This is a genomic window from Gluconobacter sp., from assembly GCF_047723935.1.
GTDB lineage: Bacteria > Pseudomonadota > Alphaproteobacteria > Acetobacterales > Acetobacteraceae > Gluconobacter.
The window spans coordinates 1-55,985 of sequence record NZ_JBDOBO010000012.1; the positions used below are offsets into that span (position 1 = coordinate 1).

The 55,985-nt window shown below is 57.2% G+C and carries 56 protein-coding genes (1 of these 56 running past the window's edge); 37 read left to right on the top strand and 19 right to left on the bottom strand.

Annotation, left to right across the window (positions count from 1 at the left end; all coding sequences use genetic code 11):
- Positions 1-158 precede the first annotated feature (158 nt).
- Positions 159-1,706 (top strand): tetratricopeptide repeat protein, encoded by a 1,548-nt coding sequence (locus tag ABF979_RS06805; RefSeq protein WP_415558699.1) that lies wholly within the window; start codon positions 159-161, stop codon positions 1,704-1,706.
- 82 nt (positions 1,707-1,788) lie between these two features.
- Here the strand turns inward: ABF979_RS06805 and infC are convergent, their stop codons facing one another.
- The 5 genes from infC to ABF979_RS06830 form a co-directional block, all read right to left on the bottom strand.
- Positions 1,789-2,310: a translation initiation factor IF-3 gene (infC, locus tag ABF979_RS06810; RefSeq protein WP_046900620.1), complete on the bottom strand. Its 522-nt coding sequence runs from the start codon at positions 2,308-2,310 to the stop codon at positions 1,789-1,791.
- 161 nt (positions 2,311-2,471) lie between these two features.
- Complete coding sequence (gene thrS, locus ABF979_RS06815) at positions 2,472-4,409, bottom strand: threonine--tRNA ligase (protein ID WP_415558701.1); 1,938 nt, start codon at positions 4,407-4,409, stop codon at positions 2,472-2,474.
- Positions 4,410-4,520: 111 nt separating this feature from the next.
- The gene (locus tag ABF979_RS06820; RefSeq protein WP_415558703.1) at positions 4,521-5,606 is read right to left on the bottom strand and encodes a hypothetical protein; all 1,086 of its coding nucleotides are present in this window, start codon (positions 5,604-5,606) and stop codon (positions 4,521-4,523) included.
- A complete protein-coding gene (locus ABF979_RS06825) occupies positions 5,603-6,511 on the bottom strand; it encodes a glycosyltransferase family 9 protein (RefSeq protein WP_415558705.1) in 909 nt (302 codons plus the stop codon). The genes ABF979_RS06820 and ABF979_RS06825 overlap by 4 nt, the downstream gene beginning before the upstream one ends.
- Positions 6,512-6,593: 82 nt before the next feature.
- Complete coding sequence (locus tag ABF979_RS06830; RefSeq protein ID WP_064274586.1) at positions 6,594-7,223, bottom strand: nucleotide exchange factor GrpE; 630 nt, start codon at positions 7,221-7,223, stop codon at positions 6,594-6,596.
- Between the two features lie 184 nt (positions 7,224-7,407).
- Between ABF979_RS06830 and ABF979_RS06835 the strand changes: the two genes are divergently transcribed.
- Together ABF979_RS06835 and ABF979_RS06840 are read left to right on the top strand one after the other, a co-directional pair.
- Entirely contained in the window at positions 7,408-8,178 is a 771-nt protein-coding gene (locus ABF979_RS06835; RefSeq protein WP_086633513.1) for a response regulator transcription factor, read from the top strand.
- 40 nt (positions 8,179-8,218) lie between these two features.
- A complete protein-coding gene (locus ABF979_RS06840) occupies positions 8,219-10,042 on the top strand; it encodes a stimulus-sensing domain-containing protein (RefSeq protein WP_415558707.1) in 1,824 nt (607 codons plus the stop codon).
- Positions 10,043-10,196: 154 nt separating this feature from the next.
- Here the strand turns inward: ABF979_RS06840 and ABF979_RS06845 are convergent, their stop codons facing one another.
- Together ABF979_RS06845 and ABF979_RS06850 are read right to left on the bottom strand one after the other, a co-directional pair.
- Entirely contained in the window at positions 10,197-10,580 is a 384-nt protein-coding gene (locus ABF979_RS06845; RefSeq protein WP_202207061.1) for a UrcA family protein, read from the bottom strand.
- Between the two features lie 171 nt (positions 10,581-10,751).
- The gene (locus ABF979_RS06850; RefSeq protein WP_237389889.1) at positions 10,752-11,102 is read right to left on the bottom strand and encodes an endoribonuclease L-PSP; all 351 of its coding nucleotides are present in this window, start codon (positions 11,100-11,102) and stop codon (positions 10,752-10,754) included.
- A 126-nt stretch (positions 11,103-11,228) separates the two neighbouring features.
- Here ABF979_RS06850 and ABF979_RS06855 point away from each other — a divergent pair, with 126 nt between their 5' ends.
- The 13 genes from ABF979_RS06855 (at position 11,229) to ABF979_RS06915 (ending at position 20,684) form a co-directional block, all read left to right on the top strand.
- Positions 11,229-11,693, top strand: a complete 465-nt coding sequence (locus tag ABF979_RS06855) for an HPr kinase/phosphorylase (RefSeq protein ID WP_237389890.1) — start codon at positions 11,229-11,231, stop codon at positions 11,691-11,693.
- A gap of 49 nt (positions 11,694-11,742) precedes the next feature.
- Complete coding sequence (gene rapZ, locus ABF979_RS06860; RefSeq protein WP_415558709.1) at positions 11,743-12,711, top strand: RNase adapter RapZ; 969 nt, start codon at positions 11,743-11,745, stop codon at positions 12,709-12,711.
- Positions 12,708-13,148 (top strand): PTS sugar transporter subunit IIA, encoded by a 441-nt coding sequence (locus ABF979_RS06865; RefSeq protein ID WP_086633509.1) that lies wholly within the window; start codon positions 12,708-12,710, stop codon positions 13,146-13,148. Before rapZ ends, ABF979_RS06865 begins: the two co-directional genes overlap by 4 nt.
- A 1-nt stretch (position 13,149) precedes the next feature.
- Positions 13,150-13,434 (top strand): HPr family phosphocarrier protein, encoded by a 285-nt coding sequence (locus tag ABF979_RS06870; RefSeq protein ID WP_086633508.1) that lies wholly within the window; start codon positions 13,150-13,152, stop codon positions 13,432-13,434.
- Positions 13,421-15,298: a phosphoenolpyruvate--protein phosphotransferase gene (ptsP, locus tag ABF979_RS06875; protein WP_415558711.1), complete on the top strand. Its 1,878-nt coding sequence runs from the start codon at positions 13,421-13,423 to the stop codon at positions 15,296-15,298. The genes ABF979_RS06870 and ptsP overlap by 14 nt, the downstream gene beginning before the upstream one ends.
- Before the next feature lie 63 nt (positions 15,299-15,361).
- A complete protein-coding gene (locus ABF979_RS06880; protein WP_415558713.1) occupies positions 15,362-15,901 on the top strand; it encodes a Fur family transcriptional regulator in 540 nt (179 codons plus the stop codon).
- A 6-nt stretch (positions 15,902-15,907) separates the two neighbouring features.
- Positions 15,908-16,369: a hypothetical protein gene (locus ABF979_RS06885; protein WP_415558714.1), complete on the top strand. Its 462-nt coding sequence runs from the start codon at positions 15,908-15,910 to the stop codon at positions 16,367-16,369.
- A gap of 107 nt (positions 16,370-16,476) precedes the next feature.
- Positions 16,477-17,142 carry an asparaginase gene (locus ABF979_RS06890; RefSeq protein ID WP_415558716.1) on the top strand — a complete coding sequence of 222 codons (666 nt, stop codon included), beginning with the start codon at positions 16,477-16,479 and terminating at the stop codon, positions 17,140-17,142.
- On the top strand, positions 17,063-17,335 hold the full coding sequence (locus ABF979_RS06895; RefSeq protein ID WP_415558718.1) for an asparaginase: 273 nt from the start codon (positions 17,063-17,065) through the stop codon (positions 17,333-17,335). The genes ABF979_RS06890 and ABF979_RS06895 overlap by 80 nt, the downstream gene beginning before the upstream one ends.
- A gap of 126 nt (positions 17,336-17,461) precedes the next feature.
- Positions 17,462-18,886, top strand: a complete 1,425-nt coding sequence (locus tag ABF979_RS06900; RefSeq protein WP_252348560.1) for a sugar porter family MFS transporter — start codon at positions 17,462-17,464, stop codon at positions 18,884-18,886.
- A gap of 88 nt (positions 18,887-18,974) precedes the next feature.
- Positions 18,975-19,385, top strand: a complete 411-nt coding sequence (locus ABF979_RS06905) for a hypothetical protein (RefSeq protein ID WP_211500470.1) — start codon at positions 18,975-18,977, stop codon at positions 19,383-19,385.
- A gap of 130 nt (positions 19,386-19,515) precedes the next feature.
- Entirely contained in the window at positions 19,516-19,926 is a 411-nt protein-coding gene (locus ABF979_RS06910; RefSeq protein WP_099211614.1) for a hypothetical protein, read from the top strand.
- A 20-nt stretch (positions 19,927-19,946) separates the two neighbouring features.
- Positions 19,947-20,684 (top strand): DUF4097 family beta strand repeat-containing protein, encoded by a 738-nt coding sequence (locus tag ABF979_RS06915; RefSeq protein ID WP_415558720.1) that lies wholly within the window; start codon positions 19,947-19,949, stop codon positions 20,682-20,684.
- Here ABF979_RS06915 and ABF979_RS06920 read toward each other — a convergent pair.
- The 5 genes from ABF979_RS06920 to ABF979_RS06940 form a co-directional block, all read right to left on the bottom strand.
- On the bottom strand, positions 20,675-21,397 hold the full coding sequence (locus ABF979_RS06920) for an RluA family pseudouridine synthase (protein ID WP_415558722.1): 723 nt from the start codon (positions 21,395-21,397) through the stop codon (positions 20,675-20,677). The genes ABF979_RS06915 and ABF979_RS06920 overlap by 10 nt on opposite strands.
- Positions 21,387-24,095, bottom strand: coding sequence for a DNA translocase FtsK 4TM domain-containing protein (locus tag ABF979_RS06925; RefSeq protein WP_203549172.1), 2,709 nt, complete (start codon positions 24,093-24,095; stop codon positions 21,387-21,389). Before ABF979_RS06925 ends, ABF979_RS06920 begins: the two co-directional genes overlap by 11 nt.
- Before the next feature lie 117 nt (positions 24,096-24,212).
- Entirely contained in the window at positions 24,213-24,812 is a 600-nt protein-coding gene (gene rsmD, locus ABF979_RS06930; protein WP_064274599.1) for a 16S rRNA (guanine(966)-N(2))-methyltransferase RsmD, read from the bottom strand.
- Positions 24,813-24,815: 3 nt separating this feature from the next.
- A complete protein-coding gene (locus ABF979_RS06935) occupies positions 24,816-25,601 on the bottom strand; it encodes a pseudouridine synthase (protein ID WP_046900642.1) in 786 nt (261 codons plus the stop codon).
- A complete protein-coding gene (locus ABF979_RS06940) occupies positions 25,598-26,338 on the bottom strand; it encodes a gamma-glutamyl-gamma-aminobutyrate hydrolase family protein (RefSeq protein WP_415558724.1) in 741 nt (246 codons plus the stop codon). The genes ABF979_RS06935 and ABF979_RS06940 overlap by 4 nt, the downstream gene beginning before the upstream one ends.
- Before the next feature lie 6 nt (positions 26,339-26,344).
- Between ABF979_RS06940 and ABF979_RS06945 the strand changes: the two genes are divergently transcribed.
- The 3 genes from ABF979_RS06945 to pgm all read left to right on the top strand — a co-directional run bounded on the left by ABF979_RS06945 (position 26,345) and on the right by pgm (position 30,286).
- Complete coding sequence (locus ABF979_RS06945) at positions 26,345-26,809, top strand: nucleoside deaminase (RefSeq protein ID WP_415558726.1); 465 nt, start codon at positions 26,345-26,347, stop codon at positions 26,807-26,809.
- Between the two features lie 113 nt (positions 26,810-26,922).
- The gene (locus ABF979_RS06950; protein ID WP_415558728.1) at positions 26,923-28,449 is read left to right on the top strand and encodes a Do family serine endopeptidase; all 1,527 of its coding nucleotides are present in this window, start codon (positions 26,923-26,925) and stop codon (positions 28,447-28,449) included.
- A gap of 190 nt (positions 28,450-28,639) precedes the next feature.
- Positions 28,640-30,286, top strand: coding sequence for a phosphoglucomutase (alpha-D-glucose-1,6-bisphosphate-dependent) (gene pgm, locus ABF979_RS06955; RefSeq protein ID WP_415558730.1), 1,647 nt, complete (start codon positions 28,640-28,642; stop codon positions 30,284-30,286).
- 111 nt (positions 30,287-30,397) lie between these two features.
- Here pgm and hflX read toward each other — a convergent pair whose 3' ends face one another.
- Positions 30,398-31,750, bottom strand: a complete 1,353-nt coding sequence (gene hflX, locus ABF979_RS06960; RefSeq protein ID WP_415558732.1) for a GTPase HflX — start codon at positions 31,748-31,750, stop codon at positions 30,398-30,400.
- Positions 31,751-31,941: 191 nt separating this feature from the next.
- Between hflX and ABF979_RS06965 the strand changes: the two genes are divergently transcribed.
- Positions 31,942-32,970: an MYG1 family protein gene (locus ABF979_RS06965; protein WP_415558734.1), complete on the top strand. Its 1,029-nt coding sequence runs from the start codon at positions 31,942-31,944 to the stop codon at positions 32,968-32,970.
- 70 nt (positions 32,971-33,040) lie between these two features.
- Here the strand turns inward: ABF979_RS06965 and ABF979_RS06970 are convergent, their stop codons facing one another.
- Positions 33,041-34,105: a threonine aldolase family protein gene (locus ABF979_RS06970; RefSeq protein WP_415558736.1), complete on the bottom strand. Its 1,065-nt coding sequence runs from the start codon at positions 34,103-34,105 to the stop codon at positions 33,041-33,043.
- 83 nt (positions 34,106-34,188) lie between these two features.
- Between ABF979_RS06970 and folD the strand changes: the two genes are divergently transcribed.
- From folD to ABF979_RS06985, 3 genes are read left to right on the top strand one after another with little or no spacing between them, the layout of a single operon-like run.
- Positions 34,189-35,097, top strand: coding sequence for a bifunctional methylenetetrahydrofolate dehydrogenase/methenyltetrahydrofolate cyclohydrolase FolD (gene folD, locus ABF979_RS06975; RefSeq protein ID WP_202207077.1), 909 nt, complete (start codon positions 34,189-34,191; stop codon positions 35,095-35,097).
- Positions 35,097-35,846, top strand: coding sequence for a methylenetetrahydrofolate reductase (locus ABF979_RS06980; protein ID WP_415558738.1), 750 nt, complete (start codon positions 35,097-35,099; stop codon positions 35,844-35,846). The genes folD and ABF979_RS06980 overlap by 1 nt, the downstream gene beginning before the upstream one ends.
- Positions 35,847-35,876: 30 nt before the next feature.
- Positions 35,877-37,841: a M1 family metallopeptidase gene (locus ABF979_RS06985; protein WP_415558740.1), complete on the top strand. Its 1,965-nt coding sequence runs from the start codon at positions 35,877-35,879 to the stop codon at positions 37,839-37,841.
- A gap of 83 nt (positions 37,842-37,924) precedes the next feature.
- Here ABF979_RS06985 and ABF979_RS06990 read toward each other — a convergent pair whose 3' ends face one another.
- Together ABF979_RS06990 and ABF979_RS06995 are read right to left on the bottom strand one after the other, a co-directional pair.
- Positions 37,925-38,341 (bottom strand): flagellar biosynthesis regulator FlaF, encoded by a 417-nt coding sequence (locus ABF979_RS06990; protein WP_249206640.1) that lies wholly within the window; start codon positions 38,339-38,341, stop codon positions 37,925-37,927.
- Between the two features lie 104 nt (positions 38,342-38,445).
- Positions 38,446-39,918 carry a flagellin gene (locus ABF979_RS06995; protein WP_252348562.1) on the bottom strand — a complete coding sequence of 491 codons (1,473 nt, stop codon included), beginning with the start codon at positions 39,916-39,918 and terminating at the stop codon, positions 38,446-38,448.
- A gap of 183 nt (positions 39,919-40,101) precedes the next feature.
- Between ABF979_RS06995 and ABF979_RS07000 the strand changes: the two genes are divergently transcribed.
- From ABF979_RS07000 to ABF979_RS07015, 4 genes are all read left to right on the top strand, one after another.
- Complete coding sequence (locus tag ABF979_RS07000; RefSeq protein ID WP_099211636.1) at positions 40,102-41,334, top strand: putative DNA modification/repair radical SAM protein; 1,233 nt, start codon at positions 40,102-40,104, stop codon at positions 41,332-41,334.
- A complete protein-coding gene (locus tag ABF979_RS07005) occupies positions 41,335-42,777 on the top strand; it encodes a UdgX family uracil-DNA binding protein (RefSeq protein ID WP_415558742.1) in 1,443 nt (480 codons plus the stop codon).
- 245 nt (positions 42,778-43,022) lie between these two features.
- Positions 43,023-44,120 carry an HlyD family secretion protein gene (locus ABF979_RS07010; RefSeq protein WP_046900655.1) on the top strand — a complete coding sequence of 366 codons (1,098 nt, stop codon included), beginning with the start codon at positions 43,023-43,025 and terminating at the stop codon, positions 44,118-44,120.
- Positions 44,117-45,691 carry a DHA2 family efflux MFS transporter permease subunit gene (locus ABF979_RS07015; RefSeq protein WP_415558744.1) on the top strand — a complete coding sequence of 525 codons (1,575 nt, stop codon included), beginning with the start codon at positions 44,117-44,119 and terminating at the stop codon, positions 45,689-45,691. Before ABF979_RS07010 ends, ABF979_RS07015 begins: the two co-directional genes overlap by 4 nt.
- Here the strand turns inward: ABF979_RS07015 and ABF979_RS07020 are convergent.
- Entirely contained in the window at positions 45,685-46,353 is a 669-nt protein-coding gene (locus ABF979_RS07020) for a TetR/AcrR family transcriptional regulator (protein WP_215749990.1), read from the bottom strand. The two genes, ABF979_RS07015 and ABF979_RS07020, sit on opposite strands and share 7 nt — an antisense overlap.
- 98 nt (positions 46,354-46,451) lie before the next feature.
- On the opposite strand from ABF979_RS07020, the gene ABF979_RS07025 reads away from it, so the two are divergent.
- Positions 46,452-48,029 carry an efflux transporter outer membrane subunit gene (locus tag ABF979_RS07025; RefSeq protein WP_415558746.1) on the top strand — a complete coding sequence of 526 codons (1,578 nt, stop codon included), beginning with the start codon at positions 46,452-46,454 and terminating at the stop codon, positions 48,027-48,029.
- 27 nt (positions 48,030-48,056) lie between these two features.
- Here the strand turns inward: ABF979_RS07025 and fbaA are convergent, their stop codons facing one another.
- Entirely contained in the window at positions 48,057-49,130 is a 1,074-nt protein-coding gene (fbaA, locus tag ABF979_RS07030) for a class II fructose-bisphosphate aldolase (RefSeq protein WP_202207086.1), read from the bottom strand.
- A gap of 161 nt (positions 49,131-49,291) precedes the next feature.
- On the opposite strand from fbaA, the gene ABF979_RS07035 reads away from it, so the two are divergent.
- From ABF979_RS07035 to rimI, 6 genes are all read left to right on the top strand, one after another.
- Positions 49,292-50,056: a response regulator gene (locus tag ABF979_RS07035; RefSeq protein ID WP_064274614.1), complete on the top strand. Its 765-nt coding sequence runs from the start codon at positions 49,292-49,294 to the stop codon at positions 50,054-50,056.
- Positions 50,057-50,076: 20 nt separating this feature from the next.
- Entirely contained in the window at positions 50,077-51,429 is a 1,353-nt protein-coding gene (locus tag ABF979_RS07040; RefSeq protein ID WP_415558767.1) for an ATP-binding protein, read from the top strand.
- A gap of 96 nt (positions 51,430-51,525) precedes the next feature.
- Complete coding sequence (locus tag ABF979_RS07045; RefSeq protein WP_046900986.1) at positions 51,526-52,089, top strand: NifU family protein; 564 nt, start codon at positions 51,526-51,528, stop codon at positions 52,087-52,089.
- A gap of 3 nt (positions 52,090-52,092) precedes the next feature.
- Positions 52,093-52,731, top strand: a complete 639-nt coding sequence (locus tag ABF979_RS07050) for a malonic semialdehyde reductase (protein ID WP_415558748.1) — start codon at positions 52,093-52,095, stop codon at positions 52,729-52,731.
- Positions 52,716-53,348, top strand: a complete 633-nt coding sequence (tsaB, locus tag ABF979_RS07055) for a tRNA (adenosine(37)-N6)-threonylcarbamoyltransferase complex dimerization subunit type 1 TsaB (protein WP_415558750.1) — start codon at positions 52,716-52,718, stop codon at positions 53,346-53,348. Before ABF979_RS07050 ends, tsaB begins: the two co-directional genes overlap by 16 nt.
- 32 nt (positions 53,349-53,380) lie before the next feature.
- Entirely contained in the window at positions 53,381-53,791 is a 411-nt protein-coding gene (rimI, locus tag ABF979_RS07060) for a ribosomal protein S18-alanine N-acetyltransferase (protein WP_415558752.1), read from the top strand.
- On the opposite strand, the gene ABF979_RS07065 is transcribed toward rimI, so the two are convergent.
- Positions 53,775-54,017 (bottom strand): sulfurtransferase TusA family protein, encoded by a 243-nt coding sequence (locus ABF979_RS07065; protein ID WP_415558753.1) that lies wholly within the window; start codon positions 54,015-54,017, stop codon positions 53,775-53,777. The genes rimI and ABF979_RS07065 overlap by 17 nt on opposite strands.
- Positions 54,018-54,104: 87 nt before the next feature.
- Between ABF979_RS07065 and ABF979_RS07070 the strand changes: the two genes are divergently transcribed.
- From ABF979_RS07070 to ABF979_RS07080, 3 genes are all read left to right on the top strand, one after another.
- Entirely contained in the window at positions 54,105-54,512 is a 408-nt protein-coding gene (locus ABF979_RS07070) for a MucR family transcriptional regulator (protein ID WP_202207091.1), read from the top strand.
- 100 nt (positions 54,513-54,612) lie between these two features.
- Complete coding sequence (locus ABF979_RS07075; protein ID WP_052750032.1) at positions 54,613-55,146, top strand: Fur family transcriptional regulator; 534 nt, start codon at positions 54,613-54,615, stop codon at positions 55,144-55,146.
- Positions 55,147-55,220: 74 nt separating this feature from the next.
- Positions 55,221-55,985 carry the 5' portion of a GNAT family N-acetyltransferase gene (locus ABF979_RS07080; RefSeq protein WP_174694812.1) on the top strand. It continues 66 nt past the right edge of the window, so the window shows 765 of its 831 coding nt (coding positions 1-765); the start codon lies at positions 55,221-55,223; its stop codon lies off the right edge, out of view.

Consider the following 55,985-nt stretch of genomic DNA (forward strand, 5'->3'; position numbering starts at 1 on the left):
CGGACTTGTAATGTCCAATTTTAAAAGAGAATTTCTTTTAAATTATTAACTTATTTCAATCGTATCAAAGATATGGTTTCAGAAACGATGTGATGAACGAATGGAGTTTGAGGAATTCTTAAGAATTTCCTCTTACAGACCAAGGACGAGGAGTCGGAATGACCACACTTTCCCCCAGCCCCTGTCTGCTTACACGTCGTACCTTCACAGAATATTTGCGAGTAGCAGTCGGCCTGGAAGAAGTGGGGCAGCGTGAGAGTGCTATCGACGTTCTGCGAGAGGCAGAAACGCTTCTGCCAGAAAGGCCTGAAAGTCTTTTTCTTCTTGGTGGCGTTTATGAGCGTCTTCAGTGCTGGGAAAAGGCATCTCTGTTCTATGGCAAGGCCCTCGAAGCAAGGCCTCATGCGGCAAGGGTCTGGCATCGACTGGGCATCGCCCTATTGCATCGGGATGATCTGGGAGGGTCTATCAAAGCTCTGGACACTGCCGTGCAGCAGGACCCGGCTATTCCTGAGTACGCGACCGACATGAGTATGGTTCTGTCACGCGATGGACAGTTTGAAGCGGCGCTGGGTTTCGTACAGTCTGCCTTAAAAATGCAGCCCGCTGATGCAAATGCTCTCAATAACGCCGGTCATATTCTCCAATGTTTGAACCGCTCTGCAGAAGCCTTGCAGTTCTACGATGCTGCGCTTCAACGGTCTCCTGATCATCCCGTTATCCGTTTTGGCCGTGCGACGGCTTTGCTGAAATCGGGTGATTTTCTTTTAGGATGGCAGGAATACGAAAGTCGTTGGCTCTCTTCGAGAACAGTCAGGGCTGATATCGACGCGCCAGTCTGGGAAGGGGAATCTCTGAAGGGATGCACCATTCTTGTTCATCACGAACAGGGATATGGAGACACACTGCATTTTATCCGCCTGATGCCGATACTGGCCCAGAGGGGTGCAAAAGTTGTAGTGCAGGTTCCAGTTCCATTGGTACGGCTTGTTCAGCGTGTAGCGGGCGTATCCCGGGTAGTCTCGGTTCTCGATCCTGCCGACAGCTTCGACTATCATTGCCCGATGATGAGCCTTCCCGTGAGGCTCGGACTGACGGCAGAGTTTGTTGGACAGTTTCCCTACCTGTCTGTGTCAGAAGAAGACATGACAACTCAGGGAGGTAAGCTCAGCGCCCGGGTTCAAGGTTCCTGCCAGCCTCCGGATTTTATCGTCGGGCTTGTCTGGAGCGGAGATCCAAGACCTCATGACCTGCGTGCAACGCAGACGGATCGCCGCCGCAGCATGTCGCTGGAGACATTGAGGCCTTTGTTTTCAGTAAAAGGCGTGCGTTTCGTAAGTTTCCAAATGGGAGCAGCCCGCCATCAAGTTGCTGAAACCGGCTTTCCACTGGTTGATGGGACGGAGAATATTCTCGATTTCGCTGATACTGCTGCCAGACTCTCAGGTGTGGATCTTCTGATTACGGTGGATACGTCCATGGCTCATCTGGCGGGTGGACTGGGCAAACCCGTCTGGATGCTGTCACGCTCTGACGCTTGTTGGCGTTGGGGAGATGCAGGAACTCAGACCGCCTGGTATCCGGATATGCGAATTTTCCGTCAGCCTGTGGCAGGAGATTGGGGGAGCGTGGTTGACGATGTCCGGCTCACTCTTGTCCGGCTCATGGATTTGTATCGCGGCTATCAGCTTGAGGCCGGCCAATAGGCGAGTTCCAAGACTAAAGGCATAAAAAAAGCAGCCTTCCGAAGAAGGCTGCTTTTCCTGTGGATCTCGTAAGAACCCGGTTTTAGCGCGGAGCTATAACCATGAGCATCTGACGGTTTTCCATACGGGGCATCTGCTCAACCTTGGCCTTTTCTTCGACCTCGATGCGGATGCGCTCCATCATCTTTGCACCCAGCTCCTGGTGAGCCATTTCACGGCCCTTGAAGCGAAGGGATACCTTTACCTTGTCGCCATCATCCAGGAACGAGTTGATGGCCTTGAGCTTCGTCTGGAAGTCATGCTCGCCCGTGCCGGGACGAACCTTCACTTCCTTGATCTCAACGACCTTCTGCTTCTTGCGGGCTTCGTTCTTCTTCTTCTGCTGCTCATACTTGAACTTGCCGTAGTCGAGAATCTTCACGACAGGAGGAACAGCGGTCGGGCTGATTTCCAGAAGGTCGAGACCCACCGAAAAAGCGCGCATCAGGGCATCCCGGGTCGTCATGACGCCCTGCATTTCGCCTTCTTCGTCAATCAGACGAACCTGCGGAACACGGATTTCCTCGTTGACGCGCGGCCCCTCACGTGTGGGCGCGGCCTGCATCGGCGGTCTAGCTATGGTCAGCTCCTGTCGTAATTTTCATACAAGGACCAGCCCCGACCCGAACGCCTGCACCTCATCAAAGAGGAGCGGGTTTCGATCTTTGCCGATCCCATTCCTTTTGCACATAGTCCTGCGCCCTTCCGGGCGCAAGGGTATTACGCTCAATCCTTCGAAAACCGGGCGATATCAGGTGGGGTGGCCTCGGCTGTGAGGGCTTTTACAGCGTCTTCGAGTCCCAGAATTTCCTGATTGGCGCCCCCAAGGCGACGCATCGCCACTTTGCGCTCTTCTGCTTCACGGCGTCCAACCACCAGAATAACCGGAACGCGCGCAAGGCTGTGTTCGCGGATCTTGGCGTTGATCTTGTCATTGCGAACGTCGGTTACCACCTGAAGCCCGGCTGCCTTCAGTTCGGCAGCAACCTCATTGGCGTAATCAGCAGCATCGGAGACGATGGACGCCACCACAACCTGCGTCGGTGCCAGCCAGAGCGGGAACTTGCCAGCATACTGCTCGATCAAAATGCCGATGAAGCGCTCGAAGCTGCCCAGGATGGCGCGGTGCAGCATGACCGGGCGATGACGCTGGCTGTCTTCACCAATATAGGACGCATCCAGACGTTCCGGCAGTACATAGTCCACCTGAAGCGTACCGCACTGCCAGTCACGCCCGATGGCATCCGTCAGAACGAACTCCAGCTTCGGGCCATAGAAGGCGCCTTCGCCAGGGTTGTACTCGTACTCAACACCAGCGATTTCACAGGCCGTCTTGAGCGAGCTTTCGGCCCGATCCCAGACTTCGTCAGAGCCGGCGCGCGTCTCCGGACGGTCCGAAAACTTCACGCGGAAGCTCTCGAAGCCCAGATCCGTATAAACCTCGGCCAACATCTTCACGAACTTTGCGGTTTCATCCGCAATCTGATCGTCCGTGCAGAAGATATGAGCATCATCCTGCGTGAAGCCACGAACGCGCATGATGCCATGCAGCGAGCCGGACGGCTCATAACGATGGCACGCCCCGAACTCAGCCATACGCAGCGGCAGTTCACGGTAAGACCGCAGGCCATGGCGGAAGATCTGCACATGGCACGGGCAGTTCATCGGCTTCAGGGCGAGGGTTTTGTCCTCATCCTCAACCTGCGCGATGAACATGTTCTCGCGGTACTTGTCCCAGTGACCGGAGGCTTCCCAGAGTGCACGGTCCACAAGCTGTGGCGTGCGGACTTCCTCGTAACCATTCCGGGACTGTGCGCGGCGCATGTAGTCCTGAAGGACCGTGTACAGACGCCAGCCCTTGTGGTGCCAGAAGATCTGTCCGACGGCTTCTTCCTGAATGTGGAAGAGATCCATCTCGCGGCCAATCCGGCGATGATCGCGCTTCTCGGCTTCTTCCAGACGCATCAAATGAGCGTCCAGCTCCTTCTTGTCGCGCCAGGCTGTGCCGTAAATGCGGGTCAGCATGGGGTTGCGATGGTCACCACGCCAGTAAGCACCGGCCACGCGCATGAGCTTGAAGGCCGTGCCAACGTCTGCTGTGCCGCGCAGATGCGGGCCGCGGCAGAGATCGAGCCATTCGCCCTGACGGTAAATCGAAATCTGTTCGCTTTCCGGCAGATCGCGGATCAGTTCGGCCTTGAAGTCCTCACCCTTCTCTTCAAAGAAGCGGATGGCTTCGTCACGGTCCCACACTTCACGGGTAAAAGGGGCGTTGGCAGCGACGATTTCGCGCATCTTGGTTTCGATGGCTTCGAAGTCATCCGGCGTGAACGGTTTCTCGCGGGAGAAGTCGTAATAGAAGCCGTCCTTGATGCTCGGACCGATCGTGACCTGCGTTTCCGGCCAGAGCGACTGCACGGCTTCTGCCAGAACATGCGCCGCATCATGGCGGATCATCTCAAGAGAGGCATCGTCCTTCTTTGTGACGAACTTGACGGCCGCATCGTCCGTAATCTCGGTTGCGAGATCGACGAGTTTGCCGTTCACCTCCATGGCCAGGGCAGCTTTTGCCAGCCCCGGGCCGATGGAGGCCGCGATAGTCGTGCCCGTCACGGTCCCGTCGAACGTGCGGACGCTTCCGTCGGGGAGTGTGATGGCGGGCATGGGATCGCTCCTCTGCGATTGCTCCCGGCAGCCCTCTGCCGGGAAAAAGACACGCGTAAATGGCCCCAATCGGGGATTGGCCGCAAGCCCTGCACCGGCCGGAAAGCGGATTTATACGGTAGGAACTGCCGCCTGAAGCAGAAATGGCTCCATTCCGCTGGCATTCGGGCCCCGTCCTTCGCGCCATCCGGCGTCCATGTAATGGATCAGCGGCCAGATGCCATAGAAGGCGTCTTTCACCACATCTTCATTCTCGTGGGCATAGGACAGGGGGTCAAACAGAACGTATTCGTGCTGTGATCCGTCTTGCAGTCGACGATGAGTCAGAAAATTCTGTGGAACATGCACTGGGAACTGCGGCGCGGCCGTATCTCCGAGGATTGGCGCAGGATCTACGCCTAACGCCCGGAAATGGTCTGCGATGACGGGCGCATAAATATCGGGCGTGTGCAGGTAGCTGCGGAGGAAATCTTCCTGACTGGCCTGAAAATAGTACCGAAGATGATATCCCTCTTTGGGGTTCTCGGGTGTGATCTGGCCCGCTCTCGGCTTTTCCCCTGGAATTGCGCCAGCGATATGAGCGAGCTTCTGACGGGCAAAGCGGCGTATGTCTTCGTAGTCAGGTCGGTTGTGTAAGTGGAGATGCACAAAAGGCGTCCGGACGCAGCGTTCTGGATAAATTGTCTGCGGCGCATGTAGGCCCCGGTCTAGCCCAACAATCGTGTGGGCTTTGAACAGCGCCCTGGGAACCGATTGTGGTCGGTAGTAATTGGGAGCATTGGGCACGTTCAGGAGAAGGCGATCGGTAATCAGGGTCGCCTGTTCTTCTTTCAGAAGTTCAAACTGTGCGCGGATTTCTGCAGGATCTACCGAGAGGCGGTCCAGGAAGAACGCAAGAAATTCATCGCAATCCATAGGAAGCGCAAAATCGCAAGCATCCTCTGCATCCCAGCCCCGGATAATGTCCGTAAAGATTTCCCCTTTTCGCAGGAAATCTTTGTGGGCCCGATATTTGCGGATGATCTGCACACCCTGCGCTTCATAACGCTTTTGCACATCCTTGACGTGGGGGTTTGTAGAGCCGTTGTCGACAACGGTCAGATTGGAGAGGCCGAAAATAGCTCCGTGCCAGAGGATCCATGGCTCAAGAAGCGTGGCCTCGTTCTTCTGCATCGTGACGCAACGGATAACTGTCATGCGGGGAGGAGAGCCTCTATGCGCGATGCAGGTAACAGAGCCAGATCTGGAACATCCAGAATGGTTGTGCGTCCCGGTGTAAGCGAAAGCGGAGCCGTCAGGCGTGGATCACTGTCCTGGGAAAACAGGGCGATGATGGGACGGTCCATAGCGGCTGCCAGATGGATTGGGCCTGTATCGTTGCCAATGACAAGGTCAGCTCTGTGGAGAACGCCTGCCAGCTCAACCAGACTGGTCTGTCCCGTGAGGTCCAGGGCGCTCGGGCAGTCCTGCAAAATCTGTGCAGCAAGAGGCTTTTCGGCCGCACAGCCTACAATGACTGGAGTCAGGCCGCGGGCAGCAACAGCTTGAGCAATTTCTGCAAACCGTGTGACGGGCCAGCGTTTCTGAGGGCGATGTGGGGCCGCTCCGGGAATAAGCACGACGGATCGACCGGAAATCTCTGGCCCATGTCCTTTCAGCCAGTCCGGAACCTCTCTGGGGATGGGCTGGACGCCCGCAGCGCGTAGCTGATCTTCAAGACGCGTCAGCGTGTGCATCTCATTGCGGGACGGATTGGCATGCGGATGGCAGCAGCCATCAGAGATGCCGGACCAGTTGCGTGGTCTGCCTGCAAGTCGGAAATAAGTGCGAGACCGCCCTGAGGTCTGAAGATCAAAAATGCGATCAAATCCGCGCAACGCACGTGACAGGCGAAGCAGAGCGACTGGGTGTGCCAAAGACGGGCGACGATCCGTCGTGACGTCATCGAACCAGGGGGCGGCTTTTGCCAGCGCCACGAAGGGAGGGGTCGTCAGCAGGGTGATGCTGTCGTGCGGGAACGCGGCCCGGATCGAAGCGAAGGCCCCAAACGCCTGAACGAAATCGCCCAGAGCACCGAGCTTGATGACAAGAATGCGACTCATGACCCTATTTTCTAACAGGGTCTGACGGAACGCCAACCATTAGAGCTGACGTTCCGCAAAAAGAAATCCTGCGTGAGCGGGATCAGGCGGTCGTGTCGAGACCTGGAGACGCCTTTGCTGCATCAGCTTCCGGCGTTCCCTTAGCGACAACAACCATGGCTGGCTTCAGCAAACGGCCCTTCAGAAGCCATGCTGGCGTCCAGGACTGCATGACGTGGCCGGGCGTATGCTGATCAGAGGGCTGTTCCGCCATGGCCTGATGCAGGTTGGCATCAAACGGCTTGCCGGTCGGGTCTTCACAGGTGATGCCGTGACGTTCCAGAATGTTGATGAAGGACCGTTCCGTGCCTTCAATTCCTTCACGCAGCTTTGTGATGAGGCTGTCTTCGCCTTCGGTCTTCGTCGGAAGGGAAGCAAGGCCGCGCTGGAGATTTTCAGCTGCCTCGACAACGTCACGCGCAAATTTCTGAATGGCGTACTGACGAGCGTCTTCCACATCCCGCTTGGCGCGGGCGCGGATGTTCTGGTTCTCTGCTTCAGAACGGACCCAGCGATCCTTGAGTTCGGCCACTTCGGCTTCAAGAGCCTCAATGCGCGCTTCCGGCGTGGTTTCTTCCAGCGTTTCGCCGCCGGTTTCGTTCATGCCGGGGGTCTCGACGCCCTGCTCAGGCACGTCGTTTACAGTTTCCGGCGTAGTCTTCTGGTCTGTCATGTCACGACCTTATCTTGTGGGACGGGCCAACTCATGGCCCCGTTCTTCTTCAGGAGATAACGCGGATTGTCTCAAAGACAAGGGTTGCAACGTGGTAGGATGTCATTGAAATGCCTATTTCCCGCCACAGTGCGCCATGCGTTATAGATAATCTACGCATCAGATTTTAGCAGACGGACCCCATATGGAGACGCCACACACTTCCTTTCCGCCTCAATCGGCCAACTGTCAGACGCCTTCTGGCATCGCTGCAGCACCGATTATCGCGCTTGTGGATGACGATCGGAACATTCTTGCTTCCGTCCAGATGACCCTCGAATCCGAAGGGTTCACCGTTCACACCTATACGGATGGTGAAAGTGCGCTTCAGGGAATCACCAGCCGCCCGGTCAGCCTGGCGGTGCTGGACGTCAAGATGCCGCGCATGGACGGTATGGAGCTGCTTCAGCGCCTGCGCGCCCGATCCAACCTTCCTGTCATTTTCCTGACGTCGAAAGACGAGGAGCTGGATCAGCTCATGGGGCTGCGCCTCGGGGCTGACGATTACATCACCAAGCCGTTTTCCCAGCGTCTGCTGATCGAACGCATTCGTGCATTGCTGCGCCGCCAGGATGCCAGCCGCGCCGAAGCGGCAGGAGCCACAACCGTGGGCTCAGCCATCGTTCGTGGTCAGCTTTCTCTGGATGAAACACGACATCAGTGCCTGTGGGGCGGTCAGGATATTGCCCTGACGGTCACAGAGTTTCTTCTGGTGAAGGCGCTGGCCATGCGCCCGGGAATGGTGAAGTCCCGCGATCAGCTGATTGATGCGGCATACGGCGACAACATTTACGTCGATGACCGGACGATCGACAGCCACATCAAGCGAGTTCGCAAGAAATTCCGGCAGGTGGATGACAGCTTCAATCAGATCGAAACGCTCTATGGCATTGGGTACCGTTACAAGGATGAGTGAGGCGCTGTGACGGGTTTGCTTGTGAGGCAGAAGGTACGTCATGGGTCGTAGAGAGCCGGCCCATGCACTCCCCTATGATCTGGATTCGGATCGCCTTGAGCAGGGGCGCGACCGTCGTCGTGCAGCGGCCGTTAGGGCTGGTGTCTGGCAGTCTATCCGTCGTGTGCTCAATGCGGGAACGGGGGGAGACGGGGATCGCAGTCAACGGCGTAGGCTCGCCTCACCTCTGCTGGGGCGTATTCTTCTTCTGAACATACTGCCCTTGGCTCTTTTGGCTGTGACATTGCTGTTTCTGGACCAGTTTCAAAACGGCTTGCTCGAAACGGACGTCAATGCCCTGCGCGAGCAGGCTCACATTTATGCCGCTGCCATCGGTCAGTCGGCCGTCAGTGCCGCTCCCAAAACAGGTGGCAAACCTGCGCCAGGCGGTGATTATGTTCTTGATTCCCGCGCAAGGCCGCTCCTTGCGCGCCTGACAGAGCCCAGCCCCAATGCTCATGCCCTGTTGTTTGATCCGGATGGCAAGCTGGTTGCGGACAGCCGGACGGAACCCAAACTGCCCCCTAAAGCTGTGGCACCCGACGCAGTTCCTGAGGGAGAAACATGGCATCCACCGCGAAACAACGCGCTGGAAACCTTTTATGACTGGCTCCTGTCGCTGCTGCCGCTCACATCCAGCGAAGGCATTGTCACACTCGATACGCCAGATGCAGCAACTGACGGCCCCCATGATGCACAGCCGCTCAGAGCGCAGTCTGAACTGCCGCCCTTCATCCGTCGGACCAAGGATCATCAGCTGGTCGTGACGGTTGTAGAGCCTGTGGTGCATGACGGGCTGACGGTCGGGGAAATCCAGCTGACCCGGCATGCCCCGGAAGTAGATCGATCCTTGTTTGCGGTTCGCTCTTCCATCCTGTCGCTTGTGCTGGCGGCGTTGATCGTAACGGTCCTGCTGTCCTGGTATCTGTCCCTGACAATTGCTCGCCCGCTGCTGACACTGGCGCGTGCCTCGCACGAAATGAGGGAATCTGACGGGCGCAAGGACCTCGTCCCGGAGCGCCTCTTGGCCAGACGTGACGAAATCGGTGTTCTGGCGCGCTCACTGCGTGGAAGTGCTTTGGCTTTGTGGGCGCGTATGGATGACATCGAACGCTTTGCTGCGGACGTCAGTCACGAAATCAAGAACCCGCTTTCATCTATCCGGTCAGCCATTGAAACACTTCCCAGAATTGCCATTCCGGAGCGTCGGGATCGTCTGTTGGGGATCATCAACAGTGACGTCAAACGGCTGGATCGTTTGATTACGGATATTTCGGATGCAAGCCGGATCGACGCCGAGCTGTCACGTGTGCGGCCTGAACCCGTAACGGTTGTGGCGCTGCTCGCCATTCTGGCCGAGATGCACCAGACCACGCGTAAGGAAGATGCGCCAATTCTGCGTCTTGACGTGAGAGAACAAGAGCCACCTCTCAAGGCTTTTGCTGTTGAGGACCGTCTTGTTCAGGTGTTGCGAAATCTGATTGGCAATGCCGTTTCGTTTTCGCCTCCCAATGGAATCATCGCGCTTCATGCCAGTGCGCGCGAAGTGGCCGGCAATGGCCCCGGGACTGGTAGCGTGGTGGAAATCACCATCAGCGATCAAGGACCTGGAATTCCACCAGGAAAGCTCGAAAGCGTCTTTGACCGCTTTTATTCAGAGCGGCCGCAGACTGAGAATTTCGGGCAGCATTCCGGCCTTGGTCTGGCGATCAGCCGGCAGATCATTCACGCTCTGCGTGGCAGTCTGTTTGCCGAGAATATTGTGGATGCTTCTGGCACAATCTCCGGTGCATGTTTCGTGGTCAGGTTGCCCCGCGCTTCCTGATCTGCGCAGCGAAACATGCTGATACGCTGCGTGTCCAAATTGATTTCCGCTGACGATAATGCCCGTCTGCTGTTCCGTGCCGCCTTCCTGCAAGAGAAGTGTAGCGGCAAACGGAATCGCCAGCGTAAGGATGCACAGGGGCGGAATAATATCCTTAGCCATGCGGGTAGGCGTCGGGCTTGGCAGCAAGCAGAACGTGACCAATCCGATGGTTGTTTCTTTGTTCGGATCTGATGTCCCGAAGAGTCTCTAAAGCGCCTTTACGGGCTTCTGCCGCGCAGGACGCAACATCGTCCGGCGTCGCCATATCCATCGGATTCGAGATGTTACATACGGCTCGGGATGCATCGTCAATTCGATTTTCTGCGGTTCGCCACCCCTGTTTGGATGTCAGATCCAGACCGGAGACGCTGATTGTCTGGCTGGACGTCGTAGGCACGACAGCGGGCAGAAGGGGAGCTGCCATGCTCTGGGAGAAAGGAACAAGCGAAAGTGCAGCTACAAGGACAGTGCAGGCGGAGAAGGGAATACGAGACATGACGAGGGCCTTTCTGCGTGAAAGAGGAAGCAATTATTTCGCTCAATTTTCACTATGCAGAAGGCGTGCCAAACGTGATTTTTGGCGATAAAAATTATCTAAAAAGCACGCGGAATGAGAGTGTGTCCGAAAAAATGGTTTCTAGGGCTATTTTGTGGTGCGTTACGCCATTTAAGGTGATGGACTGGCAATCAGGCTAAGAGCAATCCGCTGATTGGTGTCTGGAAAACCCTGAACAATCCGCAGCGTCAAAGCCGGTCTGGCTGCGGCCAACGCTTCCCCAAGGGCGCTTTGACACTGACTGAAGCCGTCTCCTTCACGTAGCATCGCAGCGACATGGCGGGTCTGATCAAGGGTCAGTCCATGTTCCGCCAGAGCATCGGAGATCGCATTGAGCGCAGCCTGACACTCTTCGGCCAGTCGCTGCGGGCGTTCTCCCTGCGGGCCAAGACCGTCAAAGTCCGTGCACGTCACTTCGTCACCGTGAACGGTAACAATATCATTCCTAGAAAAATCGCCCATAAGATCCGTATTTCCGATTCATCATCGGAGGCTGCGGTAGCCTCCCCAGACTCTTGATGAGCTGATGGCGATACAGCTCAATCTATCGCAACTGCTTCTAGCTCTGTCTTGAAAAGGTCGCAATCAGTGTCATCTCAGAAACGGTTTCCTGAAAGCGAAACATTTTATGCGTCCTGCGTGGCACGTGACGGGGATGCGATCCTTCTGTGTGGCCCTCCCGGCTCTGGAAAGTCGACGCTTGCCCTGCAGTTGATGGAGCGTGGCTTCTCTCTTGTGTCTGATGATCGCGTCCAGTTGAAGGGACGATTGGTGAGGGCCCCGTCTGCGCTGGAAGGGCTACTTGAGGTTCGGGGAGTAGGAATAATCAGGACACCCTTTGTCACAAATGCGAGAGTGATTCTCAAAGTGCTGCTGGGGGGGCAGGGTGCCCGTTTGCCGAGCGCGGAAAAAGACCCTCAGACCGGGGCTGTTGTTCTGCATATAAATGGCTGTCTTCCGGGGGATTCGTCCCGTGTGGCCGCGGCCTTTCTGGCCTGCCGCGGAACCTATGACTGGGTGGTGGGAGCAGGGGGCGATACTGCGGGAATCTGAAACTGCGAAATAGTTCCTTCTGTTCTGAAAAAGGGCTAGAGTAGGGCACATGACACCGGCGAATATTCCCGAGTCCGAACCTTCGGCAGGATATGGTCCTGGTTCCAGACAGATCCTGATTGTCACAGGGCTTTCCGGTGCCGGAAAATCATCCATTCTACGTGTGCTTGAAGATCTGGGCCACGAAGTTGTGGACAATCCGCCATTGCATCTGCTCGACGCTCTGGCTTCGCGCAGTGGTAAACGTCTGGCTATCGGCATTGACGTTCGAAGTCGCGGGTTTGAAGCGTCCGGCGTTCTCGATGAAATCGACAAGCTGAAAGCCCTGCCGGGAAGTCAGGTCCAGCTTCTTTATGCGACAGCAGAGCCGGAAATTTTGCTGCGCCGTTTTACAGCCACCCGTCGTCGTCATCCGCTGGTCACCAGTGGCACTGTTCTTCCTGGCATCGAACAGGAAACGCGCCTGCTAGCGCCTCTTCGTGCTCATGCAGACTTTGTGATTGACACGTCTGATCTGCCCGCTCCTGAATTGCGTCAGCTCATCGAAACGCGCTTTGGCAGCCACACAAAAGATGGCCTGACTGTGGCTCTCATGTCCTTCGCCTATCCATCCGGTTTGCCCCGCGAAGCCGATATGGTGTTCGACGCCCGCTTTCTACGTAACCCTCATTATGACGCCACGCTTCAGCCCATGACGGGGCTGGATCAGGCCGTTGTGCAGCACGTGAAGGCTGATCCCGCCTACGGTGCCTTCTTCAGTCATGTGCACGGCCTGCTCGATCTGGTGCTCCCTCGCTTTGTTGAGGAGGGCAAGAAATATGCCACTATTGCTGTCGGATGCAGCGGTGGGCGCCATCGTTCAGTAACCATCATTGAAGAGCTCGCTCGTCTTTTGCCAAAAACAGCCCCTGTTGGCCCGATGATGGTTCTACATAGGGAGCTCGCCCGAAAGGGGCTGTCCTCATGGCGATGGGCTGTTCCCCCGCATGATGCGTCGGTGCAGGACAAGCCTGCATGATTGGTCTGATGCTGGTGACGCACGGCAGGCTGGGCGAAGTTCTGCTTGAAACGATGGTGCACGTGGTCGGGCCTCAGGCCCAGATTGGCATTGTCGGTGTCGGCGATGACGATGACCCAGCACTTCTGCGGCCGGAAGCGGACAAGCTTTTGCATCAGCTTGATACAGGCGAGGGTGTTCTTGTCCTGACGGATATTTTTGGAAGTTCGCCGTCCAATCTGGCTCTGTCCCTTCGGGAACCGGGGCATGTTGAAGTTGTGTCCGGTGTGAATGTTCCCATGCTGGTCAAGCTGGCCAAGACCCGTGTTGGTCTGGATCTTGAAGGCTGTATCGAAAAAGCAACCATGGCTGGGCGTAAGTATATCGCGGTGGCTTCCCAACTCCCTGACCCCTGTCTGCACGGGGGGCCGCGCCCCTGTGTCATGCCGGTTCCGTAAAATGAGCGAAACAACTCTCTCGCCCCGCACTTTGACCATCGTCAATCGGCTGGGGCTTCATGCCCGGGCTGCCGCCAAGCTCGTAACCACGGCTGAGCGATTTGATGCGGAAACTACGGTGGAGCGTGGCGGCAACGTTGTCTCGGCTCTGTCCATCATGGGGCTCATGATGCTGGGTGCTGGAGAAGGCGAGACTGTGACCCTCAGGTCGCACGGGCGGCAGGCTGCTGAAGCGCTGGATGCGGTGGAAGCGCTGATTTCTGACGGATTTGGTGAGCGTGACTGAAACGCCACTTCGGGCACCACGCCCCAGAGTAAGCCGTTCCCGCAAGGTGTCCAACATCTCCCTGACCCTTCAGGGTAAAGCCATTACTCAGGCAATTGGCCTTGGCCCGGCAGGGCGTGTGGAAGAACTGCCCCTTCCGGAAATCGTCGAGCGATACAGCCAGATTGGTTCTGAGGCAGAGCTGACAAGGCTTCAGGGTGCGATTACCCGCGCCCTTCGCCAGATCGAGAAAATGCGGGACAGACTCGTTGGACTTCCGGAAGAAGGGCGCGAAGAGATCGCGACCCTTCTGACGGTTTATGAGCGCATGCTTGGCCCCTCGCGCCTGACGCGGCAAGTCAGGATGCGGATTGAGGAAGAAGGGCTCTGCGCTGAGGCTGCGGTCGCGGATGTCAGCGAGGCTTTGGCGCTTCAGGTTCTGAGAACGGCCGAAGCCATGGCTGGAGAGAACGGCGGCCAGGAACAGGATGCCAATCTGAGGTTGGCAGGCGAGTTTGAGGAAATTGGCCGCAGGTTGATCCGCAACCTGACGGGCGTCTCCTACCGCGCGTTTTCCAGCCTCCCTCCGGGGTCAGTGCTGGTGGCGGAGCAGCTTCGTCCGGCGGATGTGGCGATGATTGATCCCGCCCGGATTGCTGCCGTCGTAACAGAAGGCGGTGGTGGCGCTGATCATACGGCCATCTTACTGCGCGCGCTCGATATTCCAGCCATTCTGGCCGTGCCAAACCTTATGGCGCAGGTCACGGAAGGCGATATGCTTGTCGTGGATGGGCATCTTGGCACCATCACTCTGTCTCCCAATGAAACAGAGCTGCGTCTGGCACGGGAAGCTGCCCAGAAAGAGGCCAAGGAAAAGCGGACTTTCGGTCGCCTGAAAAAGCTTCCTGCCCAGCTTCAGGGTGGCGAACCCATCGAGCTTCTTGCCAATCTGGAGCTCCCAGCCGAATTGCCCATGCTGTTGCGCAATGGCGCCAAGGGAATTGGCCTTCTGCGTAGTGAATTTCTGTTCGGAGAGCGGGACGATCTGCCTGACGAAGACGGGCAGACAACAACGTATCGCTCCATCATTGAAGGCATGGACGGCCGACCGGTCACAATCCGCGTTTTGGACTGGGGCGGTGAAAAAGGGCGGGCCTGCATGCGTCGCCTGGGTCTCGCGGAACAGGTGGCGGATGGAGACAACCCCGCGCTCGGTTTGCGGGGTATTCGTCTTCTTCTGCGCGTTCCGGATGTGCTGGAGACGCAGTTTTCCGCCATTCTGCGGGCGGCTTCGCCTGCTGACGGCAATACGGCCATTGGCCCGGTCCGCATTCTCCTTCCGATGGTAACATCGGCGGATGAGGTGATTGAAGCGCGGGAAATTTATGACAAAGTCGCTCGCCGCCTCAAGCGCCGTCAGATCGTTCTGCCGGACCCGCTGCCGCCCCTGGGTATCATGGTTGAAACGCCCGCAGCAGCTCTGACGGCCAATACCATGGCCCAGCATGCGGACTTTATGGCCCTCGGGACCAACGATCTGACGATGTACACGCTGGCTGTGGATCGGGCCGATTCCATGGTGGCAGACCGCTACAGTCCGCTGCACCCTGCCGTACTTCAGCTGATTGCCCTGACAGCAGAGTCTGCCCTGCGGGCTCATCGTCCTATCTCGGTATGTGGAGAAATGGCATCGGACCCGCGGGTTGTCGCGCTGCTGATCGGACTTGGCCTGCGGTCATTTTCGATGAATTCTGCCTCTCTTCCACGCGTGAAACGCCTGATCAGAACGCTGAAGATGGAAGACTGTGATCACCTCAGGCGCCATGTGATGATGGAGACTGATCTGGCCTCCATTCAGTCGCTGATCCGTGATTTCGCACTCTGATTCTGGCGCGCTTCAAGGCTCTCTATCGAAAAACAGTCGGCATGATGCCATATAGGAGAGACCATGCCGGATTCGTCTTTTGAGACCTCCTCTGCGGAGGACCTGTCCTTTTCCCCATCCATCACCTCCCGTCTTGAGCGGGCTGGGGACTGGTGCCGTCACCGTGGGCAACGCCTGACGGAGACGCGACGTCAGGTTCTTGGGCTGATCCTGTCTTCCGATAAGCCGTCCGGTGCTTACGATTTGCTGGCGCGATTGCGGCCAGCGCACCCCAATGCCGCCCCTCCGACCGTTTACCGTGCACTGGATTTCCTTCTGGAACAGGGGCTGATCCATCGGCTTGAAAGACTGAGTGCTTTCGTTGCCTGCTCCCATGCGACAGACTGCCACCATGGCTGCGATCATGGGGAATGGGGTGTTCATCGTGCTCAGTTCCTGATCTGCAAATCCTGCGGGCGGGCATGGGAGCTGGAACAGGAAACGATCGTGCCGGCCCTTATGCTGGCGGCCAAGGATGTTGGATTTCGGGCTGAGGCCGCAACTGTAGAAATTGAAGGTGTTTGCGCAGCCTGCCAGAAAACCGGCGTTCGAATCGGGAACTGACCCATCATGGGCGTGCGACGTTCTCCACCGCCCGCCCTGCCGTTTGATACTCTTCCAGAGAGCTCCTCACCTTCTTCCCAAGGCCGCCGGGTTAAGAAGACCCCGGATATCTCTCAGCCTGACCTCCTGGAATGGCAGCCTCCAGTAACGCATCTTACTGCTGAGGACGTGGGCGCTATCATGCTTGAGGCTGTGGCGTTCCGTCCTCTGGCAGGCGAGACTTTTCTGTATGCCTTGATGGATTTTGCTCAGGGACAAGCTATTTTCAAAGACGGATTGTCCCTCGCGGATCGGCTGGTTTTTCTCGAAGGTCCTCAGGCAGTATTGGCTCTGGCTGACATTCCGCCAGAGCAGGAAATCGGCATCCTGCGTGTGCGACGTCGACTAATCCAGTCCTGGCTGGAGGTGGCTCAACAGGGCCACGGGCCCTGCTATGTACTGGTTGCCAAAGATCCATCCCACAGCTGACAACAGAGGTTCAGGGACATGACAGGACAGACGGGCTCAGGATTGCTCGCGGACGTCATGCGTAGAAAACAGGCTGAGTCACGGCCTCTCGGTCGGGCTGCGGTGACGTGAATGCGGCTGTTTTTCCGCGCTCAACCGTCAAGTTTCTTCTGGTAATTGAACTCGTCGAAAGTGGAGCGGCTGACAGGCTGGGCCTTACCGACGAAGCTCTTGCTCTCGCCTTTGCCTCTCACAATGGCGAAGAGGCTCCTGCCAAGGTCGCTGCCTCCATGCTCGCCGCTGCGGGGCGGGATGTGACTGCTCTGGAATGTGGAACTCATTGGCCAACCTATGAGCCCGCCGCGCGCTCTCTGGCAGCTGCTCATCAATCCGCATGTCCGCTTCACAACAACTGTTCCGGCAAGCATGCCGGGCTTATCTGTCTGGCTTGTGATCCGGGCGTAGACCCGCTGGGCTATATTGATCCTGTCCACGAGATCCAGCGCCGCGTGACAGATGTTCTGGCCTCCATGACCCAGACGCCTCATACAGCTACCAACCGGGGAACGGATGGCTGTTCAATGCCAACATATGCAGTGCCTCTGAAGGCTCTTGCCCATGGTTTTGCCCGGTTCGGGAGTGGAGTCGGTCTTTCTTCTGAAAGAGCCAAAGCCAAGCACCGCCTTCGGAAAGGCGGTAGCAGCCCATCCGTTCATGGTAGCCGGAACCGGACGATACGACACAACGGTCATGAACAATTTCGAAACTCGTGCGTTCATCAAAATGGGCGCTGAAGGTGTCATGATCGCAGCATTGCCGGAACAGGGACTGGGTTTCGCCATCAAGACGGATGACGATGCCAATAGGGCGGCAGAAGTGGCCATCTCGGCTCTGCTGCATCATTTCGGGGGTGAATCGCTCTGCCGGATGCCGGAAGATCATGCGGTTTTCGTTCGCACCAAGACGCAGACACTGCGGAACTGGTAGGGCGTCATAGTCGGTAAGATCAGGGCTGCCCTCACGATCTGAGCCAGATCGTGTATATAAAGTAACTATTCAGGCATCCACTCCAACAGGTGGATGTCATTTTTTTGCGAAGGATACCCGCCAAGCATGACGGATCAGGTCAGGACCGAAGAGACCATCCAGCCAGATAACAGTGGAACGTCTGTTTTTGATCCAACACGGTTCAAGATCATCGCCATTGGAGTGATTGCCGCGCTCGCAGGGTTAATGTCCGGTCTGGATATCGGTGTTGTTGCGGGTGCTCTGGACCTGATCGGCAAGGAATATCATGCCTCGACGCTGGCACTGGAATGGGTGGTTAGCTCCATGATGGCAGGTGCCGCCGCTGGTGCTTTGGGTGCAGGCTGGCTCTCCCATCATCTGGGCCGCAAGCGATCCCTTATTCTTGGCGCAGCAGTGTTCGTGGTTGGAACGCTGGGCTGTGCCATGGGGTGGTCCATTCCTTCCATCATTGTCTTCCGCGTTATCATGGGGATTGCGGTCGGTATTTCAGCCTTTACGGCGCCGCTGTACCTGTCGGAAATCGCCAGCGAAGAATCGCGTGGCGCTATGGTTTCGACGTACCAGTTGATGGTGACGGTCGGTATTTTCGTCGCGTTCCTGTCAGACACCTATTTTTCCTACAGTGAAAACTGGCGCTGGATGTTTGGTGTTGCAGGTATTCCTGCGGTCCTGTTTCTGATTGGCGTTCTGTTCCTGCCATACAGCCCGCGCTGGCTGATTATGCAGGGACGTCACAAGGAAGCTCGTGAAATCCTCGTGGATCTGCGGAATGACCCGCTGGAGGCTGCCAAGGAAATTCGCGCCATTCGTGAACAGCTTGAAACCAAGCAGGAAGGCTTCAAGCTGTTCCGCACGAACAGCAATTTCCGCCGTTCTGTCGCTCTTGGCATCATGTTGCAGGCGATGCAGCAGCTCGCGGGCATCAATATCGTTATGTATTACGCCCCGAATATCCTTGCGGCAGCTCATTTCGATGCGCATTCCCAGATGTGGTGCACGGCCATTATCGGCCTGGTCAACATGCTGGCAACGTTTGTGGCGGTTGGCCTTGTGGATCGCTGGGGCCGTAAGCCAATCCTGTATGCTGGCTTCACGGTCATGGCGATTGGAATGGGCGTGCTTGCCATGCTGCTTCAGGGCGGCATGACAACGCAGTCTTCCCAGATTGCAGCCGTGTTCCTGCTGATGATCTTCTGTGCCGGATTTGCGATGTCTGCTGGCCCGCTGATGTGGGTTCTCTGTGCGGAAATTCAGCCTCTTGGCGGTCGCGATTTCGGTATTGCGATGTCAACATTCACAAATTGGATGACCAATCTTCTGGTGGGTGTGAGCTTCCTGTCGCTTATGAAAGCCATTGGAACAGGTGGAACATTCTGGCTCTTCGCAGGCCTGAATGCACTGTTCTTGCTGCTGACAATCCTGTTCGTGCCAGAAACAAAGGGCATGTCTCTGGCCGTTATCGAGAAGCGACTGATGCAGGGCACAAAGCTGCGCAAGCTCGGCCGCTAATCTCCCAAAACATATTCTGCCCGATAGAAACGTTCGGCCTTTGGTCGGGCGTTTCTGCTATAAAGGGGATCAGCTGAAGGAGGCTGTCATGACCAATTTTTCTCTCTCGTCCGAAGGTCCGGGTCGTGGAGGCGTTCTCCTTGTTTATGGGCTCTATATCGCCCGGTTTTTCACGGGCATTTCCCTATTGGCGGGAGTGATCCTCGCTTACGTCCTGAAAGGCTCCAGCCACGGTGTGGTCCGAACGCATCTGAGCTGGCTCATTCGTTTATTCTGGTATGACGTTGCCTTCATCATCGGGTGTGCTGCTCTTTTCGGCGCCTGTTTCATTACCGAACCTCCCGGAAGTTCCGGGCCAGGACAGCTCCTGTTCCTGATTCCGATTGGTATTTTTGCTCTGTGGAACATCGCTCTGCTCGTGTCGCTGTTTTATGGCGTACGGTCCCTGACGCAGGGCCAGGGGCCACTGCCTGATCGCTTCCGGGCGCTTGGCGAATAAACTGGCGAATTACGCCATTCTCAGCCTGTCTTGCATTGAGTGGTAAGGCAGGCTGGTAGGAAAATCAGGAACTGGCACAGTTTCTGCATGAGCTCTTCTGTTGAGGATCATCCTCCAGAGGAGTTCATTCATGTACACCACGACGATGTCCGGTTATGGAGCCGCCCGACAGGATACGGGCCGTGACTACGTCCTGCTGATTTATGCGCTGTATCTAGCCGGCTTCTTTACAGGAATTACGGCATTCGTGGGCGTAACACTCGCCCATGTAGCGCGCCGCTCCGCAACTGGCCTGAAACGTGCCCAGTTGGACTGGCAGATCAGACTGTTCTGGTACGGTGCATTTGCGCTGACAGTTATTGGCCTGATTCACCTGATGGTCGCAGGACTTGGCGCCATCACGGGTGGCCTTGGTCTGGTCTTCATGGTCGTGCCGTGGGGACTGACCCTGACATGGGGTATTCTCACCGCCTGGGCCGTCGTGCGTGGAATGTATGCAGCATTGATGAACCGCCCGGTTGCATCATCCAACTCCTTCTGATGCCAAAGAAAGCGAATACAATGCCTGTTTTCCGTGCCGTTTTCCCTGTGCTGCTTGCTGCAACCTGCCTGACTTCCAGCGCGCTCGCTGCTCCGCTCAGTCAGAGCACATCTAGCGAAGATCTATCCTACGCAACCCTGCCGGAAGGGGGGATCATTTCCACCATTAGTGGGGATGTGGAGGTTAAAACCTCTTCCGGGCCGCTTTCCATCCGGAGTGTCAGCGGTGATACGGACGTTTCATCATCCAATGGCCCTGTATCCGTCACAACGGTTAGTGGCGATACCCAGATTGGTCAGATTCAGGGTGCGCTTCAGATCAAGTCCGTTAGCGGCGATATCACTGTTGCCGGGGCAGTTGGGGCTGCGATGCTGATGACCGTGAGCGGTGACGCACATCTTGAGAAAGCAGCCGGGGACGTCACGGCCAAGAGCTCTAGCGGCGATCAGGACATCACCCTGACCTCAGCACCCAATGCGCGCACTGTGCTTTTGGAATCTGCGTCTGGCGATATCACGCTTCACTTGCCGAAGGGTTTTGGTGGAACCTTCGACATCCAGCTTCGTCAGGGACGCTCGCAGAAAGACTTTCCCCTTGAGCAGTCACTGGGTCTGGCTGTGAATGTTGGTCCGTGGGAGAAACAGAGCCTTATCTCAAGTGAATCCCGGAAGATTACAGCAAGTGGAAAGGTCGGTGACGGGAAAGACCATGTTACGCTCCGGGATGTCTCCGGAACCATCCGTATCGTTCAGGACTGACCGTCCCACCCCAAGTGGCGTAGCGCCTCAGCCATAGCTGGGGCGGGCGGCGCAACCGCGTCGAGGGTTTCCTCAGCGAGCGGTACGTGAAGACTGCGGGCCAGAAGATGCAGGCCCCCTGCATTGTCTGAGCCGTAGACCCTGTCACCTACAATCGGTGTCCCGAGATGCGCACAATGGATGCGGGCCTGATGGGTACGTCCTGTAAGAAGTTCCAGCTCCAGCCAGCTCCGGCTGCCTGCCTGGCCCAGAACGCGCCACCGTGTGATGGCAGCATCACCTTTCGGGTCCACAATCATACGCCAGCCTGAGGGCATCGAATGTCGGAGCAGGGGAGCGGAAATTTCACCTTCCTGCTGAGTTGGGACGCCTTCAACAACGGTCCAGTACAGTTTGCGGACCTGGCGCGCCTGAAAAGCATTCTGGGCTTCGATCAGAGCCGTCTTGCGGCGTGCAATCAGCAGGCAGCCGGATGTGTCCGCATCAAGGCGGTGGGCCAGCCAAGGCCCTCCGCGTGGATGGGTCACAAGGCGCGTCTCTACGGAATCCTGAGTGGATGGACCGGGGTGAACAGCCAGCCCGGCGGGTTTGTTCAGGATCAGGAAGCGCGAGGTTTCCAGCAGAACAGGAAGATCCTGCCCCAGATAGAAAAGACCACGCGGGGTAGGGGAGGGGGGAGTTTCGCCGCGGCTTCTGCGTCTGTCAGTCCTCATGGGATGCCGGACGACGGGCTAGAATTTCACGTTTGCCCACATGGTTGGCTGGCCCGATGATGCCTTCCTTTTCCATCTGGTCAATCAGTTTCGCCGCACGGTTATACCCGATCGAGAGATGGCGCTGGATAAAGCTGGTTGAGGCGCGACCTTCCGTCATGACAATGTCTACGGCCTGTTCGAACAGGCTGCCTTCACCATCGCCACCGCTTCCGCCGCTGCTCATGCCGCCACCGGAGGAGCCACCTTCTTCATCTTCCCCGGAGACAACGTCATCGTTGTAGATCGGATCGCCCTTGGAGCGCAGATCGGCCACGACTTCTTCAACCTCATCATCCGCCACAAACGGTCCATGGACACGCGTAATGCGGCCACCGCCCTGCATGAACAGCATGTCACCCTGACCAAGAAGCTGCTCGGCACCCTGTTCCTGCAGAATGGTCCGACTGTCGAACTTACTAATAACCTGGAAGGAAATACGGGTTGGGAAGTTGGCCTTGATGGTGCCGGTAATCACGTCAACGGACGGACGCTGCGTTGCCATGATGACGTGAATACCAGCAGCACGCGCCTTCTGCGCAAGACGCTGCACCGCCGTCTCGATTTCCTTGCCCGCGACCATCATCAGGTCAGCCATTTCGTCGATCACCACAACGATATACGGCAGGTTTTCCAGAGGAACCTGCTGTTCGTCAAAGACGGGTTTGCCTGTTTCAGGGTCAAAGCCGGTCTGAACGCGGCGGGTGACCATCTCACCGGATGCCCGGAGTTGGCTGACGCGTTCGTTGTAGCCGTTGATATTACGGACCTGAAGCTGCGCCATCAGACGATAGCGACGGTCCATCTCCTGCACGGTCCACTTGAGAGCACTGACAGCCTTTGCCGGTTCCGTCACCACTGGGGTCAGAAGATGCGGAATTCCGTCGTAAATCGACAGTTCCAAGATCTTTGGATCAATCATGATCAGACGGCACTCTTCCGGGCTAAGCCGATAGAGCAGTGACAGGATCATGGAGTTGATGCCGACGGACTTACCCGATCCAGTCGTACCAGCCACCAGAAGATGCGGCATTTTTGCCAGGTCCGTATAGACCGGAACGCCAGCAATATCCTTACCAAGCGCAATCTGGAGGCGGCCCACGCCATTGGTCCATTCCGGCGTCATAAGCAGTTCGGAGAAAAACACCATTTCGCGCTTGGCGTTCGGAACCTCGATACCAATGACATTCCGGCCCGGCACCGTCGCGATACGCACACTGAGAACGGAGAGGGACCGTGCTACGTCATCCGCCAGACCGATCACACGTGACGATCGGATACCCGGAGCCGGTTCAAGCTCATAAAGCGTGACAACCGGGCCTGCGTGAATGTCGCCAATTGTGCCCTGAACGCCGTAATCCGCCAGAACACTTTCCAGCAGTCGGGCATTGGACTGAAGCGTTTCCTGCGAGGGACCTGTGGAGGCGTGTGCAGGCGGTGGGTTCAGCAGAGACAGCGGGGGAAGTTCCCAGCCTGTTGCTGCGGGGGTGCGCGGTGGCATCGGGCGTGCGGCAGGTTGCGGCTGAGCCGGCCGCTCAGGACGACGCATTCCAAACAGGCTGCGGCGCTGTTCTGGCTCTGGTGCCGGCGGCTCGATGCTGCTCTGCGGCCCATCTTCATCCGCATCGTCTTCAACATGCGAACGCTGGATCGTTTGAACGTTCCTCTGGCGGGCAATCTGCGCCAGTCGTTCGGCATAAGGGTTGGACGGCGCTTCTTCCTCTTCCGGCACCTGCGGATCTGGGGCCGCGGCACTGGCAGCTTCTTTCCGCATGACCGCCGGATGCTCGTAAGGGTCTTCCGCCGTTTCCATGGGAGGCTGCATCCAGCCCGTATTCTGCGGCACGAAGGGAGACGGGCGCGTGCTTGGGTCGCTCTTGCCGAAGCTACGCCGCAGAAAAGACAGAGGCGCTGCATCTGGTGCAGGGCTGCTTCCCGTGTTGCCACGCTGGAATTCGTACTGACGCGGGTCGGGAGCAGGACGATCGGATGTCTGCGGGCCGTTCATGCGTCGGGCAAGGGCCACGGGCTGGCGGGCCAGCAATGCGGCGCCCTGTCCCATGGCGCGCCATTCGCGCCACTGAAGCCCCATGGCAAGTGGCATCAGAATGCCCATCAGGAGCAGAACAAGAAACACTGCCAGTGCACTGCCTGCTGAACCGGCTTCAGCATGTGCGGCATCAAGCAGGCGATGAGCACAGGACACGCCCATTTCGCCGCCCAGACCGGCCGCTGTCGGCCAGGCCACTTCAAGCCCCGGAATAAGCAGCTGGAGCGTGCCAATGAACGTGGCGCCAGCTGGAAGAAGCAGGAGTGCAGCAATAATCCGGACGATGGGTGCGCTCATGCCGTGATGGCGGACCATACGCCAGGCCCAGGCCAGCAGCACGACAATCGGCAGACCGCTTCCTAGGCCCAGCCACTGCACCAGACCATCCGAAATAGTGGCGCCGGTCCGGCCCAGAAGGTTCGTTGGTTCTGTTCCCGTGGACGTATTGAACGACGGATCGTGCGGGTTGAAGCTCCACAGCGCGATGCCGATGGCAACAGCCGCAATCAGAAAGCCCAGTCCCAGAAGCTCCATGAGGCGGGCATTCAGCGCACTCCGGAGCTTTGGTGTCATGTGACGGTCGTGTGCTTCACGAACGATGTTGCGCACTGTGCTGGTCGAACGGCTGAACACGGCCAAGTCTCGTCACCCCGTCGGTTTTCTGGATTACGGCTTTCAGATCAAGACTGAATTATACCTGACAGGCCACTGAATACAGTAGGAAAATTAAGGAACAGTGGATGAATGTCGCCAGATGGTCACCTTTGCCGCGCCGAATTTCCGGATCACGAGTGGCTCGGCAGGAAGTGTGGGGGAAAAGTGTTCGGAAGGTGGCACAAACGGGGCAAAATCTTCAGTCGCTCCCGTCTCTGCAACGATCAGTGCACCTTCGGCTATCCAGCCCCCTCGTGCCAGAGCGCGCAGACCCGATTCGACCAGTGTTTTCCCGTAAGGTGGATCCAGGAAAATCAGCGTATGCGGCTCTGTCGCACGGGGCGGATGCGTCACGCTGCAACTCAGCACGCGGGAGATGTCCCGGGCGCGACAGATATCGAGATTGGCGCGCAGGGCGTTCAGGGCATTGCGGTCCCGCTCGATGAAAGATGCGCGCTGAGCCCCTCGAGACAGGGCTTCCAGGCCCATCGCCCCTGTCCCGGCATAACCGTCCAGAACAATGGCCTCTTCAAGCTCATCATGCCCGTACCACGGGGCATGAGCCAGCATGTCAAAGATGGCCTGCCGCGTCCGATCAGATGTGGGGCGCGTCCCTTCTCCCCGTGGGGCCATAAGTGCACGGCCCTTGTTCTCTCCGCCAACAATCCGCATGAATCAGCGGGTCCGCTTGCGGGTCGGAGCAGGTAGATCGGGGATCTGCTCGCGCAGTGTCTTACCGTTGACTTCTTCAAGCTCGCGCGCCTTCAGAGAGCCGAGCTGAAACGGACCATACGACAGACGGATCAGTCGGCTCACATGCAGGTTCAGGCCGCGCATAACCTGACGGATTTCACGGTTTTTGCCTTCACGCAAAGAGACGGTCAGCCAGGAGTTGTCACCCTTGACGGAGTCCAGTTCGGCTTCGATCGAGCCGTAACGGATGCCTTCAAATTCAAAACCATCGACCAGAGAGGCCAGACGTCTCTCGTCCACCATGCCAAAGACGCGCACACGGTAACGGCGGACCCAGGCATTGCCGGGCAGCTCCAGACGACGTGCCAGTTCGCCATCGTTTGTCAGCAGCAGCAGACCTTCGGAATTGATATCCAGTCGGCCGACGCTGATAACACGCGGCATTCCTTCGGGCAGGGAGTCAAAAACTGTCCGGCGTTCCTGCGGATCACGATGCGTGGTCAGAAGGCCGTCAGGCTTGTGATAACGCCACAGACGGGTACGCTCGGGATTATCCACGGGCTTACCGTCAACCAGCACGATGTCACCCGGCTGAACGAATGTTGCGGGATGCGTGACGGGCTGGCCGTCCATCTTGATCCGGCCGTCTTCGATCATGCGTTCCACGTCACGACGGCTGGCAACGCCAGCGCGCGCAAGGAACTTCGCGATGCGTTCGCCTCTTGGGCCGTCGGATGTTTCAGGGGTCGGGTTAAGTTCTTCGGTCATCGTGCTGCTGCCTCCACCAGCGCCGCATACAGGCGACGGTCGCCGGGGTCGAGGGTGAATTCAGGATGCCACTGTACACCAATGGCGAATTTTGCGTCGTCCAGTTCGATTGCCTCGATCACACCGTCTGCTGCAACAGCCGAGATTTTTGCCTTTCCTGCCGTCCGCACAGCCTGATGGTGGGAGGAATTGACATGCATGATCTCGGTGTCAGCAATGCGGGCCAGGCGGGTGCCAGCCACAAAGGAAACCGTATGTCCGGGTTCATGGCGCGGGTTGGGCTGCTCGTGTTCCAGTTCGGGTGGAAGATGCTGGATCAGTGTCCCGCCCGCATTCACGGCCATAAGTTGCATGCCGCCACAGATTCCCAGAACAGGAATGTCCCGCTTGAGTGCAGCATGCAGAAGGGCAAGCTCGGCAGATGTTCTGGCGGGACGGGGGCTGGTTAACGCGTGAGGCTCTTCCCCATACAGCGCCGGATCAACGTCAAACGCGCCGCCAGTAATAACGAGGGCGTCCAGGCGCTCTACCATCGCGTCCGCGTTCCCTACATACCCCAAGCAGACTGGTAAGCCGCCAGCATCACTGAGGGCCGTGAGATAATTTTCCCGCAAGGCATAATAAGGATAGCGAGAAAATTGCCCCGGACCGCCAGGTTCATGATCGAGCGTAAGACCAATGAGCGGAGCTGTGTTCCGGGAAGGGGATGGACGGGCAGTGGTCATACGCCCCATCATCGCATCATGATTCAGGCCGATACAAGCCGCGCCATGCAGATGGCTCTTGATGCCGCAGACGAAGCGGCCCGACAGGGTGAAGTTCCCGTGGGGGCAGTCGTACTGAATGCGGCGGGAGATGTCGTGTCCGTGGCGCGCAACCGCGTAGAGGAACTGTATGACGCCTCGGCCCATGCTGAACTCTTGGCCATGCGTGCGGCGGCGGTGAAGCTTGGCTCGCCGCGCCTGACAGGATGTACGCTTGTTGTCACGCTGGAACCCTGCCCGATGTGCGCGGGCGCCATTGTGCATTTCAGGTGCGAGCGTGTCGTGTTCGGTGCTTATGATCCCAAAGGTGGCGGGGTGGAACACGGTCCACGTGTGTTTGAACGGCCGACCTGCCTGCACAGGCCGGAAGTGATCGGCGGCCTACGCGAACGGGAAGCTGCTCTTCAGCTCAGAACATTCTTCCAGCGGCTGCGGAAAGGGTGACAAACAAAGACTTACGGATGTTTCACCTCCCGGTCAGCTTGGTGAATGGGAACGCAGTGCATAGTGCGGACTTATAACGACCGAACCGTTCTTCTGTAACAATCGGGACTGACATGACCACACGCTTCCGCGCTTCCCTTGCTGCCCTCGCTGCCACGACCTTTCTGGTCGCTGCTCCCGCTGCCATGGCGGATAACGGAGCCATCAAGCCGCAGACCAATGTTCAGGCGCTGCCCAACTTCGTCACTCTTGTGAAGCAGGTGAAGCCTGCCGTTGTTTCCATCACGGCACACATCAAGGCCGATGTTGCCGAGCAGGAAGAAAACGGCCCAGGCGGTGATGGCGGCGGCGGAATGCAGGGCTCGCCTTTCCCGTTTCCCTTCCCGTTCCAGATGATGCCGCAGCAACAGCAGCAGAACCGCACGGTGGAAGCTCGCGGATCAGGCTTCATCATCTCGGCTGATGGTTATGTCGTGACCAACAACCACGTTGTGAATGGCGCCACGAAGGTGACGGTCACGCTGGATGACGGGACCACATTGCAGGCCAAGATCATTGGTCGTGATCCGAAGACGGACGTGGCTCTTCTGCGTGTGAAGCCAACCGGAAAACTGCCGTTCATTGACCTCGGTGATTCTGATGATGTCCAGCCGGGCGAATGGGTCGTTGCCGTCGGCAATCCCTACGGTCTTGGCGGAACCGTGACGGCAGGTATCGTCTCGGCTCTGGGCCGTGATCTGCATTCCGGCGCGTATAACGACTTCATCCAGGTTGATGCGCCGATCAATCACGGCAACTCCGGTGGCCCGCTGTTCACGCAGGACGGCAAGGTCGTGGGCATCAACTCCATGATCATTTCGCCGAACGGTGGTGGTTCAATCGGTATCGGCTTCGCCATCCCGTCCAACACCGTGCGCTCCGTTGTTGATCAGCTTGAAAAGACCGGTCATGTGACGCGTGGCTATTTCGGCATCGAAGGGCAGGACATCTCTCCGACGATGGCACAGGCCCTGAACCTGAAGTCCCCGGAACCGGGCGCTCCCCCGCATGGAACGCTGGTGGCGTCCGTCTCCAAGGGTAGCCCAGCCGAAAAGGCTGGTATCAAGAGCGGCGACGTAATCCTGACGCTGAATGGCCATCCGGTGAAGAACGGCCATGATCTGGCTGTGAAGGTTGTCTCCATTGCACCAGGAACAGACGCTACGGTGAACCTGCTGCGTGATGGTAAGCCGATGGATGTGAAATTCACGGTGGGCAACCTCGCCAATCAGGATCATGGCAGTGGGGGTGCAGATAGCAGCCAGTCCGCCGGTGCTGGCAAGCTTGGTGTGTCTTTGGCATCCCTGACGCCGCGCGCCCGACAGGAACTGGGCCTTGATGACAGCGTGCAGGGCGCCGTCGTTGCTGACGTTGTTCAGGGTTCCCCGGCTGACCAGTCTGGCATTCGTCCGGGCGACATTATTGTGGCCGTGGGAAATCACGTCACGCCGTCTCCGAAGGCTGTGGTAGCGCAGGTGCGTGACGCTCTGTCTCGCAAGCAGCCCCCTTTGCTACGCATCCTGCGTGATGGTCAGCAGCTCTTTGTTGCTGTCTCCCCTGATGGTTCGGATGATGGCAGCCTAGGTGACGACAGCCAGTAATCCGCTTATCCGGTTTTGCGAAACGGAGCGGGGAGACAGATGTCTCCCCGCTTTTTTTATGTTTGTCACAGGGGACGGCGTGAGAGTTCTGTAACTGGACAGAAGGCCCGAGATAAGTTTTTCTGAGCCGCAATTGGCGTTCGTGCGTTACGGTCGCTTAAAACGCGGATCTGTTAAGGATTTTGGATTAATGGCCAATATCAGCCCCCTCGCCGGAAAAACGCTCGATCAGTCGCAGTTGACGGATATATCGGCCCTGGTTGCCGCTTATTATGATCGCAAGCCGGACGTCTCCATCCCGACCCAGCGTGTTTCGTTCGGGACTTCCGGGCACCGTGGTTCGTCTTTCCATACCAGCTTCAACGAAGGCCATATCCTCGCCATCTGTGAAGCAATCTGTCGGTATCGTAAGGCGGAGGGGATTGGTGGCCCGCTCTTCATTGGCATTGACTCGCACGCCCTGTCGGCCCCCGCACAGCGTTCGGCCATTGAGGTTTTCGCGGCCCACGGCATTGATGTCCGCATTGACCAGAACGATGGCTACACGCCGACGCCCGTCATTTCCCACGCCATTCTGACCTACAACAAAGGCCGCACAACGGGCCTGGCAGATGGTGTGGTTGTCACGCCGTCCCATAACCCGCCGACAGACGGCGGCTTCAAGTACAATCCGACGAATGGTGGTCCGGCAGATACGGCCGTGACGAAAGCCATTCAGGACATGGCGAATGACCTGCTGGCGGACGGCCTGAAGGACGTAAAGCGCCTGCCTTACGACGAAGCCAAGAACGCACCGTCCATCAAGCGCTATGATTACGTCACGCCGTATGTGGCCGATTTGGAAAATGTCATCGACATGGCGGCCATCCGTGATGCGGGCGTGAAGATTGGTATTGATCCGCTTGGTGGCGCTGCCGTTGGCTACTGGAAGCCCATCATCGAGAAGTACGGCCTGAATGCCACGATCGTCAGCGATGTCGTGGACCCGCAGTTTGCGTTCATGACGGCAGACTGGGACGGGCAGATCCGTATGGACTGTTCTTCGCCCTATGCCATGGCGCGTCTCATCAAGATGGGCCAGGATTTCGACGTCGCGTTCGCCAATGACACGGACGCAGACCGTCATGGCATCGTGGCCATGCCGGATGGCCTGATGAACCCGAACCATTATCTGGCTGTGGCGGTTTCGTACCTGTTCCAGAACCGTCCGGACTGGAAGCCTGATCTGGGTGTCGGCAAGACGCTGGTGAGCAGTGGTCTGATTGATCGTGTTGTCGCGGATATGGGCCGTAAGCTGGTCGAAGTGCCGGTCGGTCTGAAATGGTTCGTGCCGGGCCTGATGGATGGCTCGCTGGGCTTCGGCGGCGAGGAAAGCGCAGGCGCAACCTTCCTGCGTCGTGATGGCTCAGTCTGGACGACCGACAAGGACGGTCTCATTCTCGGCCTTCTTGCTGCGGAAATCACGGCCAAGACGGGTAAGAACCCGAGCCAGCACTACCATGAGATCATCGCTCGCCTCGGAACGCCGTACTATGCGCGGATCGACGCAGCGGCGAACCCGGAACAGAAGGCCAAGCTTAGCAAGCTGGCGCCTGAGCAGTTCCCGTTGGAAGAACTGGCTGGTGACAAGATCATTGCCAAGCTGACGAAGGCACCGGGCAATGGCGCGGCGATCGGCGGCCTGAAGGTTGTGACGGAAAACGGCTGGTTCGCAGCCCGTCCGTCCGGCACGGAAGATGTTTACAAAATCTATGCCGAAAGCTTCAAAAGCCCAGAGCACCTGAAGGCCATTCAGGACGAGGCACAGGCTGCAATTTCCAAAGTCTTTGCGTCTTGAAGGTGTCGCCCTCAAAAGCGCAATAACAACATTGGGCCACCATCTTTAACGAGATGGTGGCCTTTTTTGTGGAACGTCTATCCCGCCCGGTCAGAAAGGCAGCACGGGCCTTTATTTTGCCGAAAGGCTTCGATGCAACCGTGCAATGGCACCTGGCAGGCCGCGGATTTTTAGGATGCGACCTGTCTCGTCGTGATCTTCGGACAGGACGCGGGCGCTCTCGTAAATCTCGCCAATCAGCCCCTGTTTCGAGTAGGGCAGTACCAGAACATCATCGACCATTTTCGTCTCGAAGAAGGCGATCAGGCTTTCCCGTAAAGCGCTGACGTCATCTGGTCGATGGGCAGACAATGGAATGGCGTCGGGATGCTTTTCCAGCAGTTCAGCGCGCCGGGAGTCATCCACCTTATCCATTTTGTTCAGAACAAGCCGGGATGGCACAACATCCGCCCCGATTTCATGCAGAACGCTGCGGCTAACCTCAAGCTGCGCTTCGTAAGTCGGGTCCGAGGCATCTACGACAAACAGCAGTAGGGACGCTTCCAGCGCTTCAGACAGCGTGGAGCGGAACGAGGCGACCAGATCATGGGGGAGCTGTTTGATGAAGCCCACCGTGTCGGACACAAGAATACGCGGACGTGTCTCGGGCTGAAGTGTCCGGACTGTCGTATCGAGCGTAGCGAAGAGCTTGTCCTGTACCAGAACTTCGCTACCGGTGAGCGCGCGCATCAGGGAGGACTTGCCAGCATTGGTGTAACCCACCAGCGCGACGCGGAGCTGATCCCGCCGTGCAGAACGCCGGTTATCGCTATCGCGTTGAACGGCTTCAAGCTGGGTTTTCAGCTCGGCAAGGCGGTCCCGGATCTTGCGGCGATCAAGCGACAGATTGGTTTCACCAGCCCCAGGCCCCTGCTGTCTGCCGCCACCATTCGAGGATTCCCGCAGGCGTGGTGCAACGTATTTTAGCCGCGCCATCTCCACCTGAAGCTTTGCTTCGCGGGTATTGGCGTGACGATGGAAAATTTCAACAATGACACCCGTACGATCCAGCACCTGCGCGCCGGTAGCGCGTTCGAGATTGCGGATCTGACTGGGTGTCAGTTCGTGGTCAACAATGACGAATTCTGGCTTGCGGGGGCCATCTGAGTCTTCTTCATCGGGCTCTGATGCTTCAACGGTGCCCTCAAAGCGTTTGCGGGCCTTTGTCATCGGGGTCCTGACCATCGGTGTGATGATCCCGCGGCCGCCGGTAATGTCTGCGAGCTCTTCCAGCTTGCCAGCACCAAGGAGCGAGGCAGCACCCGTGCCTTCGCGCTTTTGCGAGACGGACCCGATGACGTCATAGCCAAGGGTTTTAACCAGTCTCCCCAGTTCTTCCAGGCTGGCTTCGTGTGCGACGTCATCGACGTCAGGGGTCTGGATGCCGACGAGAACGGCGAGCGGAATGGGGAGCTTTGTTTCCATTCGGCCTTACATAGCACGGATTATGACAACGCCATCGAAATGCATGGACGGCGTGATTCACTGTTTCGATGGAGTGGAAAACAACGCATTTTCTGCACGTTTCTGACGAAGTTTGTTGTCTGGGGCTGGGGGGTGCGGCATGAGAAGGCACAATCAGAAACCACCCCTTTGCCGTCAGCAGGTCCGTACAGATGTCAGAACACACCCCAATTGGTCTCGGAAAAGAAGCCAGAACCGTCAAGGCATTGACCCATTCGGGCAATTTCCATGCCGACGAGACGCTGGGTTATGCCATTCTTCACTACGCTCTTTCGCCGGAAGGCAGCCTGCGTGGCCGTGTGCTCGGTGAGGGCGCAGACGACCGCCTGCAGTTTGTGCGCACCCGGTCACCGGAGCGTATTGCAGAAGCCGATATCGTTTTTGATGTCGGCGGTGTCTTTGATCCGTCCATTGGGCGCTATGACCATCACATGAAGGACAAGCCCCTGCGTGATGACGGGACGCCGTATAGCGCTGCGGGTCTGTTGTGGAAGGACTACGGTCACGCTGCCATCCGCAATATCGTCACGACACCGGTGACCGAGGACATGGTTGCCGCCATCTGGCAGTCGCTCGACAAGTCCCTGATCATTCCTGTTGATCAGGATGACAATGGTGTAGCCAAGATGGGCAAGCTGTCTCTTGCGGACATTGTTTCTGCGTGCAGCCCAGCATGGGATACTGCGGAGCTTTACGGAGCGCAGGAAGCCAAAAAGCGTGAAGCTTTAGGGTTTGCGAATGCGGCAACGGCCGTCGCATCCCATCTGGTCAATATGGTTGACCGTGTACGGGCCAGCCTCAAGGCGGCTAACCGCGTTGTGGAAGCTTACGAGGCTGCGGAAGACAAGCGCATCCTTGTCATGGAAACAGGAATGCCCACCGAAAAGGTCATTTTCGAGCGGGATCTTCCGGTTGTGTATGTTGTCTCTCCAGCAGGCCCGGAGCAGTGGAACGTGAAGGCCATTCCCCCTGTGCGCGGCGATTTCGGGCAGCGCGTTTCTTTGCCGGAAGCTTGGGGTGGGCTGGAAAAAACTGCGCTAGCGGCCATTTCGGGCGTTCCGGATGCAGTTTTTGCACATCCGGCTCGTTTCATCTGTGGTGCGGGAAGCCGGAATGGGGCCATCACCATGGCGCGCCTGGCGTTGGAAATTGATGCGGCCCTGAAATCCAAAGCTGGCTGATCGTTGTCAGTAGAAAACCGTTGATCCGGACAATAATGCTCGGATCAACGTCTGATCTGTAAAGGCCGGTTCAGGCTGCAATTTCTGCAAGCAGCGCGTCTACGTCTTCTGGCCGGGTGTAGTAACTTGTGACCAGACGGATCAGTGTGCCAGAGACGTCTTCCGGCGTAGGCCAGCGGTAGAATGTGTAGCCCACGGCTTCCAGATCTTTCAAAACCAGATCCGGCAGAATGACGAAAACCTCGTTGCTCTGCCGCTCATAAGGCATCTGGGCCGCCGGATGGCGACGAAGCCCATCGACGAGGCGCTGGGCCATCTGGTTGGCATGCGCAGCGTTCCGGAGCCACACATCGTTTTCCAGCAATGCGTGAAGCTGCGCACTCAGGAAACGATGCTTGGACCACAGATTGCCACTGCGTTTGATGCGCCGCAGGAACTCTTTAACCAGTGGACGCGTCCGGTCATTGAGGAAAAAAACCACGGCTTCAGCCGCCATTGCGCCAGCCTTGGTGCCCCCGAAGCTCAGAACATCCACACCTGCTTTCCACGTCACGTCTGCTGGAGAGCAGCCAAGATGGGCCACGGCATTCCCCAGGCGCGCGCCATCAAGATGTACGCTCAGGCCATGGTCGTGTGCGATGCTCGTCAGTGCAACCAGCTCCTCCAGACTATAGACAAGTCCCCATTCGTTAGCCTGCGTGAGTGAGAGGGCCTGAATAACAGGGCTGAGAATGCCGCTTTCCTCATTATTTCTGAGAACGGCAGGCAGTGTCGCCGGGTCCAGCTTTCCTTCTGCGGATGGAATGCAGACTAGCTTGGCGCCGTGCATGTAGAATTCCGGGGCGCCACCTTCATCCGTGTTGATATGGGCGCTCTGGTCGCACAGCACGGCTCCGTAAGGTGAGACCAGAGCGGAAAGCGCGATACTGTTAGCAGCAGTTCCCGTCGCGATCGGGAAAACAGCCACTTCCGTCTCGAAGATGTCCCCAAACCGTTTGTTCAGGGATTGGGTAAGATCATCCGCTCCATAAGATCCAACACTGCCCTCATTGGCGGACAGCAAGGCTGCCATGACTTCAGGGCAGATGGGGGTAACATTGTCACTGGCGAAGTTCTTGCGTATTTCCTCGGACATAAAACCATCCTTTTCCTGCGCACGACGCGGGCTGTAGCCTGAATCGTAACTGAAACTGCAGCCTGTTGCCATCCGGAGAGCCCATGAGCACGTTTCCCCCTGAACTGGCCGGCAAACTCATAGATGGCAAAGGTATTGCCCGGTCTCTGACAGACCGTATCGGCCGTGAAGTTTCCAGCTTTATCGAGCAGGGCAATGCCGTGCCGGGTCTGGCAGTCGTTCTGGTCGGCAATGATCCTGCATCTGAAGTCTATGTGAAGAACAAAGCCATTCAGACGCACCGTGCAGGCATGCGTTCCTTCATGCATATGCTGCCGCAAAGCACGAAGCAGGAAGAGCTTCTGGAGCTCCTTGCACAGTTGAACGCGAACCCGCAGATTCACGGTATTCTCGTCCAGCTTCCGTTGCCGCCCCAGATTGATCCGGTTGTCGTGACGAATGCGATCGCGCCGCATAAGGATGTCGACGGGCTGGGTGAAGTAAATGCCGGGCGCCTGTCTCTGGGCATTGACGGGCTCGTCCCCTGCACGCCGCTGGGATGTCTTATGCTCTTACAGTCTGTTCATAAGGACATGACGGGCAAGCATGCTGTGGTGATCGGGGCGTCCAGTCTGGTTGGAAAGCCCATGGCGCAGCTTCTGTTGAAGCAGAACTGCACGATCTCGGTCGCGCATATCCATACGCGGGACACACGAGCACTGGCACGTGAGGCAGACATTCTGGTTGTGGCAACTGGCAAGCACGGGCTTGTTCGCGGAGACTGGATCAAACCGGGCGCTACCGTCATTGACGTTGGTATTACGCGCGTCCCGACGCCTGAAGGCCGGACACGACTTGTGGGAGATGTTGCTTTTGAGGAAGCGCTCCCGATTGCAGGCCATATTACGCCTGTTCCGGGTGGCGTTGGCCCAATGACAATTGCCTGCCTCCTGCACAATACGCTTCAGGCTGCGCGCGTTACACAAGGGCAAAGCAAGGGTGAAGCCCTCTGATGCGTGTTTCTGTTGAACTGGTTCCCCGCTCGGAAGACGCTCTGTTTGATGATGTGGCGGTGGTACAGAAAGTGCTTCCGCAGGTTGGCCTTCTGAATATTCCAGACCTGATCCGTTTCGACCTGCGCAGCGATGCTGCTGCGGCACAGGTTAACCGTCGGTCAGGCATGGATGTGATTCCACATATTCGCGCAATCGATATTGCTCCTGGAGCGCCTCTTCCGGGTGCAGATCGTCCAGAATTGAAATCCGTGCTTGTGGTGGCAGGCGATCCACTGCCTGCGGGAAGTGATCGAGTTTCCTATCCAAATACTTCTGCGGAAATTATTGCGCGGTATCGCAAGGAAGTGCCGCATCTGGATGTTTACGCGGTATTTGACCCTTACCGCCGGGCTCCCTGGCTGGAGCTGGAAGATATTGCCCGGAAAAAAGACGCCGGGGCCTGCGGTTTCTTTACTCAACCGCTGTTTGATCTGCACATGCTCCAGCTCTCTATGGACTGGTTGCAGGACGATACGGTGTTCTGGGGCGTCTCACCCGTCTTGGGCGAACGGTCCCGTCGATACTGGGAGCGCGTTAACCATGTGGTGTTCCCCAAAGACTATGACGATACCCTTGAAGGGAACGTCCATCTTGCGCGCCAGATGCTGACGCTGGTGCGCGAAAAGAACGACAATGCCTATCTTATGCCTCTGAAAGTTGATCTGGCATCTTATCTGGGCGGCCTAGGTGATATTATAACGGGGTAGGAACTAACGAGAGCGGAGATCATAGCCCGGATGCGCGTACGCCTTTTTCTCTTACCCCTTCTGGGAGGCGCGCTGGTTCCGGCCGCTCTTTCGGCCAAAACCCTCTCTGACCCGGCTCCGGTTTTTGCTCCGCTGACACTGCCTGATGCCCCGAACGTTTATCGTTCGGGCTCTGGTCTGCCCGGACCACAATACTGGCAGAACCGAACGGATTACGTCATTCGATCCCGCATCGACACGCAGGCGCATGTCCTGCATGGGGCCGAAACCGTCACATACAGCAACAACAGCCCGGAAACGCTAGACGTTCTGTGGGTTCAGCTTGAGCAGAACCTCTATCGCCCAGACTCACGGGCCTCGTTCTGGGGTAAATTCCCATCGGGTGGTCATCATACTTCCGGCATGGAAATCGAGCGTGTTTCCATTGTGCAGGGCGGCCATGAAGTCGATGTCACGCCGCTGATTACCGACACTCGGATGCAGCTTCGACTGCCCCGAGCCCTTGATGCTCATGGCGTCGCAGTCATTAAAATCGAGTGGCACTATACAGTCCCGGGAGAGTGGGGAGGTCGCACGGCTGTCACCCCATCTCGCGAGGGTGAAATTTACGAGATTGCTCAGTGGTACCCGCGTTTGAGCGTGTATGATGATCGCGCGGGATGGAACACTCTGCCCTATCTTGGGCAGGAGTTTTATCTGGAATATGGTAGCTTCGATTACACCGTCACTGTTCCGTGGAACTTCACGGTCGTCGGGTCCGGGGCACTCCTGAATCGGGAGCAGACCCTGACGACAACCGAACGCGCGCGACTGGCTCAGGCAGCGCAGAGCGACAATCGCGTCATGATCCGGACCATTGATGACGTGACAGACCCCAAAAGCCATCTCAGGCAGTCTGGGGAAGTGTCCTGGCATTACGTTATGCGCAATAGCCGCGACGTGGCCTTTACGGCATCGCCAGCTTTTCTGTGGGATGCTGCTCGTATCAACCTGCCGCCTGTTGCGCCTTGGGCCAATTATCGTCCGGTTCCGCGGTTGGCGATGTCCGTCTATCCCCGCGAAGGCATTGGCCCGCATGGATGGGACCGATCAACGGAATACGTCAAACACGCCATCGAGTATTTTTCGTCTCAGTGGTACGAATATCCATGGCCAAATGCCGTCAATCTGGGCGGGCACGGAGCCGGAATGGAATATCCGGGTATCGTGTTTGACGGCATGAGTGACCGGGACCCGGAGCTCTTCTGGATTACGACGCATGAGTTGGGCCATGACTGGTTCCCGATGATTGTGGGCTCTGATGAGCGGCGTAATCCGTTCATGGATGAAGGGTTCAACACCTTTATCGATGCGTATGCGTCAGATCATTTCCACAACGGGGAATTCGCGCCAAAGCGCGACCCGGAATTTGCTCCGAAAACGGGCAATCCTGCGCAGGATATCGTTCCTGTCCTGACGGATTCAAAAGCACCAAACCTGATGGCCGGGGCAGACGAGGTCTCCGAAACTTACCGCCATAGCGTTGTCTATTTCAAAGGAGCTTATGGGCTGAAGCTTCTGCGAGAGCAGATTCTCGGACCTGTGCGTTTTGACGCTGCCTTCCGTCGCTACATTGCCGTTTGGGCTTTTCATCACCCATCGCCATCGGATTTCTTTCGCTTGATGAGCAGCGAAGCCGGTGAGGATCTCTCATGGTTCTGGCGCGGATGGTATTTCTCTAACGCCGCGCCTGATTACGCTGTTGGAACTGTGGAGCAGAAAGGAACGGACCCTGTGTCTGTGCAGGTTCTGAACTACGGCACCCTGCCTCTTCCTGTTGTTCTACGCGTCGAATATCAGGACGGAACAACGCTGGACCGCCGTATCCCGACGGAAGCCTGGCGGCAGACCAGCGATTTGAAGGTCACGTTTGAAGCCCATGGTCCGGTGAAGGCCGTAACGCTTGATCCGGACCATGTCATTCCGGACGTTGACCGCAGCGATAACCGTAAATGATGCTCTGTCATTCCTGACAGGCAATGTATGTCAGGAATGAAAAAATCTCCCATGTCCTGCCAAAGGCATGGGAGGAGTAGTTTTCACCCGACCATTTGAATAGCTGCGCGAGTTTCGTTTGATGCCGCGGGTCCCGCATATGGGGAAGGGGCAGCAGAAGCTGATAGACCTTCAATCATGTCCATATTGATATCAATGAGAGCCTGAAGGGATGTATCCGAGTTCAGTGCAACATTGGCGTATCGCATAGACCAGGTTCCAACGGTCGTCAGGTCTTTGCGCAGAATTGCATCCAAAGGGCAGTCCGTCCGCTGGACCCCTTGCATCAGAATGCCCCAGAGTTTGAGATTGGCAGACAATGCGGCCTGCCGATCTGAGCGTGTTTTTGCCGCCGAAAGCAGCCCATTAACGTGTCTGAACGCCATGGCTTCCACTTCCCGTGGCGGAAGATAAGTGCCGGACTGGTTCTGGTATTGTGACATGCCATAGGTCACGGACATGATGCTCCTTTACAAAAGGACTGTTTCAAAAGTCTCCCGGGAAACGGGAAACTTTTGGAACAGTCCAGAAAGGGGCGCTGGCTTTCACCAGCGCCCCACTATCATCAGCCGCGGAAGAGCGACATGATGTTGGAAGACTGCGAATTCGCAATCGAGAGGGACTGGATGGCCAATTGCTGCTTCGTCTGCAGGGACGTAAGCTTGGCACTTTCCGCTGCAAGATCAGCATCCGTCAGGGCGCCCACGCCCGTCGTCAGGGCATCAGACAGCGTGCTGTTGGACGTCTGAAGCTGTGTAACGGTATTGGAAGCCACACCGATGCTGGAAGAAATGCGGCTCATCTTGTTGATGGCGCCAGAAACAGCAAGTTGGACAACGTCCGTGCCGGAAGTGGTCGCTACTGTGGCAGCGCCTGTCGTCCCTGTGAGGCTGACCGACGCGCCTGTCGTGGCTGTTGCGTCGGCTGCGTCGAGATTGCCGCCGGCAATCGTCAGCTTGCCGTCGTTTGCCATCTGGGCGCCGAAACCGGCGTTTCCCAGGGCCGTCACCAGCGTTGAAAGCTGGTCACTTGTGGTCTTGGTTGTGGAGGCGTTCGAGACGTTGACGTCCACAACCTGCGTCAGAACTTTCGCATTGCCGTTGGTATCCAGATCACCAACCTTGGCAGCGCTATAGGTCATGTTGCCACTGGCATCAGCCTTGGCAGTGATGGTGTCGCCATTGGTCAGGGAGTACGTCGTCGTACCATCAGATGCCTTCTTGGATGTGGCATCGGCGATTGTCAGCGTGCCATCCTTGTTGACTGCCACGGAGGTGGCAGTGTCTGTCAGGCCAGAAGCAATGGCTGTTCCGACAGATGTTGCAGCACCGTCAGTGGTATCACCCGGCTTTGAGTCCAGAACGAAGGACGTGGTGATGGCTGGGTTTGATGCTGTCGCATTGCTGCTGTCAGCAGAAGATAGGTTCTTCAGGGTCAGTGTCGTGGCGGTCGCGCCAGAACCTGCGAGAGCCGTGACTGCGCTCGTGTCGATCGTGACACCCTTCATATCCGTGCTCAGCCCTTGCAGGCCCAGACCGGTCGAGGTGGCGTCGGCACCATTCAGTGTGAACAGGTTGCCATTGATGTCCTGAGCAGCAGAAATCTGCGTGTATTTCACGCTGCTGCTCGTAGAGCCGGACAGCAGGTTTACCCCTTGGAAGGTCGAGTTCGACGTGGCCACGTCGATCTGAGACAGGTAGCTGCTCAGCTGGGTGTTCAGGGTGTCCTGATCTTCACCGTTATTGGCAGCATTTGTGACCGTCTCGGACATGCTGCTCAGAACGCTTGAAATGGACCCAGCCTGAGAAGAGGCTGTGCTGAGAACCTGTCCCGCAAACTGAAGACCGGTTGAGACGCCGGACAGGGCCGAAATCTGGGAATTCATTGTCTGGGAAATGGCGTAAATGGCCGGGCTGTCAGAGGCGGAGCTGACACTCTTGCCTGTGGACACGGCGTTCTGCGTCTTGCTCAGCTGGTCCGTCGTCTGGTTCAGAACCTGGAGAGCCGACATGGCGGCTGTATTTGTATTGATTGACATGGACATCGAGACATTCTCCGTCGGTGCAGTTTTGCTCCTTCACGATAGGCCTTGAATGGTTAAGGGAACCTGAATCTTCGTCTTTAAAAAACGGTGACAGGGTTTGACAGGAAAGAGGCAAACAACCGGTAAATTTTAAGCAGTTCTTGCATTTTATAGATAGGAACGAAATAAGAACAATGCATGAAGAAATCTCTGTCTGAACGTCTTGCGATTCTGTCCGATGCGGCAAAGTACGATGCGTCCTGCGCATCCAGTGGATCGACGCGGCGGGACTCTGCCAAAACGGGCGGTCTGGGTTCCACGACCGGGAATGGGATCTGCCATGCTTACACGCCGGATGGGCGTTGCATCTCGCTGCTCAAGATCCTGCTGACCAATTTCTGCGTTTACGACTGCGCCTATTGCATCAACCGCTCGTCCTCAAATGTTGAGCGGGCGAAGTTCACGCCTGATGAAGTGATCTGGCTGACGCTGGAGTTCTACCGTCGGAACTGCATTGAGGGGCTTTTCCTGTCGTCGGGGATTATCCGGTCGTCCGATCATACGATGGAGCAGCTTGTGCAGGTCGCGCGGGACCTGCGGCTCAAGCATGGTTTTCGCGGATATATCCATCTCAAGACGATCCCGGATGCGTCTCCCAAATTGCTGGAGGAAGCAGGCCTGTATGCGGATCGCTTATCGATCAACGTCGAGATGCCGACAGAAACGGGCCTGAAGGATTACGCGCCGGAGAAGGATGCCGGAAATATCCGCCGCGCGATGGGGGACATGCGTCTCAAGATTGATGCGGCCAAAGAGAAGACACATACGGGTAGACGGGCAGGGCGCTTTTCACCGGGCGGCCAGAGTACACAGATGATCATCGGGGCAGATGCCGCGACGGATCAGGATGTTCTGGCCAGTAGCTCGGGTCTCTATGGGTCTTACGGCCTGCGCCGCGTTTACTATTCAGCCTTCAGCCCCATTCCAGATGCTTCAGCGATCCTGCCTGTGCGTAGCCCACCGTTACAGCGGGAGCACCGGCTGTATCAGGCGGACTGGCTCTTCCGGTTCTATGGCTTTGATTTTGGCGAACTGACAGCATCACGGCCCAATGGAATGCTGGATCTGGAGATTGATCCCAAGCTGGCCTGGGCTCTGGATAACCGCGCGCAATTTCCAGTGGACCTGAATCTTGCCTCCAAAGAAATGCTGCTGCGGGTCCCTGGGCTTGGGGTTCGGACCGTTGCCGCGCTGCTGTCTGCGCGAAAGCACACGACAATCCGTCTGGAAGATCTGGCGCGGCTGAACGTCTCCATTAAAAAGGTGCGTCCGTTCGTCAAGGCATCCGGATGGAGCCCCGCGCGTCTGACGGATCGTCAGGATTTGCGGACTCTTTTTCTGCCGGCTCCACAGCAGATGCGGCTTCTGTAAATGCCGGTTACCGTCAGGCTCGCGGATACCAGCGCGTTTGAAGGCTGGCGCGAAAAGGCCAGAATGGCGCTTCAGCGTGACATTCCTCCGGACCAGATCCTCTGGCGCTATCCTGAGGCCGATCTGGATCTGTTTCACGCGGCTGAAAATCAGACGTTTGAAGGCGAAGTCGTGCGGGATGTTCGCCTCAAAGCATCGAGCCTGCCCCTTTTGAAAGATGTTCTCTGCCACTCCAGTGCTGAGCGGTTCGCATTAGCTTACCGGCTGCTCTGGCGTCTTCAGAGTGATCCGAACCTGTTGTCGGTGGTGACAGATCAGGATGTGGCGCAGGCGCGTCGCATGGTGCATCAGGTTCGCCGGGCGGCCCATAAAATGACGGCTTTCGTGCGCTTCCGGGAGCAGGGAACGTCGGAGACGGGTCGGCGGCGTTTTCTTTCCTGGTTTGAGCCGGACCATCATGTGCTGGAAAAAGTCTCTTCTTTTTTCGCGGGCCGTTTCGCAGATATGGACTGGATGATCCTGACGCCGCGCGGCTCTTTGCGATGGGATGGCGAGACGGTACATTGCTCTTTCGAGCCCTGTGAAAAGCAGGTGCTTGATGATGACGTGGATCAGCTCTGGCAGACCTATTACGCCTCGACTTTCAATCCTGCCCGTGTCCGGACGAAAGCGATGCGCAATGAAATGCCGCGGCGTTACTGGCATAACCTGCCAGAGGCTAACCTGATTCCCCATCTGGTGGCGCAGGCGGAAAAACGCGTGGCCGAAATGGCGGCACAGGAGGCTCTTCCTGCGCCCAAATTCCATCAGGCTCTCCAGAATCGCCAGAAAACCGTTCTGGCTGACGTGCCCTCAGTAGGTGGTCTGGAAGAACTGACGCAGCAAATTCGGGCCTGTCAGGCTTGCTCTCTTCACTGTCATGCTACGCAGGCCGTCGTCGGGGAAGGGCCTGAGGCGGCAAAAGTCATGATTGTCGGAGAGCAGCCGGGCGATCAGGAAGATCTGGCCGGGCGTCCTTTTGTTGGTCCTGCGGGCTCCCTTTTAAGGGAGTGTATGGCGGAAGCAGGCGTTGAACCCCACTCCCTCTATATGACGAATGCAGTAAAGCATTTCCGTTTCAGTACTCATGGCAGGCGGCGCATTCATCAAACACCTGGGGCGGAGCATATTCAGGCGTGTCAGCCCTGGCTACGGCAGGAAATAGACCTGATCCGGCCACAGCTTGTCGTGACGCTTGGGGCAACAGCTTTGCGCGCCATGGAGGGGCCTTCCGCCCAACTGAAAGATTTCCGTGGGATCATGCGTGAGGATGCACAGACGGGACGGCACCGTCTGAGTCTGGCTCATCCATCATGGATTCTGCGTCTTGGACCAACGGAGCAAGCCGAGCAGGAACGTCAGCGCCTGATTGACGGTTTGAAAAAGATAAAGACCACGTTCTGATAGCCGTCCTCTGTCAGAGGACGGCTGAGGTACTCTCTCAGGATAAGAAAATTTCGTCTTACGGATGAGGGCGCGCAAGGAAAAACCTTCTTCACCTGAAAGGAAACGCATCAGTTTTTTCCGGCTTGAAGGCGGCCATACAATATGTCATGGATGACCGAACCGATCGGTCAATCGGCCTTTTCAGAGGCCATTTCATTCAGCCGGTCACTTCGGACAGACCCGTTTAAAGCGAGAGAGACGATATGGCGCAGGGCGACCAAGCGCAGGCCGAACAGCAGTCCGGAGCGTCCGGAAAACCGCAGAAAAAGCGTAATCCCCTTGTACGGGTGCTTCTGATCTGTCTGGTTGTTCTGGTGCTGGTGGGGATTGGTTCATACCTCTTCCTGACCCGCAATAACATCGAGACGGACGACGCCTATACGGCCGGTCGCAAGATCGCCATTGCGCCGCACGTGAACGGGTATGTGACGCAGCTGCTGGTGAACGATAACCAGTATGTGCATCGCGGTGATCTTCTGCTGACCATTGATGACCGCGACTACGCGGCATCCCTGCACAAGGCACAGGCGTCAATCCAGCAGGCACAGGCCAACATGCAGGCCTATCAGCTGATGGTTGAAGTGGCGCACAAGAACTTCCCAGGTCAGCTCGTAACGGCTCAGGGCAGTCTTTCTGCCGCTCAGGCCCAGCTGACGAAGGCTGAAGCAGATTACAAGCGCCAGCGCAGTGTTTCACGTGCCGCAACGTCCCAGCAGGACATTGACTACGCTCGTGCAGCTCTTGAAGAAGCCAGAGCCCGTGTCATGCAGGCGCAGGGTCAGTTGACGCAGGCTGAGCCGGTGAAGGCCAATGTCGCGAATGCGGATGCCCGCGTCTCGCAGGAAGAAGCCAATCTGAAGTCTGCCCAGGCATCCCTGGAACAGGCTGAGCTCAACATGGAATGGACGCAGGTTCGCGCCCCTCATGATGGTTGGGTGTCCCAGCGTAGTGTCGAGCGTGGCAACTTCGTCCAGACCGGCCAGCAGATGTTCACGATCGTCCAGCCAGAAGTCTGGGTTGTGGCCAACTACAAGGAAACACAGCTGACCCACATGCGTCCGGGTCAGAAAGTGGACATCGAAGTTGACGCGTACCCACAGCTTAAACTGCAGGGCCACGTGGATTCCATTCAGCTTGGCTCCGGTGAATCCTTCAGCACCTTCCCGCCAGAAAATGCGACAGGCAACTTCGTGAAAACTGTGCAGCGTATTCCGGTGAAGATCCTGATCGACAGCGGTCTTGATCCGCAGCTGCCACTCGCTCTTGGTCTTTCCGTCGTTCCTACGGTCTATGTGAAATGAGCGATACTGCCGGGCATCAGGACTGGAAACCCAGTCACAATCCGTGGCTTGTGGCCGTCACGGTCACGCTGGCGGCCTTCATGGAGGTGCTGGACACCACCATCGTCAACGTGGCGCTACCGCATATCGCGGGATCGCTCGGCAGTTCCTATGACGATGCCACCTGGGCGCTGACGTCCTATCTGGTGGCAAACGGTATCGTTCTGACGATTTCCGGCTGGCTCTCACGCCTGTTCGGGCGCAAGCGGTACTTCCTCATCTGTATTGCGATGTTCACCGTCTCGTCCTTCCTGTGCGGTCTGGCGACATCGCTGCCCATGCTGGTGGTCTTCCGACTGATGCAGGGCTTCTTCGGTGGTGGTCTGCAACCAAGTCAGCAGTCCATCATTCTGGATACTTTCCCGCCCGAAAAACGTGGTGCAGCCTTCGGCATGACGGCCATTGCAACCATCGTTGGCCCGGTTCTCGGTCCGATGCTGGGTGGCTATCTGACGGACAACTTCTCCTGGCGCTGGATTTTCTTCGTCAACGTTCCCTTTGGTATTTTGACGGTCATGGCGGTTACGGCCTTTGTGGAAGATCCGCCATGGGAGAAGAAAAAACGCGAAAAGATTGACGTAATCGGCATCAGTCTCATTACGCTGGGGCTGGGCTGCCTTGAGGTCATGGTCGACCGTGGCGAAGACGATGACTGGTTCGGCTCGAACTTCATCATCACCATGGCTGTTCTGGGTGTGATCGGTGTGCTCGGTGCGATCGTGTGGCTCTGCTATGCCAAGGACCCGCTGGTGAAGCTGACGGTTCTGAAGGACCGCAACTTTGCAACCGGCATGTTCCTGATTTCCATGGTGGGGGCGACCCTCTACGCGTCTGCCATTATCGTTCCGCAATTTGCGCAGCAGGTGCTTGGTTATACGGCAACCACGTCTGGTCTGCTGCTTGCACCAGGTGGGGTCGCGGTAATTTGCCTGATACCGATTGTTGGCCGCCTCATGAAGGTCATTCAACTGAGGTATCTGATTGCTTTCGGGTTTTTCTGTATGGGCATGGCGATGTTCCAGGCTGCCCATCTGTACGCGGCAATCGATTTCAAACACCTGATGTTTTATCGAATCAGTCAGACCGCGTCTCTGGCTTTCCTTTTTGTGCCGATTTCAACGATCGCGTATTCGACGCTGCCACGTGAGCTGAACTCGGACGCATCAGCCCTGTTCAGTATGGCGCGAAACTATGTGGGGTCGATGGCCATCTCGCTGGCAACTGCGGCAATTATTGAGACCCGTCAGCGGCACCAGGGTTATGTGGCCGATAATATGACGCCCGGGCGGCAGGAGTTCACGAACTATATCAACCATGCGCAGACCGTTGGGGAAGCGCATGGTCTGACCCCCGCAGCTGCGCATACTTTCGCAATCCATCGTCTGTTCATGGACTTCACGTCCCAGATCTCAATGTTGGCTTACAACGAAGTGTTCCGCTGGATTGGCATCATCGCGATGTTCGTTGTTCCGCTCTGCTTCCTTCTGTCACCGAACAACACGAAGAAAGCGAAGCCGGCGGGGGGTCACTGATGATGCGGGCCGTAGATCTTCATGAAAGAATCTGCCGTAATGTTGGCCAGTCGGCTGATGGCCTCCGGGCTGTCATCGACAGGCAGCATGAGCCGACGGCGATGTACGATGCGGGCCTGACACAGGATCATCAACTGCTCGGCAGCGAAATCCGGGTCGTCGATCTGGAGTTCGCCTGCATCGCTGCGGCGGCGGAGCCAGTCGGAAAGGTTGTACAGGGTTCGTCCAAAGCCATAGCGCCAGAAGGCGTCGGCAAGGTTCGGGAATTTTCCGGCTTCGCCGACGATGATGCGATACAGGTCCATGGACGTCGAGTGGAGCATCATTTTGATGGCAGTTTCCGTCAGGCGGCGCAGACTCGTATGAATGTCCTGCCCGTCCTCCCGGGAAATAGCTTCAATGGCCGCCAGCTTGGTTTTGCTGCGTTCTTCGAAAAATGCGGAGAAGAGCGACGCCTTACCATCGAAGTGATTGTAGAGCGTGCCCTTCGAAACACCGGCCTCCCGCGCAATCTGCGACATGGACGCGCCTTCATACCCGCTTGCGAGAAAGACTTTTTCCGCTCCCTGCAAAATCTGCTCGCGTTTGGCGCGCAGCTGGCACAGAGATGCACTGGCCTCGTCAGGCATACTCTCGGGGCGGTCAGTCGGCGTGCTGGTCATGAGGGGGCAAGGTCCTTTTGCGGAAAAAATACCGTCTCCAATATGCTGACCGAACTGGTCGGTCACCGCAAGATCATTTCCGTTTCAGGAGTTTCTTTGTGAGCGCAGCCTTTCTATCCCGCGCGCTGCTGTCTGGCTGCGCCCTTGTTGCTCTTTCTGGCTGCCTGCGGGTCGGACCGGAATATCATGAGCCTCATCCCTGGTCTCCGGCGCACTATGCCGATCACATGACAGGGGCCCCTAAGAGCGTGACGAGTGACGCGGAAGCAGCCAGCAAATGGTGGACGGTCTTCAATGATCCGGAACTGGTCTCATTGGAAGACCGTCTGGTGCAGCAGAACCTGTCCTTCCGCCTCGCGACGGCTAATCTGGCGCAGAGCCGTGCGCAGCTCATGATGGCTGGAGCCGAGCGTTTCCCAGGCTTGAGTGCATCCGGTTCCTATACACGCAGTCAGTTCAGCACGAAGCAGATGCAGGAAATCATCCAGCGTGTGGGCGGTAATATTGCCAAGTCCGACAACGGGCTTCTGGGAGATCAGGGCAGTAGCATTCTCAGTGGTGCAGCCAGCGGGGCCACGATCCCTCTGCTGAACCAGTGGAAGACATCCATTGATGCCAGCTACGAAATCGATCTCTGGGGCCGGGTGGCCCACCAGTACGATGCTGCCAAAGCAGACCTTCAAGCCACGGACGAAGAGCGCCGCTCGGTCCTGATTGCCCAGCAGGCCGATATGGCGCGTGGATACATGACGCTCCGCGGGGACCAGAAGCGCCTGAAGGTTCTTCAGGACAATCTCGGTACGCTGAAGCAGATCGTGGATATTTCCCAGAGCCGCTATCGCAGTGGTCTGGTCACGGAAGTGGATGTCGATTCCGCGCAGGCCCGGCAACATGACACCGAAGCGCAGGCTGCTCAGCTTCAGCAAGGTGTGGCGCAGGAAGAAAATGCACTGGCGCTGCTGCTCGGTGCGCCTCCGGGCAGCCTGAATGCTGAACTGGAGAAGGACGCAGGTATCCCTGTTGTGCCGCCTGTCGTTCCTGTCGGACTGCCGTCTGAACTGGCGCATCGCCGCCCGGATATCCGGGAAGCTGAAGCCAAGCTCCGTGCTTCTGTGGCAGAAGTGGGTGAAGCAACGGCCGATTTTTATCCGAAGATTACCATCAATGCAGACTTCGGATTCCAGACCCTGTCATTTCGCGATCTCGGATTCTGGAATGCGCGGGCCTGGAACGTTGGCCCATCCATTTCCTTACCGATTTTTCAGGGAGGACGTCTGCGCGGCCAGCTTGAGCTGAAGAAATATGCCCAGAAAGCTGCGGCAATTTCCTATCAGCAGACGGTCATCCAGGCGTGGCATGATGTGGATAACGCTCTGATCGCTTACCGTGATGAGCAGCTCCGCCATCAGGGGCTTGAGCGGGCTGTGAACGACAACCGCAAGGCGCTCCAGTTGGCCCAGAGCCAGTATCGCAGTGGTCTGACAAACTATCTGAACGTGCTGAACGCGCAGGGTCAGCTGCAATCCGCTGAAATGAGTCTTGCTGACAGTGATGCGACTGTCGCGACCAATCTGGCGCGTCTCTACAATGCGCTTGGCGGAGGCTGGGAAGAGGTTGTCCCCGCAGCGCAGGACGTGACCAAGACGAAGCTTGCCTCGGCAACGCCGGGTCCCTGAGACCCGGCGCTATCGCTGGGAGCTGTTTCAGCTCCGAGCGATGGACTGACCTTTGGAGCCGAGGATTTCAAAAGCCTCGCTCATCCGCTCCACGATAGACTTCTCACCCGCACGCAGCCATTTGCGAGGGTCGTAGAAGGACTTCATGGGTTTGTCTGTGGCGGGATCAATCTGGTGCTGGAAAGCGACCGGATGCGTGCTCACATAAGAGCCCACGCCATGAGCAAATGCGAACTGGATGTCCGTATCCAGGTTCATCTTGAACGTCCCGTAGGACACGGCATCCCGGATTTCTTCCAGGCTTGACCCTGATCCACCATGGAAGACCAGCGGGAGGGGCTTGGGCCCGCTTCCTGTGGCTTTCTGCACGACGTCCTGAGAATTTTTCAGGATTTCTGGTCGAAGTTTGACGTTGCCTGGCTTGTAGACGCCATGAACGTTGCCGAAAGACGCGGCGATGGAGACCATGCCAATAGGCGAGAGCAGTTCCCAGGCTCTCAGCACGTCTTCCGGCTGGGTATAGAGATGCGCATTGTCCGCACCTTCTTCCAGATCATGGCCGACGCCATCTTCTTCACCGCCTGTGACGCCAAGCTCGATTTCCAGGCCCATGCCCAGAGGGGCGAGGCGCGTCAGAAGCTTTTCCGAAAGGGCGAGATTATCATCCAGTGTCTCGGCCGAAAGATCGAGCATGTGGGATGAGAAGAGCGGGCGTCCGGTAGTCTTGAACTCTGCTTCACTTAGGGAAATCAGGTCCTCAAGCCAGGGAATCAGCTTGCGATCAGCGTGATCGGTGTGGAGGATGACGGCGATTCCGTACTCCTTGGCCAGCAGATGGACGTGATGGGCCATCGATGCTGCGCCAAGAACGCGGGCGCGATGGGCATCCGGCAGGCCTTCGCCAGCAAAGAAGCGTGCCCCACCGTTTGAAACCTGGATAATGACGTCCGAGCCATTGGCTGCAGCCGCTTCCAGAACGGCGTTCACGCTGTTGGTGCCAACGACATTGATGGCCGGAAGGGCATACCCGCCGTCCCTGCACGCCTGAAGAAGAGTTTGGTAGTCGGCGCCCGTTACGACGCCGGGAGAAACGCTTGTCATGGGAGACTCCGGTCGAGTGCAGGAACCGAGATAGGCTGTTCCTGCGTTTCGTGTATTGTAAGCTAGAAAATGTTTTCCGTCATGAGCGCTAAAGATAAGGGAACAGTTTCAGCCCAGATTTGTTGCTTGTGGTATCTGCCCTGCTGCGATTATGGAAAAGTATGGTGCCAAATCTTTCCGATCCCGATCTTCCCGCCCGTATCCTTGTTGTCGAAGATGACGCAGGAATGCGGACCCTCATTCTGCGCGCATTACAGGGCGGCGGTTTCCGCGCCCGTGGTGTGGCAAGTGGAGATGAGATGTGGGCCGCTCTTGAAGTGGCTCCGGTTGATCTCATCATCCTTGACATCATGTTGCCAGGCACGAACGGCATTGAGCTGTGCCGTGCTCTGCGCAATGGCCAGGGGGCCAGTCATGTTGACGAAACGCCCCCCTCGCAGGTTCCCATCATCATGGTTTCTGCCCGTGGTGAAGAACGCGACCGTGTGACCGGCCTCGAATCCGGCGCGGATGACTATGTGCCGAAGCCTTTCGGGCAGCGCGAGCTTCTGGCCCGCGTTCGGGCAGTGCTTCGTCGTGGCAGCCCAAGCGCGGCACCGGAGAAGGTGCGGCGTGAAAGACTGCAATTCGCAGGCTGGATGCTGGACCTGCGTCGTCGTGAACTGACAGACCCGAGTGGGGCGACTGTCGATATTTCAGGTGCAGAACACGACCTTCTGACCAGCTTCCTCGACAACCCGCAGCGCGTTATTGCACGTGACCGTTTGCTGGAATTGTCCCGGACCCGTCTGGGCGATGTGTCTGATCGTAGCATCGATGTTCTCGTCAGCCGACTTCGTCGCAAGCTGGGTTCAGATGCGGACCAGCTGATTCGTACGGTTCGCGGGCTGGGATATATCTTCGTGGCCGAGGTTGAGCGGGTCTGAACATTCAGAATCGGATCCTGCTGTGGCCGCTGGGGCTGGTCGGTCGCGTTTGCGTCGTCCTGACCGTAGCGGTCACGCTGGTCTTCCTCGCCAACGCCGTTTTTTACGGCGAGGCTGAAACCTACATTGTTGATGACGTGCGCATTGCGCAGCTTGGCGAAGCCCTCAGTACAGATCTGAGGGTTCTCGCTGCCGCGCCTGTGACGCAGCGCTCCTTCCTGGCAGTCATGCTGTCAGGCAGTGAACTGAGTGTTGCGTGGCAGCCCTCAACGGCCCTGCCGCATCTGCCGGGATATCGTCCTACGGTTCTGAGGGATCTCACGGCCCGCTTGATCAAGGATGATCCCATCCTCGCGCAGGCCCAGCTTGATCTTTACACACTAGGAACAGGCACACCCGATGTGCTTGGGTCCGAACGCCTTCCTGACGGAACATACATTCATTTCCGTGTTCCCGGTCTTCTGGGGCACCACCATTTTACGCGCGGACTAGCCTCCGCAGCAATTGCGGCAGGTGCTGTTGCGATCGCGGCAACCATGCTGATCCGGGGGCTGAGTATGCCCTTGCGGGCTCTGGCTTCTGTAGCGGACAAGATCGGCTCAAACGAAACCTGGGTGCCGTTGGCGGAACGGGGCCCGCGTGAAGTTCGCGGGGTTGCTCGGGCCATCAATGCCATGCAGCGCCGTATTCAGAGCCTCATCAATGACCGGACGCAGGCTCTGGCTGCCGTTTCACACGATCTCCGCACGCCTCTGACGCGTCTGAGACTCCGGTGCGGATTCCTCAATGATGGAGAAGCGCAGGCGGCCATCGAGTCGGATCTCGATGAGATGGAGGGGATGGTTAACGGTATTCTTGCCTATCTCGCGGGCGCAGATGATCCGGAAAAACCTCGCACCATCAACATCGTCGCGACTCTTGCGACTCTGGTCGACGACCACGCAGATCACGGCAAGGATGCGCGTTATGAAGGGCCAGACCGTGCTCTGGTTCACGTCCGCCCTCTGGCCATCAAACGCGTTCTGTCCAACCTGATTGAAAACGCCCTGAACTACGGGGGAAACGCCCTCGCAACGCTCAGGGTTCAGGAAGGCGGCGCCATAGAAATTTCCATTCAGGACAACGGCCCTGGCATTCCGGAGAGCGAATACGAGCGGGTTCTGGCGCCATTCTATCGGCTCGAAGGATCGCGCTCTCGGCAGACAGGTGGGATTGGGCTCGGCCTGGCCATCGTAACCCGCGAGATTGCCCGGGAAGGTGGGTATCTCAAGCTTGGACGGGGAGACGCTGAAAAGGGCTATGGAGGTCTGTGTGCGACGATTGTGTTGCCGCCAGCGCGCAAGCCTTCGATTGGTGCCCGTCCTCAGAGCTGAAAGACAAGAAGTGGGACTACGTTGGTCCAGACCCTTGCGCCAGCGGCTGAAGTGGCACATGTCAGGTGCGGACTGGCCACTGAGGACATGATGACGATGTTCATTGAAACCGAAGATACTCCGAATCCCGCCACGCTGAAGTTCCTTCCGGGTCGACCGGTCACGAATGACACGCGCACGGTTGATTTTGGCGAAGCTTCTGCTGCCGAAGGCCGCTCCGAGCTTGCTGAAGCCCTCTTTGCCCTGCCAGACGTCAAGCGCGTCTTTCTGGGAAGTGACTTCGTGTCCATCACCAAGGCGCAGGACGTCAGCTGGGGCGATCTCAAGCCTGTTGTTCTCAGCGCTCTGACCACGTTTTTCGAAAGCGGAAAGCCTGTTTTGGCCGGTGATGACGAAGCGCTGAAATACGACGTCGCGCCGGAAGATGCGGATGTCGTGACGCGTATCCGTGATCTGCTGGACACACGTGTTCGTCCCGCTGTTGCCGGAGATGGTGGTGACATCGCGTTCCGTGGTTACCGGGACGGGATTGTTTACCTCACGATGCAGGGCGCCTGTTCCGGCTGTCCGTCTTCCCGCGCGACGCTGAAGCATGGTGTTGAAAACATGCTCCGTCATTATGTGCCGGAAGTGCAGTCCGTTGAGCAGGTTGAGGACTGATCCATGGATGGCCAGACGTCTCTTCCCGTGACTGACGATTTGGCTTCCGGTCCCGTGCCGGGAGCCGAAGTCCTTTTCACGCAGGCCCGAACACCGCGTGCGTTTTCCCCGCGTCCGGTCCGGGAAGATGTTTTGCGTCACCTCTACGATCTGGTGAAGCTTGGCCCCACGTCGGGCAACTGCTCTCCGGGACGCTTTGTGTTCCTGACAACGCAGGATGCCAAAGAGCGCCTGCGCCCGGCCCTTTCACCGGGAAATGTCGCTCGCGCCATGGCGGCACCGGTTCTGACCGTTGTCTGCCATGATCCTCTGTTCTTCGAGGCTTTGCCACGTCTGGGTGCAGAGGAAGGTCTGCGGGACTGGTTTGCGGCGGATGTCGGGCTTTCGGAAGAGACGGCTTTCCGGAACGGCACGCTGGAAGGCGGTTATCTTATTCTGGCGGCACGGATGCTCGGACTGGCAGCCATGCCGATGTCCGGGTTTGATGCGTTTATGGTGGAAGACGCGCTGCTAACAGCCTCGGGTTGGCGGGCGAATTTTCTGGTGGGACTTGGTTACCCTGCTGAAAATGAGCCTCATCCGGATCATGCAGAACCCCGTGCGCCACGTCTCGACTTCGGCGAGGCATGTCTGTGCCTGTGAGGACCGTTGTTTTTAACGGCGCAGGTGCCGGAACGGGATCGACCAATCTTGTAGCGCTCGTCGAAGACGGTCGTATCGTTGCTGAACAGCATTTGGCGGGGAGGGGTGCTTCCGAGCACTTTGCTCCGGTACTACGGACTGTTCTCGAAGCTGGTGGTTGGTCTGGCTCGCCTGACAGGGTTGTTGCTGTAATCGGCCCAGGGTCTTTCACCGGCTTAAGAGCGTCACTCTCTCTTGCCGCAGGTCTGGCCGCAGGATGGGGATGCCCGACAATTGGCGTCACTCTAGGGGCTGCCATTCGGGCTACGCTCGGTCAGCCTGATGTAACCTGTATTAGTGTTGCCAGACGCGGTCGGTATTTTGTGGACCCGCCGACGGGCGAGGTTTTTGCGATTTCTGCCGACGCTCTCGATGCATCTGCATTTGAGTCTGTTGCCGGGGATGCAGTGTCCGAGCGCGAAGCGTGGCCATGTAATGTTGTGGCCTGTATAGCTCCGGATGCTCTTGGGATTGTCCGGGCCGCCGAGATTCAGCCTTCGGGGCCACTGATGCCTCTGTATGTCGACCCTCCAGAAGCCAAACCGCCCGCTGCTGGATTACGCCCTTTACCTCAATGATACCGTCTCTTCCGGATTCGATATTTCAAGTCATGGGCGTGGAAAGTGCCCCGTTACTGGCAGCCCTTCATGAAGAGGCGTTTGCGGGAGGAGAAGTGTGGGACGCTGACTCCTTCGCATCTCTTCTTGATCTTCCGGGTACAGAAGCTCTTGTTGCTCTCAAGGGGAAAGAGCCTGCGGGCTTTATTCTGACCAGAACCATCATGGATGAAACAGAAGTCCTGACATTGGCTGTTCGACCGCAGTTTCGGCGTCTTGGTCTGGGTAAATCTCTGGTTGAGCAAATACTTCCAAAAGGAAAAATATTTCTGGAAGTATCAATAAGTAACAATGCAGCAAAAAAACTTTATGAACGGTGTGGGTTCATAAAGGCTGGCCATCGACGTCGCTACTATCGTGATGGAAGCGATGCTCTGGTTCTGGTCTCTACGCTTTCAGAATGAGAAGACAGTAAAGATCAAGGTCTTCCTGATGTGGCAAATTTTCTATTATTTTGTGACCAAGTGATAGTACCGATGCAGTTACATTGTTTCTGGGTTCTTCGCCTTTAACGATCACTTTTATTTTTTGACCGGAAGTCATGGTGTCGAGACGGGCGCGGACATGTACAGTCGTCATCGGACAGATCTTGTTGCTTACATCAAGAAGAAATGTTTCATATTTTGTCATATTCTAGTTTTTCCTTGTTTTTGCTTGCTGGTAGGAGGCTTCTACTGATAGGGAACTCGTCGTTTCCGGATGAAGGACTATTACACTATGCCGCATGAGACTGCAGACCTCGATCTGCGCCATCTGACCGCCCAGATTGTTACCGCTTACGTATCCAGCCATGACATCGGAGCCGACGCGCTGCCGGGTCTTATCCGCTCGGTACATGATTCGCTTGCAACGGTGGATGTGCAGGAAGAGGTTCCCGCTGAGAAGCCGGTGCCAGCAGTTCCGCCCCGCAAATCAGTATTCCCTGACTACATCATCTGCCTTGAAGACGGGAAGAAGCTGAAGCTGCTTCGTCGTCACCTCAAGACAGCCTACAACATGACGCCGCAGGAATACCGCGAGCGTTGGGGTCTGCCGCCGGAATACCCGATGGTTGCTCCGAACTACGCAAGCCATCGTTCCTCCCTGGCACGCAAGATCGGCCTCGGCCGTCGTCGCGAAGACTGAGGATGTTTCCCGGCTTCCTGATCTTCATCCGCAGGAAGCCGGTTCTTTTATTTGCATCTCTGATTGGACAAATGGTCCGGTTTTCGGCTAGGCCGCTGATATGGTCGTAGATATGAAAATCGCGGACAGACGCGCTCGCACGCAAGGTCGGAAGCCAGAAGGTTCCGTCGTTGTCGATGATTCTCCCATTGCACGCCTCTGCGTGGAAAATGGTTTGAAGATGACAGGACAGCGTCGGGTCATTGCCCATGTTCTGTCTGAAGCCAGCGACCATCCGGACGTAGAAGAGCTTTATCGGCGCGCATCCGCCATAGACAGCCGTATTTCCGTTGCCACGGTTTATCGGACCGTGCGTCTTCTGGAAGAAAAAGGGATTCTCGAACGCCGTGATTTCGGTGGCGGGCGTGCCCGGTATGAGGCCAGCGACAGTGGCCATCACTACCATCTGATTGATGTGGACAGCGGCCGTGTCATCGAATTTGAAGATGACGAACCTGTCCGTCTGCTTACGCAGATTGCAAAACGTCTCGGATTCGATCTCGTCTCACACCGCATAGAACTCTTCGGTCATCGTCTTGAAAAAGAAACTCCGAAGCAGACTGTTGCCAAGAACAGGAACAAGAGCGGATCATGAGCACCAATCCGGCCGAGGAAAAAACCTCACCGACAGCCCATTCGCTCATCAGCAGTGAAGAAACACTCAAGCAGATGGAGACCCTCTCCACGCTGGCTCTGAACCGCGATGGTGGTTTTCAGGAGCTTCGGGGCGGTTCTCTGGGTGTTCGCATCGCTGTTACCGAGGCTGAGCGGGATGCTGCTCAAGCCCTGCGGTATCGTGTATTTTTCGAAGAACTTGGCGCCCACCCGGACGAACGCGCATTCCGTACAAAGCGGGATGTGGATGAGTTTGACGAGGTTGCTGACCATCTTCTCGTCATCGACCACAGCATTTCTTCTGGTGCAGAAGGCGTCGTCGGAACCTATCGCCTTCTACGTTCCGATGCTGCCGAGAAGATTGGCCGTTTTTATACGGCTTCCGAATACGATATTTCGACCCTGACAGAATTTCCGGGGCGTTTGCTTGAGGTTGGCCGGTCTTGTGTGGCCCGCGAACATCGTGGGCGTTCTGCAATGCAGCTCCTCTGGCGTGGCATTGCGTCCTATATCTTTCTTCACCGCATCGACGTGCTGTTCGGTTGCGGCAGCCTTCCGGGCACAGATCCTGACGCGCTCTCCGATCAACTGACCTATCTGCATCATAATCATCTGGCTCCTCCAGCTCTTAGAATTCGTGCGCTGCCAGATCGTTATGTGGAAATGCTGCGTACGGACCCGCACACGCTTGATTATCGGGCCTGCCTCAACAAGCTGCCGCCGCTCATCAAAGGATATCTCCGCCTTGGGGGATATGTTGGAGACGGCGCTGTCGTGGACGAGCAGTTTAACACGACGGACGTAGCTGTTCTGGTAAAG

Bases quoted from the DNA above. Each gene is read 5' to 3' on its own strand.
- ABF979_RS06805 (WP_415558699.1), top strand. From the start codon at position 159: ATGACCACACTTTCCCCCAGCCCCTGTCTGCTTACACGTCGTACCTTC.
- infC (WP_046900620.1), bottom strand. From the start codon at position 2,310: ATGCAGGCCGCGCCCACACGTGAGGGGCCGCGCGTCAACGAGGAAATC.
- thrS (WP_415558701.1), bottom strand. From the start codon at position 4,409: ATGCCCGCCATCACACTCCCCGACGGAAGCGTCCGCACGTTCGACGGG.
- ABF979_RS06820 (WP_415558703.1), bottom strand. From the start codon at position 5,606: ATGACAGTTATCCGTTGCGTCACGATGCAGAAGAACGAGGCCACGCTT.
- ABF979_RS06825 (WP_415558705.1), bottom strand. From the start codon at position 6,511: ATGAGTCGCATTCTTGTCATCAAGCTCGGTGCTCTGGGCGATTTCGTT.
- ABF979_RS06830 (WP_064274586.1), bottom strand. From the start codon at position 7,223: ATGACAGACCAGAAGACTACGCCGGAAACTGTAAACGACGTGCCTGAG.
- ABF979_RS06835 (WP_086633513.1), top strand. From the start codon at position 7,408: ATGGAGACGCCACACACTTCCTTTCCGCCTCAATCGGCCAACTGTCAG.
- ABF979_RS06840 (WP_415558707.1), top strand. From the start codon at position 8,219: ATGGGTCGTAGAGAGCCGGCCCATGCACTCCCCTATGATCTGGATTCG.
- ABF979_RS06845 (WP_202207061.1), bottom strand. From the start codon at position 10,580: ATGTCTCGTATTCCCTTCTCCGCCTGCACTGTCCTTGTAGCTGCACTT.
- ABF979_RS06850 (WP_237389889.1), bottom strand. From the start codon at position 11,102: ATGGGCGATTTTTCTAGGAATGATATTGTTACCGTTCACGGTGACGAA.
- rapZ (WP_415558709.1), top strand. From the start codon at position 11,743: ATGACACCGGCGAATATTCCCGAGTCCGAACCTTCGGCAGGATATGGT.
- ABF979_RS06865 (WP_086633509.1), top strand. From the start codon at position 12,708: ATGATTGGTCTGATGCTGGTGACGCACGGCAGGCTGGGCGAAGTTCTG.
- ABF979_RS06870 (WP_086633508.1), top strand. From the start codon at position 13,150: ATGAGCGAAACAACTCTCTCGCCCCGCACTTTGACCATCGTCAATCGG.
- ABF979_RS06880 (WP_415558713.1), top strand. From the start codon at position 15,362: ATGCCGGATTCGTCTTTTGAGACCTCCTCTGCGGAGGACCTGTCCTTT.
- ABF979_RS06885 (WP_415558714.1), top strand. From the start codon at position 15,908: ATGGGCGTGCGACGTTCTCCACCGCCCGCCCTGCCGTTTGATACTCTT.
- ABF979_RS06895 (WP_415558718.1), top strand. From the start codon at position 17,063: ATGGTAGCCGGAACCGGACGATACGACACAACGGTCATGAACAATTTC.
- ABF979_RS06900 (WP_252348560.1), top strand. From the start codon at position 17,462: ATGACGGATCAGGTCAGGACCGAAGAGACCATCCAGCCAGATAACAGT.
- ABF979_RS06905 (WP_211500470.1), top strand. From the start codon at position 18,975: ATGACCAATTTTTCTCTCTCGTCCGAAGGTCCGGGTCGTGGAGGCGTT.
- ABF979_RS06910 (WP_099211614.1), top strand. From the start codon at position 19,516: ATGTACACCACGACGATGTCCGGTTATGGAGCCGCCCGACAGGATACG.
- ABF979_RS06915 (WP_415558720.1), top strand. From the start codon at position 19,947: ATGCCTGTTTTCCGTGCCGTTTTCCCTGTGCTGCTTGCTGCAACCTGC.
- ABF979_RS06920 (WP_415558722.1), bottom strand. From the start codon at position 21,397: ATGAGGACTGACAGACGCAGAAGCCGCGGCGAAACTCCCCCCTCCCCT.
- rsmD (WP_064274599.1), bottom strand. From the start codon at position 24,812: ATGCGGATTGTTGGCGGAGAGAACAAGGGCCGTGCACTTATGGCCCCA.
- ABF979_RS06935 (WP_046900642.1), bottom strand. From the start codon at position 25,601: ATGACCGAAGAACTTAACCCGACCCCTGAAACATCCGACGGCCCAAGA.
- ABF979_RS06940 (WP_415558724.1), bottom strand. From the start codon at position 26,338: ATGATGGGGCGTATGACCACTGCCCGTCCATCCCCTTCCCGGAACACA.
- ABF979_RS06945 (WP_415558726.1), top strand. From the start codon at position 26,345: ATGATTCAGGCCGATACAAGCCGCGCCATGCAGATGGCTCTTGATGCC.
- ABF979_RS06950 (WP_415558728.1), top strand. From the start codon at position 26,923: ATGACCACACGCTTCCGCGCTTCCCTTGCTGCCCTCGCTGCCACGACC.
- pgm (WP_415558730.1), top strand. From the start codon at position 28,640: ATGGCCAATATCAGCCCCCTCGCCGGAAAAACGCTCGATCAGTCGCAG.
- hflX (WP_415558732.1), bottom strand. From the start codon at position 31,750: ATGGAAACAAAGCTCCCCATTCCGCTCGCCGTTCTCGTCGGCATCCAG.
- ABF979_RS06965 (WP_415558734.1), top strand. From the start codon at position 31,942: ATGTCAGAACACACCCCAATTGGTCTCGGAAAAGAAGCCAGAACCGTC.
- ABF979_RS06970 (WP_415558736.1), bottom strand. From the start codon at position 34,105: ATGTCCGAGGAAATACGCAAGAACTTCGCCAGTGACAATGTTACCCCC.
- folD (WP_202207077.1), top strand. From the start codon at position 34,189: ATGAGCACGTTTCCCCCTGAACTGGCCGGCAAACTCATAGATGGCAAA.
- ABF979_RS06980 (WP_415558738.1), top strand. From the start codon at position 35,097: ATGCGTGTTTCTGTTGAACTGGTTCCCCGCTCGGAAGACGCTCTGTTT.
- ABF979_RS06985 (WP_415558740.1), top strand. From the start codon at position 35,877: ATGCGCGTACGCCTTTTTCTCTTACCCCTTCTGGGAGGCGCGCTGGTT.
- ABF979_RS06990 (WP_249206640.1), bottom strand. From the start codon at position 38,341: ATGTCCGTGACCTATGGCATGTCACAATACCAGAACCAGTCCGGCACT.
- ABF979_RS06995 (WP_252348562.1), bottom strand. From the start codon at position 39,918: ATGTCAATCAATACAAATACAGCCGCCATGTCGGCTCTCCAGGTTCTG.
- ABF979_RS07000 (WP_099211636.1), top strand. From the start codon at position 40,102: ATGAAGAAATCTCTGTCTGAACGTCTTGCGATTCTGTCCGATGCGGCA.
- ABF979_RS07005 (WP_415558742.1), top strand. From the start codon at position 41,335: ATGCCGGTTACCGTCAGGCTCGCGGATACCAGCGCGTTTGAAGGCTGG.
- ABF979_RS07010 (WP_046900655.1), top strand. From the start codon at position 43,023: ATGGCGCAGGGCGACCAAGCGCAGGCCGAACAGCAGTCCGGAGCGTCC.
- ABF979_RS07015 (WP_415558744.1), top strand. From the start codon at position 44,117: ATGAGCGATACTGCCGGGCATCAGGACTGGAAACCCAGTCACAATCCG.
- ABF979_RS07020 (WP_215749990.1), bottom strand. From the start codon at position 46,353: ATGACCAGCACGCCGACTGACCGCCCCGAGAGTATGCCTGACGAGGCC.
- fbaA (WP_202207086.1), bottom strand. From the start codon at position 49,130: ATGACAAGCGTTTCTCCCGGCGTCGTAACGGGCGCCGACTACCAAACT.
- ABF979_RS07035 (WP_064274614.1), top strand. From the start codon at position 49,292: ATGGTGCCAAATCTTTCCGATCCCGATCTTCCCGCCCGTATCCTTGTT.
- ABF979_RS07045 (WP_046900986.1), top strand. From the start codon at position 51,526: ATGTTCATTGAAACCGAAGATACTCCGAATCCCGCCACGCTGAAGTTC.
- ABF979_RS07050 (WP_415558748.1), top strand. From the start codon at position 52,093: ATGGATGGCCAGACGTCTCTTCCCGTGACTGACGATTTGGCTTCCGGT.
- tsaB (WP_415558750.1), top strand. From the start codon at position 52,716: ATGTCTGTGCCTGTGAGGACCGTTGTTTTTAACGGCGCAGGTGCCGGA.
- rimI (WP_415558752.1), top strand. From the start codon at position 53,381: ATGGGCGTGGAAAGTGCCCCGTTACTGGCAGCCCTTCATGAAGAGGCG.
- ABF979_RS07065 (WP_415558753.1), bottom strand. From the start codon at position 54,017: ATGACAAAATATGAAACATTTCTTCTTGATGTAAGCAACAAGATCTGT.
- ABF979_RS07070 (WP_202207091.1), top strand. From the start codon at position 54,105: ATGCCGCATGAGACTGCAGACCTCGATCTGCGCCATCTGACCGCCCAG.
- ABF979_RS07075 (WP_052750032.1), top strand. From the start codon at position 54,613: ATGGTCGTAGATATGAAAATCGCGGACAGACGCGCTCGCACGCAAGGT.